The 57,671-nt window shown below is 40.4% G+C and carries 50 protein-coding genes, 1 pseudogene and 1 riboswitch (2 of these 52 running past the window's edge); of the genes and pseudogenes, 20 read left to right on the top strand and 31 right to left on the bottom strand.

Annotated elements, in window-relative coordinates; genetic code table 11:
- Together QUB80_RS04620 and QUB80_RS04615 are read right to left on the bottom strand one after the other, a co-directional pair.
- Window positions 1-259: the 5' portion of a cation:proton antiporter gene (locus QUB80_RS04620; protein ID WP_289788319.1), read on the bottom strand. 1,472 nt of this gene lie to the left of the window's left edge; 259 of the gene's 1,731 nt are visible here — the first part of the coding sequence; its start codon is at window positions 257-259; its stop codon lies beyond the left edge, outside the window.
- Between the two features lie 679 nt (window positions 260-938).
- Window positions 939-2,828: an ABC transporter ATP-binding protein gene (locus tag QUB80_RS04615; RefSeq protein WP_289788318.1), complete on the bottom strand. Its 1,890-nt coding sequence runs from the start codon at window positions 2,826-2,828 to the stop codon at window positions 939-941.
- 588 nt (window positions 2,829-3,416) lie between these two features.
- Between QUB80_RS04615 and mltA the strand changes: the two genes are divergently transcribed.
- The 4 genes from mltA to QUB80_RS04595 all read left to right on the top strand — a co-directional run bounded on the left by mltA (window position 3,417) and on the right by QUB80_RS04595 (window position 8,391).
- Window positions 3,417-4,688, top strand: coding sequence for a murein transglycosylase A (gene mltA, locus QUB80_RS04610; RefSeq protein ID WP_289788634.1), 1,272 nt, complete (start codon window positions 3,417-3,419; stop codon window positions 4,686-4,688).
- 160 nt (window positions 4,689-4,848) lie between these two features.
- A complete protein-coding gene (locus QUB80_RS04605; protein ID WP_289788317.1) occupies window positions 4,849-6,183 on the top strand; it encodes an FAD-dependent oxidoreductase in 1,335 nt (444 codons plus the stop codon).
- Window positions 6,184-6,550: 367 nt separating this feature from the next.
- Complete coding sequence (locus tag QUB80_RS04600; protein WP_289788316.1) at window positions 6,551-7,474, top strand: alpha/beta fold hydrolase; 924 nt, start codon at window positions 6,551-6,553, stop codon at window positions 7,472-7,474.
- Between the two features lie 167 nt (window positions 7,475-7,641).
- Complete coding sequence (locus QUB80_RS04595; protein ID WP_289788315.1) at window positions 7,642-8,391, top strand: TerC family protein; 750 nt, start codon at window positions 7,642-7,644, stop codon at window positions 8,389-8,391.
- A 151-nt stretch (window positions 8,392-8,542) separates the two neighbouring features.
- Here QUB80_RS04595 and ndk read toward each other — a convergent pair whose 3' ends face one another.
- Window positions 8,543-8,992 carry a nucleoside-diphosphate kinase gene (gene ndk / locus QUB80_RS04590; RefSeq protein ID WP_289788314.1) on the bottom strand — a complete coding sequence of 150 codons (450 nt, stop codon included), beginning with the start codon at window positions 8,990-8,992 and terminating at the stop codon, window positions 8,543-8,545.
- 333 nt (window positions 8,993-9,325) lie between these two features.
- Here ndk and speA point away from each other — a divergent pair, with 333 nt between their 5' ends.
- Window positions 9,326-11,344, top strand: a complete 2,019-nt coding sequence (gene speA / locus QUB80_RS04585; RefSeq protein ID WP_289788633.1) for a biosynthetic arginine decarboxylase — start codon at window positions 9,326-9,328, stop codon at window positions 11,342-11,344.
- A 144-nt stretch (window positions 11,345-11,488) separates the two neighbouring features.
- On the opposite strand, the gene QUB80_RS04580 is transcribed toward speA, so the two are convergent.
- The 3 genes from QUB80_RS04580 to QUB80_RS04570 form a co-directional block, all read right to left on the bottom strand.
- On the bottom strand, window positions 11,489-12,655 hold the full coding sequence (locus tag QUB80_RS04580) for a nucleotidyltransferase family protein (protein WP_289788313.1): 1,167 nt from the start codon (window positions 12,653-12,655) through the stop codon (window positions 11,489-11,491).
- A gap of 357 nt (window positions 12,656-13,012) precedes the next feature.
- Window positions 13,013-13,840 (bottom strand): segregation/condensation protein A, encoded by an 828-nt coding sequence (locus QUB80_RS04575; RefSeq protein ID WP_289788312.1) that lies wholly within the window; start codon window positions 13,838-13,840, stop codon window positions 13,013-13,015.
- A 989-nt stretch (window positions 13,841-14,829) separates the two neighbouring features.
- Window positions 14,830-15,915 carry an AI-2E family transporter gene (locus QUB80_RS04570; protein ID WP_289788311.1) on the bottom strand — a complete coding sequence of 362 codons (1,086 nt, stop codon included), beginning with the start codon at window positions 15,913-15,915 and terminating at the stop codon, window positions 14,830-14,832.
- A 239-nt stretch (window positions 15,916-16,154) separates the two neighbouring features.
- On the opposite strand from QUB80_RS04570, the gene pdxH reads away from it, so the two are divergent.
- Complete coding sequence (gene pdxH, locus QUB80_RS04565) at window positions 16,155-16,799, top strand: pyridoxamine 5'-phosphate oxidase (RefSeq protein WP_289788310.1); 645 nt, start codon at window positions 16,155-16,157, stop codon at window positions 16,797-16,799.
- 17 nt (window positions 16,800-16,816) lie between these two features.
- Here the strand turns inward: pdxH and QUB80_RS04560 are convergent, their stop codons facing one another.
- Together QUB80_RS04560 and QUB80_RS04555 are read right to left on the bottom strand one after the other, a co-directional pair.
- Window positions 16,817-18,004, bottom strand: a complete 1,188-nt coding sequence (locus tag QUB80_RS04560) for a tetratricopeptide repeat protein (protein ID WP_289788309.1) — start codon at window positions 18,002-18,004, stop codon at window positions 16,817-16,819.
- Between the two features lie 45 nt (window positions 18,005-18,049).
- Window positions 18,050-18,187 carry a hypothetical protein gene (locus QUB80_RS04555; RefSeq protein ID WP_289788308.1) on the bottom strand — a complete coding sequence of 46 codons (138 nt, stop codon included), beginning with the start codon at window positions 18,185-18,187 and terminating at the stop codon, window positions 18,050-18,052.
- Window positions 18,188-18,418: 231 nt separating this feature from the next.
- Here QUB80_RS04555 and QUB80_RS04550 point away from each other — a divergent pair, with 231 nt between their 5' ends.
- From QUB80_RS04550 to QUB80_RS04540, 3 genes are all read left to right on the top strand, one after another.
- Entirely contained in the window at window positions 18,419-19,270 is an 852-nt protein-coding gene (locus QUB80_RS04550; protein WP_289788307.1) for a bifunctional class I SAM-dependent methyltransferase/HIT family protein, read from the top strand.
- A 268-nt stretch (window positions 19,271-19,538) separates the two neighbouring features.
- On the top strand, window positions 19,539-21,734 hold the full coding sequence (locus QUB80_RS04545) for a CHASE2 domain-containing protein (RefSeq protein WP_289788306.1): 2,196 nt from the start codon (window positions 19,539-19,541) through the stop codon (window positions 21,732-21,734).
- Between the two features lie 247 nt (window positions 21,735-21,981).
- Window positions 21,982-22,737 (top strand): PEP-CTERM sorting domain-containing protein, encoded by a 756-nt coding sequence (locus QUB80_RS04540; RefSeq protein ID WP_289788305.1) that lies wholly within the window; start codon window positions 21,982-21,984, stop codon window positions 22,735-22,737.
- A 186-nt stretch (window positions 22,738-22,923) separates the two neighbouring features.
- Here the strand turns inward: QUB80_RS04540 and hpsJ-A are convergent, their stop codons facing one another.
- Window positions 22,924-23,661: an HpsJ-like protein, cyanoexosortase A-associated gene (gene hpsJ-A / locus QUB80_RS04535; RefSeq protein ID WP_289788304.1), complete on the bottom strand. Its 738-nt coding sequence runs from the start codon at window positions 23,659-23,661 to the stop codon at window positions 22,924-22,926.
- A gap of 123 nt (window positions 23,662-23,784) precedes the next feature.
- Window positions 23,785-24,639, bottom strand: a complete 855-nt coding sequence (crtA, locus tag QUB80_RS04530) for a cyanoexosortase A (protein WP_289788303.1) — start codon at window positions 24,637-24,639, stop codon at window positions 23,785-23,787.
- Between the two features lie 216 nt (window positions 24,640-24,855).
- Between crtA and QUB80_RS04525 the strand changes: the two genes are divergently transcribed.
- Together QUB80_RS04525 and QUB80_RS04520 are read left to right on the top strand one after the other, a co-directional pair.
- Window positions 24,856-25,818, top strand: a complete 963-nt coding sequence (locus tag QUB80_RS04525; RefSeq protein ID WP_289788302.1) for an ABC transporter permease — start codon at window positions 24,856-24,858, stop codon at window positions 25,816-25,818.
- A 13-nt stretch (window positions 25,819-25,831) separates the two neighbouring features.
- Entirely contained in the window at window positions 25,832-26,755 is a 924-nt protein-coding gene (locus QUB80_RS04520) for an ABC transporter permease (RefSeq protein WP_289788301.1), read from the top strand.
- A 20-nt stretch (window positions 26,756-26,775) separates the two neighbouring features.
- Here the strand turns inward: QUB80_RS04520 and QUB80_RS04515 are convergent, their stop codons facing one another.
- The 4 genes from QUB80_RS04515 to QUB80_RS04500 form a co-directional block, all read right to left on the bottom strand.
- Window positions 26,776-27,654, bottom strand: a complete 879-nt coding sequence (locus tag QUB80_RS04515; protein ID WP_289788300.1) for a hypothetical protein — start codon at window positions 27,652-27,654, stop codon at window positions 26,776-26,778.
- An 18-nt stretch (window positions 27,655-27,672) separates the two neighbouring features.
- The gene (locus tag QUB80_RS04510) at window positions 27,673-29,409 is read right to left on the bottom strand and encodes a peptide ABC transporter substrate-binding protein (protein ID WP_289788299.1); all 1,737 of its coding nucleotides are present in this window, start codon (window positions 29,407-29,409) and stop codon (window positions 27,673-27,675) included.
- A 35-nt stretch (window positions 29,410-29,444) separates the two neighbouring features.
- On the bottom strand, window positions 29,445-30,338 hold the full coding sequence (locus QUB80_RS04505) for an ROK family protein (protein WP_289788632.1): 894 nt from the start codon (window positions 30,336-30,338) through the stop codon (window positions 29,445-29,447).
- A gap of 175 nt (window positions 30,339-30,513) precedes the next feature.
- Window positions 30,514-30,702, bottom strand: a complete 189-nt coding sequence (locus QUB80_RS04500) for a hypothetical protein (RefSeq protein WP_289788298.1) — start codon at window positions 30,700-30,702, stop codon at window positions 30,514-30,516.
- A gap of 252 nt (window positions 30,703-30,954) precedes the next feature.
- On the opposite strand from QUB80_RS04500, the gene QUB80_RS04495 reads away from it, so the two are divergent.
- Complete coding sequence (locus tag QUB80_RS04495; protein WP_289788297.1) at window positions 30,955-31,176, top strand: hypothetical protein; 222 nt, start codon at window positions 30,955-30,957, stop codon at window positions 31,174-31,176.
- A gap of 143 nt (window positions 31,177-31,319) precedes the next feature.
- Here QUB80_RS04495 and QUB80_RS04490 read toward each other — a convergent pair whose 3' ends face one another.
- The 4 genes from QUB80_RS04490 to QUB80_RS04475 all read right to left on the bottom strand — a co-directional run bounded on the left by QUB80_RS04490 (window position 31,320) and on the right by QUB80_RS04475 (window position 34,622).
- Complete coding sequence (locus QUB80_RS04490; RefSeq protein WP_289788296.1) at window positions 31,320-32,219, bottom strand: ABC transporter permease; 900 nt, start codon at window positions 32,217-32,219, stop codon at window positions 31,320-31,322.
- Window positions 32,220-32,303: 84 nt separating this feature from the next.
- A complete protein-coding gene (gene trxB / locus QUB80_RS04485) occupies window positions 32,304-33,674 on the bottom strand; it encodes a thioredoxin-disulfide reductase (protein WP_289788295.1) in 1,371 nt (456 codons plus the stop codon).
- A gap of 175 nt (window positions 33,675-33,849) precedes the next feature.
- Window positions 33,850-34,023 (bottom strand): hypothetical protein, encoded by a 174-nt coding sequence (locus QUB80_RS04480; protein ID WP_289788655.1) that lies wholly within the window; start codon window positions 34,021-34,023, stop codon window positions 33,850-33,852.
- Window positions 34,024-34,085: 62 nt separating this feature from the next.
- A complete protein-coding gene (locus tag QUB80_RS04475; protein WP_502875275.1) occupies window positions 34,086-34,622 on the bottom strand; it encodes an Rpn family recombination-promoting nuclease/putative transposase in 537 nt (178 codons plus the stop codon).
- A gap of 110 nt (window positions 34,623-34,732) precedes the next feature.
- Between QUB80_RS04475 and QUB80_RS04470 the strand changes: the two genes are divergently transcribed.
- From QUB80_RS04470 to QUB80_RS04460, 3 genes are all read left to right on the top strand, one after another.
- Entirely contained in the window at window positions 34,733-35,299 is a 567-nt protein-coding gene (locus tag QUB80_RS04470) for a Uma2 family endonuclease (RefSeq protein ID WP_289788294.1), read from the top strand.
- 376 nt (window positions 35,300-35,675) lie between these two features.
- Complete coding sequence (locus QUB80_RS04465; RefSeq protein ID WP_289788293.1) at window positions 35,676-36,251, top strand: type IV pilin-like G/H family protein; 576 nt, start codon at window positions 35,676-35,678, stop codon at window positions 36,249-36,251.
- A 108-nt stretch (window positions 36,252-36,359) separates the two neighbouring features.
- Window positions 36,360-38,564, top strand: coding sequence for an O-linked N-acetylglucosamine transferase, SPINDLY family protein (locus QUB80_RS04460; protein ID WP_289788292.1), 2,205 nt, complete (start codon window positions 36,360-36,362; stop codon window positions 38,562-38,564).
- Window positions 38,565-38,633: 69 nt separating this feature from the next.
- Here the strand turns inward: QUB80_RS04460 and QUB80_RS04455 are convergent, their stop codons facing one another.
- The 9 genes and pseudogenes from QUB80_RS04455 to QUB80_RS04415 form a co-directional block, all read right to left on the bottom strand.
- Window positions 38,634-39,209, bottom strand: coding sequence for a transposase (locus QUB80_RS04455; RefSeq protein ID WP_289788291.1), 576 nt, complete (start codon window positions 39,207-39,209; stop codon window positions 38,634-38,636).
- A 137-nt stretch (window positions 39,210-39,346) separates the two neighbouring features.
- The gene (locus QUB80_RS04450; protein ID WP_289788290.1) at window positions 39,347-43,816 is read right to left on the bottom strand and encodes an O-linked N-acetylglucosamine transferase family protein; all 4,470 of its coding nucleotides are present in this window, start codon (window positions 43,814-43,816) and stop codon (window positions 39,347-39,349) included.
- 46 nt (window positions 43,817-43,862) lie between these two features.
- Complete coding sequence (locus QUB80_RS04445; RefSeq protein ID WP_289788289.1) at window positions 43,863-44,264, bottom strand: tetratricopeptide repeat protein; 402 nt, start codon at window positions 44,262-44,264, stop codon at window positions 43,863-43,865.
- Window positions 44,265-44,458: 194 nt separating this feature from the next.
- A pseudogene (locus QUB80_RS04440) lies at window positions 44,459-44,572 on the bottom strand (DUF2887 domain-containing protein); the annotation flags it as partial.
- Window positions 44,573-44,629: 57 nt separating this feature from the next.
- Window positions 44,630-48,676, bottom strand: a complete 4,047-nt coding sequence (locus QUB80_RS04435; protein WP_289788288.1) for a DUF2157 domain-containing protein — start codon at window positions 48,674-48,676, stop codon at window positions 44,630-44,632.
- A gap of 196 nt (window positions 48,677-48,872) precedes the next feature.
- The gene (locus QUB80_RS04430) at window positions 48,873-50,315 is read right to left on the bottom strand and encodes a deoxyribodipyrimidine photo-lyase, 8-HDF type (protein ID WP_289788287.1); all 1,443 of its coding nucleotides are present in this window, start codon (window positions 50,313-50,315) and stop codon (window positions 48,873-48,875) included.
- 237 nt (window positions 50,316-50,552) lie between these two features.
- Entirely contained in the window at window positions 50,553-50,942 is a 390-nt protein-coding gene (locus QUB80_RS04425) for a hypothetical protein (protein ID WP_289788286.1), read from the bottom strand.
- 425 nt (window positions 50,943-51,367) lie between these two features.
- Window positions 51,368-52,234: an SGNH/GDSL hydrolase family protein gene (locus QUB80_RS04420; protein ID WP_289788285.1), complete on the bottom strand. Its 867-nt coding sequence runs from the start codon at window positions 52,232-52,234 to the stop codon at window positions 51,368-51,370.
- 183 nt (window positions 52,235-52,417) lie between these two features.
- Window positions 52,418-52,663 carry a hypothetical protein gene (locus tag QUB80_RS04415; protein ID WP_289788284.1) on the bottom strand — a complete coding sequence of 82 codons (246 nt, stop codon included), beginning with the start codon at window positions 52,661-52,663 and terminating at the stop codon, window positions 52,418-52,420.
- Window positions 52,664-52,970: 307 nt separating this feature from the next.
- Here QUB80_RS04415 and QUB80_RS04410 point away from each other — a divergent pair, with 307 nt between their 5' ends.
- Window positions 52,971-53,177: a hypothetical protein gene (locus tag QUB80_RS04410; protein WP_289788283.1), complete on the top strand. Its 207-nt coding sequence runs from the start codon at window positions 52,971-52,973 to the stop codon at window positions 53,175-53,177.
- 22 nt (window positions 53,178-53,199) lie between these two features.
- Here the strand turns inward: QUB80_RS04410 and QUB80_RS04405 are convergent, their stop codons facing one another.
- The gene (locus QUB80_RS04405) at window positions 53,200-53,778 is read right to left on the bottom strand and encodes a DUF2808 domain-containing protein (RefSeq protein ID WP_289788282.1); all 579 of its coding nucleotides are present in this window, start codon (window positions 53,776-53,778) and stop codon (window positions 53,200-53,202) included.
- Between the two features lie 297 nt (window positions 53,779-54,075).
- Here QUB80_RS04405 and QUB80_RS04400 point away from each other — a divergent pair, with 297 nt between their 5' ends.
- The gene (locus tag QUB80_RS04400; protein WP_289788281.1) at window positions 54,076-54,564 is read left to right on the top strand and encodes a DUF4149 domain-containing protein; all 489 of its coding nucleotides are present in this window, start codon (window positions 54,076-54,078) and stop codon (window positions 54,562-54,564) included.
- Between the two features lie 44 nt (window positions 54,565-54,608).
- Here QUB80_RS04400 and QUB80_RS04395 read toward each other — a convergent pair whose 3' ends face one another.
- Together QUB80_RS04395 and QUB80_RS04390 are read right to left on the bottom strand one after the other, a co-directional pair.
- Entirely contained in the window at window positions 54,609-54,893 is a 285-nt protein-coding gene (locus QUB80_RS04395; RefSeq protein WP_289788280.1) for a TMEM165/GDT1 family protein, read from the bottom strand.
- Window positions 54,894-54,908: 15 nt separating this feature from the next.
- On the bottom strand, window positions 54,909-55,301 hold the full coding sequence (locus QUB80_RS04390; protein WP_289788279.1) for a TMEM165/GDT1 family protein: 393 nt from the start codon (window positions 55,299-55,301) through the stop codon (window positions 54,909-54,911).
- Between the two features lie 549 nt (window positions 55,302-55,850).
- Window positions 55,851-55,910: riboswitch (Glutamine riboswitch) on the top strand.
- A gap of 34 nt (window positions 55,911-55,944) precedes the next feature.
- On the opposite strand from QUB80_RS04390, the gene QUB80_RS04385 reads away from it, so the two are divergent.
- The 3 genes from QUB80_RS04385 to QUB80_RS04375 all read left to right on the top strand — a co-directional run bounded on the left by QUB80_RS04385 (window position 55,945) and on the right by QUB80_RS04375 (window position 57,276).
- Window positions 55,945-56,100, top strand: a complete 156-nt coding sequence (locus QUB80_RS04385) for a hypothetical protein (RefSeq protein ID WP_289788278.1) — start codon at window positions 55,945-55,947, stop codon at window positions 56,098-56,100.
- A gap of 27 nt (window positions 56,101-56,127) precedes the next feature.
- On the top strand, window positions 56,128-56,283 hold the full coding sequence (gene pirA, locus QUB80_RS04380) for an arginine synthesis PII-interacting regulator PirA (RefSeq protein WP_289788277.1): 156 nt from the start codon (window positions 56,128-56,130) through the stop codon (window positions 56,281-56,283).
- Window positions 56,284-56,487: 204 nt separating this feature from the next.
- Window positions 56,488-57,276 carry an MGMT family protein gene (locus QUB80_RS04375; RefSeq protein WP_289788276.1) on the top strand — a complete coding sequence of 263 codons (789 nt, stop codon included), beginning with the start codon at window positions 56,488-56,490 and terminating at the stop codon, window positions 57,274-57,276.
- Window positions 57,277-57,428: 152 nt separating this feature from the next.
- Here QUB80_RS04375 and QUB80_RS04370 read toward each other — a convergent pair whose 3' ends face one another.
- Window positions 57,429-57,671: the 3' end of an L-histidine N(alpha)-methyltransferase gene (locus QUB80_RS04370; protein WP_289788275.1), read on the bottom strand. Its footprint extends 819 nt past the window's final position; 243 of the gene's 1,062 nt are visible here — the last part of the coding sequence; its start codon lies beyond the right edge, outside the window; its stop codon occupies window positions 57,429-57,431.

Raw genomic sequence — 57,671 nt, 5'->3', positions numbered from 1 at the left:
TAACTCGTTTCAGTTCTGCTAAAGAAAATTCTACACCTAAGGCAAAAAGCAGAAAGGCAACACCTATCTCCGCTAAAGATTTAATCTGGGGAAGATCGCTTACGCTTAATAGCTTAAAGCCGAAAGGCCCCACAATTAATCCACTGGCTAGATAACCAAGCAAAACAGGCTGACGTAGTCGGTTTGCCAGATAACCTCCCACTACCGCAGCCCCCAAGACGATGGTGAAATCCAAAATCAAACTTTGCTCAGTTGCCATGTTTTCTACAGGTTGCCACAACTGTAGTAGTTTACTCTTTTAGGCTAACCTGACATCATGCAAGCTATTCACATCAATATTTAAATACTAGTAAGTAATCAGTTTCCCTTTCAATAAATAAGGCAGCTATGCTGGAGGCAGATGGCAGAAGGAAAGAAACACGTTTACCTCTAAAAGTTCCCCGTTTCCTGTTCCCTGTCCCCTATCCCCTGTACCCTAGATTCCAGGATAGGGCAAAACATTTGCGATCGCGCTTCTGTTAATATCAACAGATTTCTAGCACAAATGTTTGTCCCTAAAGCAGCTCTTGTTTAAGCAGCCAATAGTAAATAAACTACTTTTCAGCGATTATTTCCTTTGAAACTTCATTTGTTGTAGTCTGACTTTGCTTAACTTGCTTCGCTATGGCAATGACATAGGTTGATAGCAAAATGGTGATGAGAATACCGTCCATCGCCAACCTCCCTGGTAGGTGTTGTTGTGTAATTACCGAAAAGGCGCTTAGAGTCCCTAACTAATACATCACCATGTTCGACGGTATTTCCTGATTTATATACAAATAATTTAATTTTTCTACCAGATTTACCTAGTAGAAATACTTATTTTACTGAGGTTAGTCATTTGTCATTAGTTAGTGGTTAGTTGTCTATTGCTCCCCCATCTCCCCTCCGCTCTCTTCTCACGTTCTTCCTAACATCTGTAAGTTGTGTAAAGTTGCATAAAGCCCTCCTATTTGGAGTAACTCTTCATGACTTCCTTGTTCGATTAATTCACCGCGTTTGAGTACGAAAATCCGATCTACGTTGCGAATTGTCGATAAGCGGTGAGCGATAATAATCGCGGTACGTCCTACCATTAGCTTGTTTAAAGCCTGTTGAATCAATGCTTCTGTTCCCACATCCAAGCTGGCTGTTGCTTCATCTAGTACTAGAATTTGGGGATTGCGGATAGTAGCACGAGCAAAGGCTAAAAGTTGCTTTTGACCGCTAGAAATATTGGTACCTCGTTCTCTGAGTTGTGTATGGTATCCTTTGGGAAGTTGTTCAATAAACTGGGCGACATTAGTTCTCTGGGCTGCTTTTTGAATTTCCTCAAAAGTGTATCCATCTCCTAAAGTGATGTTGCTTTTAACATCACCAGCAAATAAAAATGCCTCTTGTAAAATAACTGCCATGTAGCGGCGCAATTCTGCTTGAGGTAGTTCCCGGATATCAATGCCATCAACGAGAATGCGCCCTTTGCTGGGTTCATAGAGGCGACATAAAAGGCGAATAATTGTACTTTTTCCAGCACCAGTAGGTCCTACTAATGCTACTTTCTCACCAGGATGAATAGTAAAATCTAAATCTTTAATTACATATTCGTCATCATTTTTGTATGAGAACCATATATGCTCAAATTTAATTTCTCCTAACTGTGGTTTAATATTTTGCTCCGAGGAGTCAAGATTTTCTTCAATCTCGTCAATGTATCCAAATTGAGAATCAAAAATTGAAATTCTGGGATTGGCGCGATCGCGTATTTCTATTGGTTCATCTAAAATATCAATCACGCGCTCAATTGCTGTGAAACCAGCTTGAATAACTGTAAATTTCTCTGCAAACTGCTGTAGAGGCTGGAATAATCGTTCAGCATACAAAATGAATGCAGATAATATTCCAAATGTCAAGTTTTCTTGTAATAGTAAATAACCACCAACCAATAAAACAAGTGCGATCGCAACCAAAGAAACCCATTCTAGGGTTGCAGAAACCGCAGACTCATTAAAGATGGTTTTGTCTACCTCTTTGACGTAACGCTGATTTGTCTTACGAAACAATTCGGCATTAAATTTTTCTCGCCGAAATAATTGCACAACATTAATCCCAACAATATTTTCTTGCAACTGGGAATTAAGCGTTGATAGTTCTTCCCTGGCTTTGTAATTGGCACTGCGGTACTGCTGCTGAAAGTAAATAATTAATGCCGATACTGGTATGAGCATTGCAAGCAGCAACAAAGCGAGTTCCCAACGGATCGAAAACATAAAACCGAGGATCACCAGCATGGAAAACAAATCTGACACAATGCCGACTGCTCCAGTGGAAAATACATCTCCTAGTACTTCCACATCACTAGTAAGTCTAGTAATTAACTTACCAACAGGTGTGCGGTCAAAAAAGCGTACTGCCAAAGATGTGACGTGCTTAAACAAGTCTTGGCGAATTTCGGCGGTAATTTTTTGTCCGATTTTCTGCACCAAATAACCCTGAAAGCCTGTAAAAATTAGTCGGATAGATACCGTCACTACTAACAATGCTTCCAAGATATGCAAAGCCTGCCAAAAGGGGAGATTGCGCAGTAACTCGAAAGTACTTGGTTCTTGACGAATCAGGGAAATCACCTGTCCAATTAAAAATGGTTGGACAGCGTTAGCTATGGACATTGGCACAAGTAACAACATTGCCAGTGCCAGTGATTTTTTGTGACGACGGGCATAGGGTGCTAGGCGTAAAAATAACCGCCAATCGTTTTCACGCCGACGGTACTCTGTGTGAGATTTTGTTTGCGGCTTGGAAATGCTGGTCATAAAGAAATTATATTAATTTTTACAATCACAAAAGCAAACATCGGGAAATTAGTGTTTAATTTCCTACCCAGCTTCTATCCAGAAATCAAAATTAATCCTGTAGTCTAGACATTTTGAGAGAGGCGATCGCGAGTAATTACGTTTACTTGGCGTATATCACCCAACTGCAACTGAGTTGTTATTAACACCCTCAATTTCTGTTGATTTTTCTCGCTCATTAAGCAATGCCGCCTATATTTATACCAAATTAAAAAATGATGATGTCAGATATATTTATACAACTCAGATACACTAAAGTGATTCCGGTGATGTGAATGAAAATGGTAAGCAAAAGTCATATTTTAGAAATCGAACACAGATAGGCAATTTCAAATCCAAAATCACGCCACGTGATGCCAGTCGCACTCGACGCGCTGGCTCCTTTATGCCGGAAAACCTGTCCACAGCAGTGGCTCCAAAATCTAAAATGGTATGAGTTCGGCTAATTGACATTAACAAGTGTATAAACTTACATCTGTTGCGTCTCTACAAATCTTGAAATTGATTTCCAAGCTATTAAGTTATATATGAACAACCAATTATATTGTGATACAAAAGTTCTTAAGTAACATTACTATTGGTCTTTGCGTAGTTCCCTTGGTAGTACTGGTACCAATACTATCATTTGAGCCGAGAGAACTCAGTCCGCCAGAATGTAGAGTACAAAAGTGGCAATTACCTGTTTCCTTGTCAACCCAAAATCAGACAGCACCACCGCCACTGCTACCCCTACAACACTCGCCGTTTCTTTGTTGTGAAGGTGATACATCTTGCTTGGATCGACAGATTTGGGGCGAAAATAGTCAACCTTCAGATAAAAAGGCACTTATAGCAGCAATTGATCGCAGTTTGCAGTACTTACAAACCAACAGGGCTGAAGCTGCCTATCAAAGGTATCAAATAGCTGAAATTGGGCGTTCACACGTTATCAAAAGTTTAAAACGATTCCGCCAACTGTTACTAAAATCTCATTCTGCTGCCGAATTGAATGCAGCGATCGCACGGGAGTTTGATTTTTATCAGTCTGTTGGCAGCGATGTGAAAGGAACGGTTTTGTTTACCGCCTACTTTGAACCGCTCTATCATGCCAGTCGCATTCCCACAGCCGAGTATCGCTATCCCGTTTACCGTTTGCCTGCCGATTTAAACTCTTGGCAAAAGCCACATCCCATACGCTTGGAGTTAGAGGGAGCAGATGGTTTGCAAGGCTCAAAAGGCAAACTGCGGGGATTGGAGTTATTTTGGTTCCGCGATCGCCTAGAACCGTATATCATTCAAATTCAAGGTTCGGCAAGGCTTCAGTTACCCGACGGCACCCAGACAACAATAGGCTATGCCGGCAATACCGCTTACAACTACAAAAGCATTGGACGCGAATTAGCAAATGATGGCAAACTACCCTTAGAAGGACTGACAATGCCAAAAATCTTGGACTACTTTCAAAAGTACCCCCAAGAGTTAGATGTTTACATCCCACGTGATCCCAGCTTTGTATTTTTTCAAGAAAAATATGGTGCGCCAGCCCAAGGTTCCATCAATGTGCCGCTCACAGCAGAACGTTCCATTGCCACAGATAAATCCTTAATGCCTGCTGGTGCTTTAGCCATCATTCGCGCTCCTTTCCCCTTTGTTGATAGTAACGGCAAAACAGAACACCGGATCGTTAGTCGTTATGTTCTCGATCAAGATACAGGAGGTGCAATTAAAGGCGCGGGAAGGGTAGACTACTTTTTAGGTACTGGTAAACAAGCAGGCGAGCGCGCTGGTGTGACTGTTAGCTACGGACAACTATATTATTTGCTGCTAAAGCCTGCATCATAATTTGTAGATAAAAATTTAAAAGCTTTGTAAAATAAACTTTTTAGCCATGTAATAAGGTTAGTCTTATTTGCAAATTTTAGAGTGAGGATGTGGTGTAAAGGTGAGTAAATTTGAGTATTGTGCTCATAAATTCCAGTTTTCTATTAAATTTTGAAAAAATATGCCAGCCAATCGCAGCATTTATGAAGTAGCCATCATCGGTGGTGGAATCTCTGGAACTGCATTACTGTACAGCTTAAGCAATTACACCAACGTCAAGCGAATTGTTTTAATTGAAAAAAATCCAGAAGTAGCTTTGGGAAATTCTCATAAAACGAGCAATAGCCAAACTCTTCATTTTGGAGATATAGAGACTAACTATACTTTAGAAAAAGCTCAAAAAGTTAAACGAGCCGCTAATTTAGTCAAAAATTATCTTTTGAAAAATGACCCCCAGCAAGAAACCTACAGCCGATATCACAAAATGGTTCTTGCCATAGGGAAAGAACAAGTTCAAGAACTGCAAAATAGGTACCAAGAATTTAAATCTTTATTTCCTCAATTAAAATTGCTACCTAAAGATGAAATAGAATTTCTTGAACCTAAGGTAGTGAAAGATAGAGATGCTGAAGAAGAGATTATAGCTCTATTTAGTGAAGAAGGTTACACAATAGATTTTCAAAAGTTAGCTCAATCTTTTCTCCACAAGTCAATTAATAACTCTCAAACAACAATTGATTTAATGATGGAGACAAAAGTAAAAAGTCTGAAAAAAGAAGGAGAAATGTACTACATTCAAACTGATCAAGAAGAGATTACTGCTAGAGTTGTTGTTTTTATGACTGGAGCGTATAGTTTATTATTTGCGAAATCTTTAGGCTATGGGAAAGATTATGCACTTCTAAACGTAGCTGGAAGTTTTTATTTGGCACCTGGTGTTTTAAACGGTAAAGTCTATACAGTACAACTAAAAGAAATTCCTTTTGCAGCTATTCATGGAGATGCAGAGGTTCACGATCAAAGCAAAACTAGATTTGGCCCTACTGCCAAAGTTACTCCTGTTTTAGAGCCGTATAAATATACAACTATTTTTGATTATTTAAAAACGGCTGGAATTAGTATAAATGCTTTAATGAGCTTTTTGAGAATTCTTTCTGAAAAAGCAATATTTAAATATATCGTCAAAAATTATCTTTATGACATTCCCATTCTTGGTAGAAGACTCTTTTTAAAAGAAGTTCAAAGAATTATTCCTTCATTACAAATAGATGACATTCAAATTGCTAAAGGATATGGAGGAATCAGACCTCAAATTGTTAATCTTAATACCAAACGTCTTGAGCTTGGTGAAGCCAAAATTATTGGAGACAATATATTGTTTAACATTACGCCTTCTCCAGGAGCTTCAACCTGTTTGCAGAATGCTGAATATGATACTGAAAGAATAATTTCTTTTTTAGGCAAAGAATATAGATTTGATAAGCAGCAATTCCTAACAGATTTAGGGGATGAGTAAGTTTTCTGTAAGGTGGGGATTGTCCATCAAAGCCCATATGGTAAACATTTGAGATATTAGTGAGCAATGCTCACCCTACGATTTGTGGTTTAATCTTTTGAAAAGCGAGTAGTGGCGTGACATGACGAAAATGATGCGAGAGAAAAGGCTCGTAGTAGCGCTTGGGCGCAAAATATGACTACGAATCGAATGCACAAATTTAGCCTTAACACGCCAGTGCTTACGCCCTGCTTAAACGCACCACCAGATTGCGGTGCGTTACGGCTAGTTCTCACTTTCTCAAACTCTCAAATCCTTACATAGCCTTAACACACCCTACGAAATATTACTATGATAAAGATAAATAAACGCTTTACTAAACTTAATAATGACTATAACTACCCAACAGCAACCAACACAAAACACGTTTGAAAAACTATTTTGGACTTGGCAGGGTTACAAAATTCAGTACACCGTCATGGGTACTGGTAAACCTCTAATATTAGTTCATGGATTTGGCGCTTGCATAGGACACTGGCGAAAAAATATTCCTGTTCTAGCAGATGCTGGTTATCGTGTATTCGCCCTTGACCTTTTAGGCTTCGGTGGTTCCGATAAAGCCCCTATTAATTACACTACAGAAGTATGGGTAGAACTGCTCAAAGATTTCTGTTCGGCACATCTTCACGAACCTGCTGTATTTATCGGTAATTCTATTGGCGCACTTTTGAGCTTGATGGTAGTGGCGCAACATCCAGAAATTTCCGCAGGTGCTGTGTTGATTAATCCTGCGGGAGGGTTGAGCCATCGTCCCCATGAGTTAAATCCGCCACTGAGAATTGTCATGGCAGCCTTTAATAAATTGGTTGGACATCCAATTACCGGTACTTTTGTATTTAACCGTGTTCGCCAAAAGCACCAAATTCGCCGTACCCTCTACCAGGTTTATCGCAACCGCGAAGCCGTAACAGATGAATTGGTAGATATGCTTTATACTCCCTCTTGCGATCCGGGAGCACAAAAAGTTTTCGCTTCTATTTTAACAGCACCTCCCGGCCCTACTCCTGCTGAAATATTGCCCAAAGTTCAGTGTCCTCTCTTAGTACTTTGGGGTGCTGATGATCCTTGGACACCAATGACAGGGGCAAATATTTACGTAGAAGCCCAAAAAGGGCCTTTCCAGGGAGAACAAGCACAGGAAAATGGTAAAGATATTAAAATTGTTCCCATTCCTAATGCTGGGCATTGTCCCCATGATGAAGTGCCAGATGTAGTCAACTCTCGGATCGTGGAGTGGTTGGCAAGTTTATAAGCTGATGATGGGTAATGATCGCGTTCTACCCATCCGACAAATCTTGCTCTTCTCTAGAATTTTCCTCATACACGTTAAGCTTGATTAAGGTAGCAAATTGTTGCACTTGCTAGAGGAATTTCTTCGTTCCTGCTAATTTTTAATTTTCGCTGCTTGAGAAAACCGAAATGCTAGACCGAATTTTTGATTACCTTCACTTCCATTTCAGCATTGAGGCTCCTATTGTTTTGCTTGTCTTGATATTTTTGGAGGCAGTGCTATCTGCTGACAATGCGATCGCCTTAGCTGCGATCGCTCAAGGATTAGAAAACAAAAAACTTGAACAGCAAGCGCTCAATTTGGGTCTAGTTGTTGCTTATATTTTAAGAATCACCTTACTGCTGACTGCGACTTGGGTGCAACAGTTCTGGCAATTTGAGTTACTAGGTGCAGCTTATCTACTGTGGTTGGTATTTCAACACTTTACCTCAGCAGAAGACGAAGAACATCACCATCACGGCCCTCGTTTTACAAGTTTATTACAAGTCATACCTGTAATTGCTCTGACGGATTTGGCATTTTCTTTGGATAGCGTTACCACAGCGATCGCCGTTTCTAAAGAAACTTGGCTAGTGCTAACTGGCACTACGATTGGTATTGTCACCCTGCGCTTTATGGCGGGTTTATTTATTCGTTGGTTGGATGAATTTAAGAATTTAGAAGATGCAGGCTATATCACTGTCGCTTTGGTAGGGTTACGCCTGCTGATCCGGGTAGTAAACGAAGATTTAGTACCACCACAATGGATCATGATTAGCGCGATCACCCTGATTTTAAGCTGGGGATTTTCTAAGCGCAATCTTCCAGAACCATTGCCGGAAGTATCAGCACCAGAAAAAAGTGAAGTTAATGTAGAGGGACTAGGGACTAGGGACTAGGTTGGGGATTAGGTACTGGGTACTAGGGACGCTTGAAGAGTACAAGGAGTTGAGGGAGGTGAGGAGTTGAGGGAGTGTAAGAATAAATTCTCCCCCATCTCCCTCATCTGTCCCTCACCCAGTCCCCAGTCACCAATCCCCAATCCCTAATTCACTCGTGCAGCCAAGGCAGCAAATGGGGTTGCCAATTGACTAATTCTTCATCTTTAAACCACAAAGAAATTTCTCGTTGAGCGGTTTCGATCGCATCGGAGCCGTGAATAATATTACGACCGATATTAACGCCAAAATCACCCCGGATTGTTCCTGGTTCTGCCGTTAAGGGATTTGTCGCACCAATTAACTTTCTTGCCGCAGCAACAACACCTTCACCTTCCCACACCATCGCTACTACCGGGCCAGAAGTGATAAACTCAACTAACCCCGAAAAAAATGGTTTTTCCCGGTGAACATCATAGTGCGCTTCAGCTAATTCCCGGCTCACTTTCAAAAATTTTAAGCCAACTAGGGTAAAGCCTTTACTTTCAAAGCGACGGATAATTTCACCAGCCAATTTACGTTGTACGCCGTCAGGTTTAATTGCAATAAATGTGCGTTCCAAAGCTATCTCCTCAAAGCAGATAAATATTTTTTATGCCTTTAGTTAAAAGTCAAAAGTCCCTGATATAGTTTTTGCCTATATAAGTACGGGCGGGTTTAGAAGATAAATGATCGGTTTGAGCCGAAAAATAATCAGCAAAACCAGCACGGCAGTCGCTACAACGGAGCGGAGCCTCCAAGGGCGCGCTGCCTCCCCTACTAACTGATGACTAATGACCAATGACTAATGACCAATCACAGAATATCTCACAAATCACCTCCAAAGTGTATGTGCGTTCAAACATGAATGCGTTAAATTGTAAATTCGTGGGTGAAACATAAAGGTCAAGAAGAAATGCGTCTTGAGTCAACTGCTGCATCAGATGAGGCGGTGAAACCGCCTTCCAATAATGGTAAAAAAGGTGAACTGAAACATCACAAGCAAAAAAAATTGCTACCACCTGCTACCACACACGATGGCTCACGCCTTTGGAAAATTGAGGATAGTGAAGCTCTATACCGAATTGAAGGTTGGGGGCAACCTTATTTTTCCATTAACGCCGCCGGTCACATTACTGTTTCTCCCAAGGGCGATCGCGGCGGTTCTCTTGATTTGTTTGAATTAGTTAATGCTCTCAAACAGCGTAATCTGGGTTTGCCTTTGTTAATCCGTTTTTCGGATATTTTAGAAGACAGGATCGAGCGGTTGAATGCTTGTTTTGCTAAAGCGATCGCTCGCTATAATTATCCTGGGGTTTACCGTGGCGTATTTCCGGTTAAATGCAATCAGCAGCGCCATTTGGTATCAGATTTAGTCCGCTTTGGCAAACCTCATCAATTTGGTTTAGAAGCAGGTTCCAAGCCAGAATTAATGATTGCTCTGGCAATGTTGGATACACCAGGAGCTTTGCTTGTCTGCAACGGCTACAAAGACCAAGAATACATTGAAACGGCAATGCTGGCACAACGACTAGGACAGACACCAATTATCGTCCTAGAGCAAATTGAAGAAGTGGATTTGGTGATTGAAGTCAGTCAGCAGCTAGGAATTCAACCGATTGTCGGAGTGAGAGCAAAACTCAGTACTCAAGGTATGGGACGCTGGGGAACTTCGAGCGGCGATCGCGCTAAATTTGGTTTAACAATTCCAGAAATTATCCAAGCAGTGGATAAGTTACGTGCGGCAAGCTTGTTAAATTCTTTACAGCTATTGCACTTTCATGTTGGCTCGCAAATTTCTGCCATTAATGTAATCAAAGATGCAATTCAAGAAGCCAGCCGTATTTATGTAGAATTAGCGGCATTAGGCGCTAACATGAAATATCTTGATGTTGGTGGTGGATTGGGCGTAGATTACGACGGTTCGCAAACTAACTTCTACGCCTCGAAAAACTACAATATGCAGAATTATGCCAACGACATAGTAGCAGAGTTAAAAGATACTTGTGCTGAACGTAATATCCCCGTACCAACACTGATTAGCGAAAGTGGACGAGCGATCGCTTCCCACCAGTCGGTATTGATTTTTGATGTTCTCAGTACCAGCGAAGTTTTGACTGAAGCGCCCGAACCTCCTAAAGAAGGAGAGTCGCACATCATCAGTTATCTTTGGGAAACTTATCAATCAATTCACGAAGATAATTATCAAGAGTTTTACCACGACGCTACCCAATTTAAAGAAGAAGCGATCAGCCGCTTCAATTTGGGAATTCTCAGTCTCACAGAGCGTGCCAAAGCCGAACGTTTGTATTGGGCTTGTTGTCAAAAAATCCTAAGTATTACCAGACGGCATGAGTACGTACCCGATGAACTGGAAGACTTAGAAAAAATAATGGCTTCCATTTACTACATCAATATGTCTGTATTTCAGTCAGCACCTGATTGCTGGGCTATTGATCAATTATTTCCGATCATGCCGATTCACCGTTTGGATCAAGAACCAACACGACGGGGAATTTTGGCGGATCTTACCTGCGACAGCGACGGTAAAATTGACCGCTTTATTGACTTACGAGATGTAAAGTCAGTTTTAGAACTCCACCCCTTTGAGCCAGGAGAACCTTACTATTTGGGAATGTTCCTGAGTGGAGCGTATCAGGAAATCATGGGGAATTTACATAACCTGTTTGGTGATACTAACGCCGTTCACATTCAATTAACACCCAAAGGCTACCAAATTCAACATGTAGTCAAGGGTGATACTATGAGTGAAGTAGTAGGCTACGTGCAGTATGACTCCGAGGATATGGTGGAAAATATCCGCCAACGCTGCGAGCAAGCTTTAGAAGAAAATCGGATTACCCTAGCAGAATCACAGCGACTACTGCAAACCTATGAACAAAGTTTGAGAAGGTATACATATTTGGCATCTTAGGGACTGGAGACTGGGTACTGGTGATAGGGGATTGGGGATCGGGAAGAGGACACAGTGAATCGTCAATCACGTTCTTGCCCCTTGTCTCCCTTGTCCCATTGTCCCCTATTTAATCCCTAGTCCCTAGTACCGAGTCCCTAGTCCCTAATTTGCGTTTGTTCCCAACAATTCAGCGATCGCTTGCCGTTCTAGTGGGGTTTGAGACGTCGGTGTTTGTCTAGCATCGGTAATCAACCAGTCTAGGGCTGCGGCTTGGACATCTATCGTTGCCCCAGTCTTATCTACGCAGTATCTTCCAAACACCAACTTATCAACCAGCCGCGCTCCTGGCCCTAAACGCGACCACTCAAAAATTACACTGTTTTCTACCGTTGCGCCACTGCATATCCAGCAATTTGGGCCGATCATTGTGGGGCCGACAATTTTAGCTCCATCTTCAATTTTGGTCATCCCACCAATGTAGACTGGACCAGTAATATCTACTTTGTCCCAATTCACTGCTACATTTAAGCCAGTATAAATACCGGGAGCAACTTGCTGACCGGGAATTTGTACATTTTTAATTTCTCCCGATAGCACACCACGAATTGCCCGCCAGTAGTCTGGAACTTTACCAATATCCACCCATTCAAAGTCCATTGGAATGGCATAGAACGGTGCACCTAATTCCACTAGTTTGGGGAATAATTGGCTACCAATATCATACTCACCACCTGAGGGAATATAATTCAACACCTCTGGTTCAAAAATATAGATACCTGTGTTGATATTGGTACTTAGGGCTTCGTCTACCTTGGGTTTTTCTTGGAAAGCTTTAACGCGATTGTCTTCGTCGGTGACAACTACACCGTAGCTAGAAACTTCTTCCTGAGGAACGGATTTCATGATAATGGTGGCAATCGAACCCTTAGATTTATGCCACTTAACAGCTGCCGTCAAATCTAGATCAATTAAAGCATCTCCGCACAACACGACAAAAGTGTCATCAAAAAATGGGTAAAAGTCCTGAATTTTTTTCATACCGCCAGCAGAACCAAGGGCTTCTCCCACCAGCGTACCTTCAACAATTCGTCCTTCAAAAGAATAAGCAATCTGGACGCCAAACCGTTGCCCATCACGGAAATAGCTTTCAATTTCTTCTGCCAAATGGCTAACATTGACCATAATTTGGTCAAACCCATGTTGGCGTAACAGTTCTAGTAGAAATTCCATCACTGGCTTTTGCAGGATGGGCATCATCGGTTTGGGCATGGTGTACGTAATAGGACGAACACGAGTTCCCTTACCCGCAGCCAGAATCATCGCCTTCATAAATCTTTATTCCTCAACCACAAGCCAGTTAACTTTCATGGAGTGATACTTCATAATCTGTTTATTTTATGCGCTGAGTCATCCTGACAAGGACTGAATTAGGGGAATTAATGAAGATGGTATTAGCATAGGCATAGGTTAATGATATGCGATCGCCAAATGATTGCTCATCTGTTCAATGTACTTAAATTTTGGGGTTGTTTGAAACACTAGCTGAAACATTAATTGTATAAATCATATGTAGTTTTGAGCTAGATGCCTACGAGTGATCTTCGTCACTCCTACTTTGGAGGCTCGTGTCCACAACGCTATTGATGAAAACCTCTCCTCCCTAGTTCCTAGCCAAAGCGCCCGTATTTAATTCCTTGATGGCTCTAAGCTTTTCTCGGCACTTTGTGTATTTGTGAGCAACCGAATTTTAATATTCTGGTAAAACTCCTCTTGAAAAAGCTCCACCTTAGATTGAGCCGAAAGCAATAACAACGCCCAAAAAACACCTACTAAATGACTGTTTGGTGAGTCGTGAGCAGAGCCATTATGTTGTGATTGCTTTGTCTGAGTCCACAACTGTACCAGTTGTTCCAAATCCAACCAATTTTGTTCTAGGCACAGTTGTGTTGACCAACTATACAATACTTGTTCTAATTCTCCAGCTACTTCTGTGAGGTTTTCCTGGTGAGCCAACTCCAGTGCCGCCCGCATAGATTGCAAACCGGGTTGACGCCGGGGGCGAGGTGGTTTGTTGACTTTTTCTACCAGTTTTAACTGTTCTGCCATTAACTGCAATTGCTCGATTAACTCTTGCAGAGTCACGCGACGCTTTGGCGGAGGCATAGCTGCCGGGCGACGACGTAAATGCCGTTCTAATGGCAATCGATGATTTGGAGATAAAACTGCATCCTCTGGGTCTAATAAAATATTATCTACAAGAGTTTCCTGCTCTTGTGCTGACTGCAATTGCATTAAAGTGTTGGCTTTAAATAACACCAGCATTGATGCTGAAAGAATTGCTTGTCCAGATTGAGATAAGTCGGCTTCATAGGTTCTATGAGTAGCCTCCGATGCCATTAATTCTATATAACGGTCGATTACCTCAATCACTTGGACATCCCAAGGATCTATTTCCCCGGCTTGTGCCTGATTTATGAGATTCTCAATTGTTGCCAGTAGCTCGGAAGCATCCATCAACAAATACTAGGGTTAGTAGTTAGTAGGTAGTAGTTAGTAGGGGAGGCAGCCGCATGAAGAGCCAGTGCGGTGGTGAACCAGCACTCTTGGCGGGTTTCCAACGGACAGTTCCTACAACGGGGGAGACCCTCCGAAGTCGCCCCAACGGGGGCTTTGGGGCCCCCACGGAGTGGGGTTGGGGGGAAACCCCCGCACGGCGTTTTCTGGGCAACGGACTGTCCTCCTCCGCAGGCGACTGCTGAAAGGGTTATACAGATATTTCATTCTAATAGAGAGATTGCTGATTAAAACCCGCCCGTACAGTAATTAGTAGGAGAGGTTCTTTGAGGATTTTTTGTTTAATCAACAATTTATCTTTTAAAACCGCTCGTACAGTAGTTAGTAGAGTTAGTAGTTATAGACAACCGTATAGTAGTTACTAGTTTATTGTTACCACTATCCAGCAACCTCTCTTGGTATTGTTAATAAAGTCAGAGTTAAGCAAAAGATAAAAATTATTACAAAGCTTATTTGTCTCATTGGATACTAGTTAGTAAGTAGTAAGTTCTGCTTAATGATTTCCTAGAAATCACAAATTCTCATCTTTGGAATTGTAATTTTTGATTCCATGAGTCTCTAATTCAAAACATTTGGAGATATGCGGGTATTGCGAGTTTACAAACAAATGTTATTGGAGAGAGTATAAAAAATCAAGTGTAATATGATATTTACGTGTACAAATAAATGTATCTAAAAATACTTTTATCTGTTTTGTAGTAACATTTACAAGGAATAGGATAGGGACTCGATACTAGGGACTAGGGATTAGGAAGAGGAACAGATGAGGCAGATAGAAGAATTTACTTTTATTACTTCCTCACCTTCCTCACCTCCCTCAACTTCTTGTCCCCGCGTTCGGTGTGTCCTCTTCCCAATCCCCAATTCCCGATCACGCCAGCCCGCTCAACGGGGGGAACCCCCGCACGCGGCTGGCTCCCCAATCCCCTTTACTCAAGAGGCAACTCTGGTTCAATAGTAATTTCTGATACAGGATTTTTGGGCTTGAAGTTTTTCAGAGCATCAAATGTGCCTTTGATTGTGCCAGCAATCGGTACAGCAACGAGCGTTCCCAATAAACCAGCAATTTCAAATCCCATTAAAATCGCAACAAAAATCCAAATCGGATTCAGTCCAATAAAATTTCCTAGTAACTTGGGGCCTAGCAGGTTATCTTTAATTTGTTGCATAAAAATTGCCGCCACTGCGACTTGAACTGCTAACCACCAACTTTGCAGCAGCAGCAAAATCGTGACGCTGCCAATGCCAAGAGTTGCTCCCACGAAAGGAATGAGTTCACAAATGCCGATCCAGATAGCAAACACAAGTGCAAAGGGAACTTTTAAAATCAAAAAAATGGGAGTAAGACTCACCACCATAAATAGTCCCAATAACAATTGGGAAAGGAAAAAGTTCTGAAAATTTAACCGTAAGGAAGTGGTGAGAGGTATACGAATACGGGGTGGTAAGAGCTTTACCAAACCAAACCAAACACGATCGCCATACAACAGCATATAAAATGCCAGTACGACTACTAACACCACGTTAATTATTCCTGATAGCAATGTTCCGGCAAATCCGACAGCAGTTGAAGCTAATTGCTGTACCAGATTCTGAATATTGGCATTGATTTGATTACTAACTACAGTAAAATCTAAAGGCAAACGTCGTTTCTTAGCCAAAGCTTCTATGTAGTCTAAGTTATCCTGACTAGTCGCAAGCCAATCCGGAATTTTGTTTAATAATTGGATAGTTTGGTCAATAACTATCGGTACGAGCGTGACGCCTAAGACTACTACTAGTGTTAAAGTCAGCATTAATACAACAATAACTGCCTGTGTGCGAGAAATACGAGCTTTCTCAAAGAGCTTAACTGGATAGTTCAATAAAAATGCGAGAATTGCCGCAATACTAAGAATAGTAATTGGATGCTGGAAATAGCGAAAAAAAACAGACAGCAACCAGATGTTGAGCGCAATGATTGGGCCGCTCAAACCATAGATTAGCAGATTCTGAAGAGAGGCCCAACGGCGCATTTGAGGCAATATCTTTGAAAAACTCCTTGGCTATTGTGAGTAAAAACTAGTTAATGCTGATTATCATCATAGATATTTTAGTCATTAGTCATTGGTAGGGGCGGGTTTTATGGATGATATTTCGCTAAAATCGACAATTTATCTTTTAAACCCATCCGTACTTTCAGGCGTGTTTACTTTTCGTAACATAGGTATGATTATTTCCACTCACCTATTTAGTCAAAAGGAAGCACAGGGCAATGGAAAAAACTTTAGCCGACCTTCGCAAAGATTATACATTGCAGGGCTTGAGCGAAAATGATATTGATCCAAATCCTTTTATACAATTTCAAAAATGGTTTGACCAGGCATTAGCTGCCCAGTTGCCAGAACCAAACGCGATGACTGTTGCTACTGCTACACCAGATGGCAAACCCTCCGCAAGAATGGTGCTGCTAAAAGATTTTGATGAACGGGGTTTTGTTTTCTTTACCAACTACAACAGTCAAAAAGGACAAGAGTTAGCCGAAAACCCTCAAGCTGCTTTAGTTTTTTGGTGGGCAGAACTAGAACGGCAAATTCGTATTGCTGGGTATGTAGAAAAAGCTTCTGAACAAGAGTCAGATGAGTATTTTCAAAGTCGTCCTTTCAATAGTCGCCTCGGTGCTTGGGCATCTCATCAAAGCCAAGTAATAGCAAGCCGAGAAGAATTAGAGGGGCGTTTGCAAGCACTGCAAGCAAAATATGAAAATCAAGATATACCCCGCCCTGCTTACTGGGGAGGTTTGCGTGTGATCCCAACAGAAATTGAGTTTTGGCAAGGACGCCCCAGCCGCCTGCACGATCGCTTGCTGTATACTCGTCTTGATGATGACAGTTGGAAAATAGAGCGTTTGTCACCCTAAAACAGAAAGACTTCTGCCTACATTAACCCTATCTCATGTAAACCCTGGCGTAGCCGTTTTGCTTCTTCAGGGTTGTGTTTTTCATGCAGGGCGATCGCTTGGCGAAAAGCATTCAAACTGCCTTGTACATTGCCAACTTTCAGCAACACGACTCCCAAGTTTTGATAAGCATCTGCATTTTTAGGATTTAAAACAATTGCTTTTTGATAAGATGCGATCGCCTCTGTAAATAAACCCATTGCTTTGAGAGTCATTCCCAAATTGTAATGCCCTGTAGCAAAACTAGCATCTATCTGCAAAGCCGTTTCATAAGCTGTTTTCGCACCTTTGAAATCTCCAGTTGCTTTTAATAAATTACCCAAATTATTGTAGGCTCCCAGTTTTAGCATGGGATAAATAGGTAATTTAATTGCAGCTTGATAGTAGATAATAGCCTGTTTGAAATTTTGCAAACGGCTGCAAGCAATGCCCAAATGATAGTAAAGTTCGTATAAAATGTCGTAATTATCTCCGGCAATTTTAACTCCCTTTGCCAGTAAATCTACACCTTCAGCTATTTTTTCCGTCTCTACGTACAAAGCACCCAACTTACTGCACACATAAGGATCGTGGGGATGGGTATCAAGAAACTCTTCCATCGCCTTTTGGGCTTTAATATGTTTGTTGCTTTGGGTAATCGCACTTTTTTGATAACCAGAATGTAGAATTGCCACACCTTGCAAATAACCAATTTGCCAGTGAGGTTCTTGGCGTAAAATCTCGGTGACACTATCATCCACCAAAGCGTGGTAAGGACGAGAAAAGCGAATTCGGGGATGGTTACGAAATAGGCGAGAAACTAAAGAATAGGGAGATTGTACAGCACCCACCTCTTGACGAAGGAGGTTAATGAGTAGGTATTCCTCACTGTGTATCACCTCTCGCAACTGTGGCACAATTTTCTGCGTCAGGCTTTCATCCGCGTCTAATACTAAGATCCAATCACCTGTAACATATTTTAAAGCCGCATTTCTAGCAGCACTGAAGTCATTGCACCATTGAAAGTGATGTACTTTGGCACCAAATTTCTGAGCAATCTGGGGAGTGCGATCGCTTGAACCTGTATCTAGAATTACCATTTCGTCTACCACATTTTTGACGCTGCCCAGGCATTTGGGTAGTACTCGTTCTTCATCTTTAACAATCATGCACAGGCTCAGTTTCATATATCCAGACTTACTGCAAATAAGAGGGCGATCGCACTATGGATGCTAATTCTGATTTATAGCACTGTCTGGATTGGATAGGATGGGAAGCAAATCTAAGAAATTACTCGACTGACTGAGGAGATGCGATCGCACGACTACAGCAAAAATCAGCCTTGCGATCGCGTAGTGTGTGCAAAGCACCCTTGCTTACTAGATTGAGGTAAATGCGATCACTCCTTAATATAATCTTTTTTACTTCAAATACTAGTAATTTTTCTGAGAATAGCTATATATTATGTATTAATTATGACTATTCCCTTTAGGTCTTCTGAAAAAAGGGCTTGGATTGTAGCGATCGCGACGTGCTTTTTCAAAGGATCACAGACAACTTTATTTTTTCAGTCTAACTATCTTCTCCGTCTCCCATAGCCGATGAAAAATCAAAAAAATAAATATAGTCACCTCACAGCCATAGAAAGAATTTCCCTATCATTACCAGCACAGTTTTTATTAGCAAAAAATCTGCTTGAAGGTAAAATATTAGACTTTGGTTGTGGCTTGGGCAATGATGTTAAATTATTACAACAAAAAGGATTTGATATTACAGGTTACGATCCGTATCATTTTCCTCAATATCCTAAAGAAAAATTTGATACTATTATTTGCTTATACGTTTTAAATGTTTTATTCTCTGAAGAGCAAGCAAATGTTCTTATGGAAGTATCACATCTATTGAAACCAGGTGGTAAAGCCTATTATGCAGTGAGAAGAGATATAAAAAAAGAAGGATTTCGAGAACATTATATTTACAAAAAACCTACATATCAGTGTATTGTAAAGCTACCTTTTAAATCAATATACTTAGATGAATTTTACGAAATTTACGAGTACAGACACTATAATCTACAGAATAATTCTTCCCATAATTGCCTATTTTGTAACCCTCATAAAAATCTAACTATACTAGCCGAGTCAGCAACTGTCTATGCTATTTTTGATGGTTATCCTGTAAGCAAAGGTCATGTTTTAGTTATTCCAAAACGTCACATCAGTAATTATTTTGAACTACCTTCAAAAGAGCAATCTGCTTGTTGGCTTATGGTTAATAAAGTGCAAACCATTCTCAGTCAAGAATTTAAACCAGACGGTTTCAACGTGGGTATGAATGTCAATCGAGATGCTGGGCAAAATATGATGCACGCCAGTATTCATATTATCCCTCGTTACAAAAGTGATACTGTTGGTGCTAGAGGCGGAATAAGATATGTGATTCCAAAAAGTTAGTCATTAGTCATGATTAAAAGGGAATAGGGAAATGTTTATTACTCTCTGTGTCTTTGCGTCCCTGCCTCCCCTACAGGCGCTATCCCTACTTTAGAATCTGTCAGCTTTACGGAATCACTCACAATGAGCGTGGAGTCATACAAAGCCAAGTCACAATAAACCCAAAGCTAAAATTTAGCAACTAAATTGGTACATTGAGAATACTTGGGATAAATTCAACTTCCCTTAACTCAAACGTCTACCAAATCCTGGCTACAGCCACAATGCCGTGATTAAGCGACTTCTACAACAACTCCGTCTCTCATTGGTGAAAGATAAACTTCCTCAGGATGCTGCTGTCAAAAACTGGCTGCAAGCCATCTTTGTTACCAGTGTAGGAGCCACCGTTTTAGTATTCGGAGTTCGTCATTTGAAATGGTTGCAGCCTTGGGAATTAAGTGCTTACGATCAGATTTTGCGACTGCGTCCCCCGGAAGCACCAGATCCCCGTATGTTACTGGTTACTGTCACTGAAGAGGATCTAGGATCAGAAGATTTTTCTGTGCCAGACAATACCATAAACAAATTGTTAGCAAAGTTACAATCTTATCAGCCACGGATAATTGGTTTAAGTATCGACCGTTCCAAGCAGAAAAATTTAGGATCTGGTCTTAAAAATCTGGATAATATTATCACTTACTGCACATTCAGCAGTATGGGTAGTCCAGAGATTCCACCACCACCAAATTTTCCTGTAGATCGGGTAGGTTTTAGTGATGTAATTGCAGATAACGATGGTGTTATTCGTCGCAGTTTGTTATTTGCTGGTTCTAGCGATCGCAAATGTACAACTCAATACTCCTTTGCAGCCCTACTCGCAATTAAATATTTAGAAAAACAAGGCTTAGAATACAATTTCAACAACGCAGAGCATTTTTATATAGGTAAAACCACGTTCCCACCCTTGTTAGAGAATTCAGGTGGTTATGAAAATATAGATGCCAAAGGCTATCAAATCCTGCTAAATTATCGCAATCCCTCTAACTTTGCCCGGCAAGTAACTCTTACTCAAGTTTTACAAGGTCAGATAGACTCTAATTGGATAAAAGACCGTCTTGTAATTATCGGTACTACTGCCCGTAGCGTTCATCCAGGCTTTTATACACCCTACAGTGCCTCACCGCAACATCCGCCCAGAATGCCTGCTGTCTTTATTCATGCGCAGGTAGTAAGCGAGATGATCAGTACAGTGCTAGATGGGCGTCATCTCATTTGGTATTTGCCTAACTGGGTGGAAGCCGTATGGATATGGGGCTGGGCAATTACAGGTGGCTTTTTAGCTTGGCAATTGCGATATCCCTTGCGCTTGGGTTTGGCTGGTGGAATTTCTTTGGCTAGCTTGGTGGGAATCTGCTACTTGTTCTTTCTGCAAGGAGGCTGGATACCAATTATACCACCTGCCCTAACTTTGCTTCTAAGTGGAGTTAGTGTTATGGCTTACACTACCTACCAAACTCAGCAGCAAACTAAGGTAATTATCCTACAAGTTGAAAAGCAAAAAGAAGCTATTGAACAATTAAATACACTGCTAAAAGAAACTACTATAACCATTCAAGATAAACACATTCATTCTTCAGACACACTCGATCAAGCAGAAAAAGTAACTGGTGATTTTATTTTGGGCGGACGCTATCAAATTGCGAAAGTACTTGCTTCTGGTGGATTTGGCTGCACTTACATAGCAAAAGATATCCAGCGTCCAGGCAGTCCAATTTGTGTAGTAAAACAACTCATGCCAGCCCGTAGGGATACAAAATTTATGCAAGTTGCCAGAAGATTATTTGATGCAGAAGCAGAAATTTTGGAAGTTTTAGGTAGAAATCGCCAAATTCCTGAATTACTAGCATATTTTGAAGAAAATAATGAATTTTACTTAGTACAAGAATATATTTCTGGACATCCTCTCAGTGAAGAAATCTCACTAAGTCAGGATGTGAAAAATGAATCGTATGTAGTTGAAATGTTAGGAGGAATTTTAGAAGTTCTGACATTTGTCCATGAACATCGTGTTATTCATCGAGATATCAAACCAAGTAATATTATTAGATCCGATATAGATAAGCGCCTAGTATTAATTGACTTTGGTGCAGTTAAAATGATGCAACCTCTAACTATTGATCAAACCGAATTAGCAACAGTCGCTATCGGTACACGAGGTTATGCACCACCAGAACAATTTGCTGGACATCCTCGATTGTGTAGTGATATTTATGCCTTGGGAATGATTGCTATTCAAGCTATTACAGGCATACCACCACACGAACTTCAACCTCATCCCGAAACTGGTACTGTAGAATGGCGTCACCAAGCACAAATTAATGAAACATTAGCAGCAATTTTAGATAAGATGGTGTGCTATCACTTTAGCGATCGCTATCAATCAGCTGGTGAAGTACTGCAAGATTTAAAAAAATTTACTGGATAAGTTATTTCTCAATTGTCTCCTGTGCTGGGTATAGCCCCGTTAACCTAAAGGCGATCGCATAGTTCATATTTAAAGTAATGCTTGTTTTTTATCGCAATTACAATCTGCGATACTGTCCTATTTGTAACTATGTATTTGTGCAATCATCCCTAATTGGAATAAGGAGTCTTGTTTCAAAATTCTGGAATAACCTATGAATTAATGGTTTTAATCCAAAATTGTTATAAATCCTTCCAAAGAATAAATTATGAAACTTCCAATCAAGGTGTTAACAAATGTAACTGTTGCCGCGTTCATTTTTACAACTGGTTTTGTTACCACCAAAAAAGTATTTGCTTCTTCTATTACCTTTAAAGATGTCAACGCTGCAAAATTAGAATTATTCGACAATTTTGGGAGTTTAGTTGGAATTGGGGGATTTACATATGCGCCATTTTCAGGAAGTTTTGTATCGTTGAGACCAGGTGCTGTTTATGAGAATCCGCAAAACCGAATTCCTCCTCAGTTTGTAACACGGCGCTATACACCACCTGATGACTTTTCTCTGGTGACGAGCCTATCAGTTAATTTGCAGTTGAAAGGCTTTGAATTTACAATCCCTAGTCCTACATCTACGATTTTTGAACTGAATGAAACTGGTCAGAGTATTGTCGGAGGATTTGTCTACTTTTGGAAACCCACAAGTTTTTCAACTTCTCCACCAGGTTCAACAGATGTGCTTTTGAGTGTATCGGGAGGAGATCCTCGCAGTCCCGGCGTGGGAACAGCAAACCGTTGGGACGGATGCTTACCCAGATGTGGGATTGGTCAGAGAGACTTGTTTAATATCAACCCAGATGGAACTTGGGGTTTGTTTGGTTTTCCTGTGAGTGGACATGGCCCCGTTAGCGGTGGCGGTACATGGAAGGCAACTGCGGTACCAGAACCCACAACAATAGCGGGGAGCTTTTTGTTGCTTGCAGGCTTTATCGCATTGAAGCGTAAACAGCACTCAGGAAAATAATTACTATTACTAAATAATGGTGGGGTAGAAAATAGTAGGCACTCAATAGTAAAGATTAATGCTCTGCTCAAAACAGTTGTATCATTTATATCAATTTATACTAGATTGGCACGCAGGAGTCTTGTTTCAAAATTCTGGAATAGCCCATTATATCAATGCTTTGAATCCAAAATCCACCCATTGGTATTAGAATCTTAGCCAGCCAGTGCCGCGCCAGATATAAATAAATAAAACCCCAGCAACTAAAGCTCCAAGATTCCATTTTATAGAACGCTTCAGTAAGCCCAAGCGTCGAGAATATCTAGCTGCCTCTGCTTGCATTATTGTTTTTTTCTCAAAGCTGGCGACAAAGTTTGAAAGCCAAGTTTTTGCTTGTTCTAATTTACGAAAATCTTTAATATCAAACAAGCGTTCTTGAGTATCGATGAGAGTTCCTATTGCTTCTATATCAGCTTTAGTCTCCGCTCTAGCTAATGTATCTTTAATCTGTTGAATCTGGCTCATCTGCTCTTTTACTTGATAATTAATCTGTGTAGCATTTTGTCGGTCGATTCTGATAGTGTTCACAATTCCTAAAGGAATAAGTAATAAAAATAAGATTCCGAGTAGCAAAGCAAACCAAGACAGAAATTTCAATACCGGAATTTCCCATCGATAGCGCCAATATTCATTACCATGAAAAACTAAAACCAGACCAATCAAAGGTACAGGAACGTGTTCCACTAAATTTCCTAAAGTGTTAAATTCCCAAAGAGGATTCATCAGATACAACGGTAGTAATGTCTCAACTAAGTCAAATGATGAAAGTAGTAGAAACCCATAGCCTATCCATCGGGAAAAACTTATAGACTGCAAGAATCTGATGCTAAATTCTTGCAAATTATCTACTTTTTGAGTTAATTTACTATTGCTTTTTTCAGTCATTTTTCTAAAATTGTTGTGTTTTTTTAGATTTTTTAAACTTTTTATTATTAAAATTAAGAGTTAAAAACAGAAATAAAAATTAATATGATTATTTAGTAAATGTTTCTATAAAAATATTATTTTTCAATACTCGTGGGTATTCTGATTTTTTGTTCTACTCTGCTGTATTATGAATAAACAAAATAACCCAAAAATTAATAAAGAAATTATCCCAAATATATGGGAACCATCTCCTTTATGCCAGTAATCAAAGGCTTGGTGATGTCCAGATGCAATCAGAATCACCATCAAAGCAACCCGGAAAGCATTAACCACAAATCCTAAAATTACAGCAGTAATGGGAACAAATAATTGCTTGCTTGTAGATATAGGAAAAATTACTAGACAAATAACAGATACTCCCAAAAGATAAGTCATTGACTCCATACCAGAACAACCACCATAGACTTCTATAACACCCGTTGGCAAACTTATATAAACTCCTTGACGAGCTACATCAAAACCTAAATACCACAGAAGAAAAGCAGCGAATTTAGCAGTAACTGGAGATATATCTATAAGGGATGGTAGTACTATACTAGGTATGCCAAGAAAAAAAAGGATAGTTAGTTCTTGCAAATATTGCTTCAAACCCTTAAAACCAGAAGCAATTAAGCTAAGACCTACAGCAGCAATAAAAGGTAAAGCACGAACTAAATTACTATGAATTAGAGGGACACTTTTACCAAAGAAAAAAACTATCAGCAATGCTCCCACAATACTAGAAAAAATTTCGCTTTTCAAATGTAAGCTGTGACGCTTTTCCCAAACAAGAGATGCTACAGTTATCAAAAATAGAGCACTCATACCTAAATGAGCAATATCTCCAATTCTCAACAGCAGAGAAATATAAATAACAATTAATATCGTTACTATACCTAATAACCAAAATTTAGAGTATCTTAAAAGTCTAGCCAAGATAATATTAGTTACTATCATAAACTTAATTTATCTACAGTTATCGAACTCGTGAAGTTTCAAACTTGAAGTTACAGTATGATTAACGCCTCTATAAAATCTCTAGCTAAACTCTTAATTCTTGTATGTAAATTTAGCCTAAGTTTAGACTCAAAAAATAAGATTGAAATAAGAATAAAGTAAGATAGATTAGGTTAATTATTGCTGCTTTACCAAATAAAGCAATTTCTTTAGGCAATGACCAAATATTTAATCAATCGTCTACTAATTTCCATTCCAACACTATTTGCTACCAGTATCATAATTTTCGCTATCCTGGCATTGGCACCAGGCGATCCGATGGGAGAATTTGCACTGAATCCCTCTCTTACAGCCGAAGTTCGAGAAAACGTCAGAAGATCCTTAGGTTTAGATCAGCCAATCCACATCCGTTATGTCAAATGGTTTGTGGCTTTCATAACAGGAGATATGGGCTATTCTTTCACTAGCCGCAGTTCGGTTGGTGGGCTGATTCTTCAACGCTTGCCGACAACATTATGGGTGGTTGGTTCTGCCTACGTTTTGGGTGTAATATTGGCTGTCCCTTTAGGAGTAATTTCGGCTCTCAAACGCCATTCCGTTTTTGACGTGATTTTAACTACTCTAGTTTTTTTTGGGTTTTCTCTACCGACATTTTTTATGGGTTTGCTGTTTATTATTATTTTTAGTGTGCAATTAAAATGGTTGCCTTTTATTTATAACAGCACTTTACAAGTGACAGATTGGCAGAGTTTTGTTGCTCAAATTCAACAGTCGATTATGCCTGTATGTGTGTTAGCACTATGGCAAGCAGCAATGCTAATGCGCTTTGTCCGTTCAGAAGTGTTAGAAAATCTTCATCAAGATTACGTGCGTACAGCTTATGCCAAGGGTTTACCTACATTTGCGGTTATTTATCGTCACGTTTTGCGGAATGCTCTGATTCCTGTAGTCACACTAGTAGCGTTAGATATTCCTAATATTTTCACAGGCGCTTTAGTCACAGAACAAGTTTTTCGTGTCCCTGGTATTGGTGCATTATTAATTGACTCTATTTATCGCAACGATACACCAGTTGTCATGGCAATTACCTTTATATATGCAATTTTGATTGTTGTTTTTAATCTCATTGCAGACATTCTCTATGGTTTACTAGACCCTCGCGTCAAGTATACAAAGTAGTAGGAAAAATTTTATGTTTAAGCGATCGCCCACTCCAATTCCGGAAGTTGGAATTTCTCCTGTACAAAGGGCGCCCAGACAAGATGTATGGCGCAAATTTCGCCGCAATCGTCCAGCTATGCTAGCTACCATCGTATTGCTAATTATTGTGTTGAGTGTCCTGTTTGGCCCCTTAGTATACACCACTCCCATTAATAAAGTAGACTTCTCCCAATCTACCCTTCCCCCCAGCTGGGAACATCCCTTTGGTACAAATGATCTTGGTCAAGATATATTAGCTAGAGTTTTGTATGGGGGACGAATATCGCTTGCCGTTGGCATTTTTTCAATGGTGGTTGCCATCTTGCTGGGTACGCTCGTAGGTGCAATCTCTGGGTTTTTTGGCGGTTGGCTGGATATGATTTTGATGCGCTGCACTGATTTGTGCCTGGCTTTACCGCGACTGCCACTTTTACTATTAGTAATATTCCTGTTTCGTGATGCAATTCGGGCGATCGCTGGGCCGGAGTTAGGTATATTTGTCTTGGTAGTCCTGGTGATTGGTGGACTCAATTGGATGTCTGTAGCGAGATTAGTACGGGCTGGCTTTTTGACGGTGCGGGAAATGGAATTTGTTACAGCAGCTCGTGCTCTTGGCGCTAGTCCTTTGCGGCTAATTTGGATACACATTCTGCCCAATGTCATTAGTCCAGTTTTGGTTGCTGCTACGCTAGCAGTCAGTACGGCAATTATTACCGAATCTACCCTCAGCTTTTTTGGTTTGGGTTTTCCGCCAGATGTACCAACCTGGGGAAGAATGCTTTATGAAGCACAGAACTTTTTGGAATTTGCTCCCTATATGGTGATTTTTCCTGGCATGGCAATATTTCTCACCGTGTTGAGTATCAACTATATTGGTGATGGTTTAAGAGATGCTTTCGATCCCAGACTACTTTAGCAGACAAGTTTTGTTATTTTCTAATAATGTTGTGATGACGGTTTTGAGAGTTTGGTTAGTAAATCTTCAATGCAAATTTCTATTACTTCACCTCTTGTTTGTGCATCTTCTGCCACTTGGTAAGCCACATTTTTTTCAGGTTCTAACTGCAATCTATCTGCCGCTTGCTTAAGCTTTTGTTGTATGTATTGAACAGACAGCGTATTCCTCAAAAATTCTAAATTCTCATTCAGCCAGCCTACATCAAAAATTCTGGCATCACTCTCGCTCAAGTAAGGGCCACCCCCTCCGTCTTCTGGTGTCCACATACCAAAAATTGGGTTCTCCCCTTCTAAATATATAAGCCCGGAAGCATACATGATCGCCGAAATCGCTTTGCCAGGGTGGTCAAATTTCCACCAAGTTGTCCAAATTCTATCGATAATTGGAGCTACATACCCAATGCTGTTGAATCTTTGTATCCATGCATAGGCTGGTGTCGAAGCTTTGTTGTAAATAAATCCTCGCTCCACCTCAATACGATCAATCAGTCCATCGTGGAAGAAGTTGTAAATAGCTTCTCTGACCTTTGGAGTCACCATTTTCTCTAGTATCTTGCCACGGTATAAACAATAGTGGAACTCGGAATCACCGCGATCGGCTGACTGATTATTCATCAGCGTCTCGTACCAGTAATTGAGACACACTGGGAATAGGTACTGAAATAAGTCTGGCTGTAGTTCAACATAGGCCAAATCGTGAAAGTAGTACCAAAGATCCTCTCCAGTAATTTTACGCCAGTCTTTGTGAGCTATATTCTTTAATTCCGAGTCAAAATAATCAAACTGTTTTTCCCACACTGTCTGGGGTGGTGCGGGATTACCAAATATCTGTCTACTGCGTTGTGGTGTAATTCTCATACTTCAAATTCCCACTACCTACTTTCGCCTCCAATCCTTAATATTCCAAGTATCTGCATCCCACGGAGTTGTGTCTACACCAACGAGTCTATTGTTGACTCCAACAACATTGGCTCTAACAATTAAAGGAATAACTGCCCCATCTTGAATTAATAGATCGTTCATCTGAATAAATAGCTGTTGACGCTTTTGGGGATTTAACTCAGTTGCAGACTGTTTCCACAGTGCATCATATTGACGATTGCAGTAACGTGAAGTGTTTTGCCGCGACCAATTATTCTTTTTCTGAGGGATTTCATCACAAGTCCAACTCTTCATGTATGCACCTGGATCTGGGCTGTTATTACCTGTGGTAAACATTTGCATATCAGCATAGAAGTGAAGAGTGGTATCTGGATTTGCAGGATCGGCTGAGAAGAAAATACTCGGATCGATACTTTTGAGTTCTACCCTGACGCCAATAGATGTTAATGCTTGTTTAACAATTTCTTGAGTTTTCTGCCGCAATGGGTTAACTGAAGTTTGGAAAAGAACACTCACTTCCTTGCCATTTTTATCCCGGATGCCATTGCCATTTGTATCTTTCCATCCAGCCTCATCTAGTAAGGCAGCAGCTTTTTGCAAGTTAAATTCGTATTTAGTATTTGGTGAATTATAAATATCAGGTGCGACTAAGAGATTTACAGCAGGACGACCGATCGCACCATATAATTGTTTGGCAATAGTATCGCGATTAATAGCATAGCTAAAAGCCTGACGAACTTTGCGCTCGCTAAAAAAGGGATGGGGATATTTGAGACTTGAGCGTTCACCCTCCTGCGTTGCCTGGTTGGGATCTGTCTGATTAAGCAAAATCCGCTCTACTTCAGCGCCAAAGCTAGCTTGTAGTTTACCTTGACCTGCTGCTTCTAGTTGCTTGAGAATGGGAGCTTCTACCTGAAGATTCCAAGCAAAATCTGCGTTTTGTGTCTGAAGTACTGCTCTAGCAGCCGAAGTTGCATCACCACCACCCTTGAGTTCTACTCGTTTAAATAAAGGCTGACTGGCTTCTCGAAACACAGGATTTGGCTCATAGATGATAATATCACCGGGCTTGAATTGCACCACTCGGTAAGGACCAGTGCCGACAGGAAGTAAATTACCCGGAGCCTCCCTAGCGTTAGAGCCGTTATATTTCTCGAAGATATGGCGGGGCAGAATCATCCCATTTTCACCGACAAAAGGTAACGACCAAGCCGGATTGATATTCTTAAAATTGATTTTGACGGTATAATTGTCAACAGCTTCAACGTTTTTAACAGCTTCATAATAGGCAGTACTAGTAGCACCTACAGCTGGGTTAGAAAGAAAATTATAAGTGAAAACCACATCTTGTGCTGTAAAAGGTTGACCATCAGACCACTTAACCCCCTGCTTAAGTTTCCAAGTTACTGAAGTACCGTCTTTCGCTATGCCACCATTCTCAACAGTAGGAATTTCCGCAGCGAGGAAAAGGATTAATTTACCATCTTTGTTATAAGTAGCAAGGGGTTCGTAAGTGACTCGACTACCCTCAAAGTCTTTGTTACCCTGGGCGAGATGGGGATTGAGGATAGTTGGTGCTTGCCAGTAGAGAAGTCGTAAAGTATTGCTATTGCCCCCGACAGAAGTAGAATCTTGGGTGGTGGGAGAAGAACAGGCAGACAAGAAGGATACACCGATGCATGACAAGGCAATGATCTGGGCTTTGCTTATTTTTTTGAAGTTAAACATCATAAATGTAAAAATTTTTATCCACCCTTAACTGTGGGCTATAAATTGACTTTTTGCCATGCCAACTTTGCCGCACCCAACATCCCGGCAGAATTGCCTAATTCCGCTGCCAACAGTTGTATTCCCACGCGAGATGTTCTCAACACTCGCTTTTCAATTTCTCTTTTGGCTGCTGGTAAGAAAAACTCAGCACTAGCGCTGACACCACCACCAATTACGATCGCTTCCGGTGTCAGTACGTAAATTAAACTAGTTAACCCGATACCCAAGTCCCTACCGTACTCCTGCCAAAAAGCCAAAGCTTGAGCATCTCCAGCTTTTGCTAGAGTACCTAATTCTGCTGGGTCTTTGCCAGTACGGCGACGAATTGCCGTAATTGAGACATATTGTTCCAGAGAACCTTGGTTACCACTATTACACATTGGCCCATCAGGGTTGAACGTAATTAAACCCAACTCTCCAGCTGCTCCATAATGCCCGACAAATAATTTGCCATCTAGAATAATTGCACCACCAACACCAGTTCCCAAAGTCAGTAAAATCAGATTTTGAAAGTAACGCCCAGCTCCTAACCAAGCTTCTCCCCAACCCGCACAATTGGCATCGTTAGCCACAACCGTTGGTTTGCCAGTTTTGGCTTCTAGAGCGTCGGCAAGTGGAACATCACACCATCCTGGCAGGTTAATAGCGAGTTTAGCAATTCTTCCGGCTGCATCTGGAGGCCCAGGAGTACCAACACCAATGGCTATAGTCTGATTTTCCGGATCGAGTAGGGCGATCGCATCCACCATTGCCGCTATTACTGCTTCTGGAGTTGCTGGTTGGGGAGTCGCTACAGTTAAAGACTTGCCGCAAGTACCATCAGCTGTGAAGCGCCCCAGCTTAATTGCTGTTCCCCCCAAGTCAATACCAATTACTTCTGGTGTCACCACAATACCCTTTCTGCCTTCTGAATTGAAAGAGGGGTGTAAGGGTGTAAGGGTGTGGGGGAGCCACTGCGGTGGACGGGTTTCCCGGCATAAAGCATGTGGCGTTGTAGGGGAAGGTTCCTTTTTCATGCTTAGTGATGAAATTTTTTCATCGGGACTGCCTTATTATTACCTGTGGTTAGTTTTTTTTCTGGCTGATTTTACTTGGCTCAACTGTAACTTGACTGACATAAGTCATTGAAGATGAATGTAAATTGGCTTGCGCCTGCCAAGATGGGAGGGGCGTACCCCGCAAAATGCCAGCAAGGGCAACAGAGAGCATAAAGCCACCAGCAGCAGCCGCAACTAAAGAAAGATTATCTTTCACACAATTCTCTCAGGTGAATTACAACAAATAATAGACTAGCAAATCAAATTATCAAATGAGGGTAGTTAGTAGACTGTAAACCCGCACTCCCTGAAGCGCCTCAAAATAACGGCATAATAAAATCAACACAACTGCATACTTTTATATTGAAATAACATAGTTATCTCACCTCGTCGCACCCGCATCTTACCGCCATCTCCAATCGCAGTTTCTGAAAAGAGCCGTCGTCAGAAAAAGCAAGATGCTCTTGCTATGCGGTGTCGTGTTGTTTTCGAGCACTTGCGCCCACAACTTCTAGATACTCATTACAACTGGTATATTGCCATCGACCCAGAGAGCGAAAACTATTTTATTGACCCAACACTAAAGGGGATAACGCAAAAAATCTATAATGCCTATGGTAGCTCAGATCGCGTAAAACTCACCATCTTTCGACTCAATGACACAGGAACCTGCGGTAGGTTATGGATTTAGGTGCCTTTATGCAGCTTGTAGTTAACAAACCGAAAGGAATACTGACATTGGAGATGGTGGAAGAGTAGTATGCCTGGGCATCGCACCAAACACACCACGCGATCGCTTTCTTTTTGAGCGTCACCAGATCCCTAAATCGTTAACTATTTCCGGATACCATTTTCTCGCCGTAAACGGGGATTGATAAATTCATTTAACCCTTCACCCAGTAGCGATAGCCCCACCACCATTGATGTCATCGCTAGCCCCGGAAAAAGCGTAGTCCACCAAATGCCTGTAGATAGTGCAGGCAAAGCCTGTTTTAAATCGTGTCCCCATTCTGGCACTTCTTCCGGCAGTCCTAAACCTAAAAAGCCCAATCCACCCAAAATCAGAATGGCATCGGCAGCGTTAAGGGTGAATAGTACGGGTACGCTTTGAATAACGTTAAAAAATAAATAGCGAGAAAGTACTTGCCAGGTATTAGCGCCGATCGCTTGTGCTGCTTCAATATAAACTTCTGTTTTGACGCTGACAGTATGGTTGCGGACAACTCGATAATACTGAGGAACGTAGGCAATGCTAATGGCGATCGCGGCATTTAATATTCCCCGCCCCACTACAAACGCCAGCGTTACCGAAAGCAATAACCCCGGTAGGGTATAAATGCTATCCATTAAAAACAGCAGCATCTTATCTAATCTACCGCCAACATAGCCACTCACCATACCTAAAGGCACACCAATCACCATACTCAGTGCAGTGGCTAGCAAGACAACTTGCAATGCAGCTTTTGCACCCAAGATTGTGCGTGAGAATACGTCATAACCCAAGCTATCGGTACCGAACCAATGCTTGGCTGAAGGTGGCTCAAGAGGAACGTTACTTAATAACTCTGTGGGGTTTTGCAGCCATCCCCAATTCACAAACAAAGGAGCGAACAATGCTAGGAATATGAAAAAAAGGGTGATGGCTAACCCTACAAGCATTAACTGGTGAGAAAGGGTAGGACTTTTAGTAAAAATTAAAAATCTTTTTGACAGTTGGGGTTTGATCAGGCTCATATAGTTATGAGTTAGGGGTAATGAGTAATGAATTTTGAGTTTCCAGAGACATTTTGTCAACCCAAAACTCAAAACTCACTACTACTATGACAAATTACTTTCCACCAACTGACGATATTCGCTCTTGGGTTTGACGCCTTTAAGTTCTTTCACTAGTTCCTTATTTTTAAAGAACTGAACTGTTGGTGTTCCTGTAATGCCTGCATTTTCGGCAATATCTCGGTCTTTGTCGATGTCAACTTCCACAAAGTGGATTTTGCCATCAAATTCATCCACTACCTTATTTAATATTGGCTTGAGAGTGTGGCAAGGGCCGCATCCAGGAGAGACGTATTTGACTATGAGTAGGCGATCGCTTTCGTGGAAAAGCTTCCTGAGGGCATAACCTCCCTCATAGCGTGTCCTATTAATATCAAATTCCGTGTCAGAGGGAGTTCTGTTGTCAGTTGGCTGAGACTGCAAATCATTATCTGGAGTTTGCGACACCTGATGAAACTCTTGGATCAACCCATTCGACGACAACCAGCGTTCTGCCAACATTGCTGCCATACAGCCACTACCCGCAGCAGTAATCGCTTGACGATACTCATGATCCTGCACGTCACCAGCGGCAAAAACACCCTCTACGCTTGTTTCTGGAGAACCGGGCTTGGTAACAATGTAACCCACTTCATCCAATTCGACTTGCCCCTTGAATAAAGAGGTATTAGGAGTGTGACCGATCGCGTAGAATAATCCTTTAACGTGCAGTTCGCCTTCTTCACCAGTTTTACTGTTGCGGATTTTCACCCCTTCCATATGGCCGTTACCAAATATATCCACAGGTTCAGTGTTCCAATGCACGTGGATTTTAGGGTTACTTAAAACACGGTCTTGCATAGCTTTAGAAGCCCGCATCTTCTCGGAGCGCACCAGCAAATTCACCTTAGAGCCATACTTAGTAAGGTAAATTGCTTCTTCTGCTGCCGAGTCGCCACCACCCACGACAGCCAATTCAGCCCCGTGGAAAATCGGTGTAGCACCGTCGCAAATCGCACAAGCAGAAATACCCCGGCTCCAAAATTGCCCCTCACAAGGTAGTCCCAATCGTTTTGCAGTTGCACCTGTGGCAATAATTAAACTATGGGTTTTAAATTCCCGTTCTTCAGAGCGAACAGTAAATGGACGCTGGCTTAAGTCAACTTCAACAACATCCTCTGTATATAGTTCAGCACCCCAACGTTCCGCCTGAGCTTTCATCTGATCCATCAATTCGGGGCCTGTAATTCCTTGCGGGAAGCCGGGAAAATTCTCTACTTCAGTCGTTGTCATGAGCTGTCCACCAGGCAATCCTCCGGCTTGGAAGCCCTCAAATACCACTGGCTTGAGGTTAGCACGTCCCGCGTAGATGGCTGCTGTGTAACCTGCCGGGCCAGAACCTACAATTACCACATTTTCTACTTTTGGGTTGGTCATAACAGTTGCACAAACTCATAACGACTACGCTTAATATAGCATAACAAACCGCGATGGGAAAATGCCTCTTGTTTTGAACTGTATGGTGAAGGCACCTCGACCTAGATGCAGGGTATTGGCTTACTCATGATGGCGATCGTGAAAAAATAGGCACGCTAGGCGCATACTTAGTTTACTAAGACTGTTGTTGGAAATATTTTCTAATAGTTTCGATATCTATTTCTAGTACTTCTGCTATTTCTTGAATGCTCATATTTTTCTCAATCAGTTTTGGTACTAATTCTAATTTTGTCTTTTCCAAGATGCTCTCAGACAACCGAGTATTTTTAAATTCATCTAAATTAAGCATAGCTTCAATTTCCTCTAAAGCAAGATTGGGGAACTTATAAAATATAATAGCTTGGATGAATGCTAGAACTTTCTTTTGAATATTTCATCTGGTAAATTTTCTCTTGCCTGATTAATTAGCTGTTGAGCTAAAGAAGTAGCTTTTGTATGTGTTTCTATAAATAGTTTAGCAATTCCTATGCCTAAGGTATCCTCAGCCCTAGTAGAAAGTTCATTTAGATAAATGCAACGTAGATGTTGTTCCATTAAAACTCTATAACGAGGGTGAGGCAGGGTTTCATGAATGCGTTTATCGTAAATAACAACTACATACCAATCTGAATTTGCTGGTTTATATTGACGGAAATAAACAAAAATTTCTCCAAATAATCGTTCGTAAAATTCTTCATCTTTGTAGGTTTGCAATTCTACAAAATATAAGGGTTCATTTTCAAACCCCTCGATAGTAGAAAACAATCCGTCTAAACGAAATGATTGTTGTTTTACTTCAGGTGCAGTAAATGTGTAGATATTGGGATTAGTATCAGGTTTTTCAATAAGCTCAAAAAATATTTGTGGTAGTTCCTTTACAAGTTCATAAAAAATTACATCTGTTTTCATTAATTTTATTAATGGCAAACTATACAGCTGTTATTGCCTACACACAATACATTGTAGCTTTCGTAGGTTTGGGTGCGTATGATAGATATAGAAGCGTTATTTAGTGTACTATGTCCCTTACCATTGCAGATTTAGAGCAACTACAAAGCGAACATCCAGAATGGCGGATGGAACTGGTAGAAGGGAACATCATAGTTATGGGGCCATCAGATTACGAGTCAGAGGAAATCACTACTCGGTTGACTACCTTCTTGAATAACTGGGTAATGTCGCGCAAATTAGGGCGAGTAACTGGTTCTAGCGCAGGCTTTATTCTGCCGAGTATGGAAGAGGGCGACTCAGAAAAAAGAAATTTGCGTGCGCCTGATGTTTCTTTTGTGCGGGCTGACAGACTAAAAAAGAGCAAGCGCGACTTTGTAGAGTTAGTTCCAGATCTAGTGGTAGAAGTCAAATCCAAATCAGACAGAATTAAACCGCTTGAAGAGAAAATTCAATTATTCTTACAACTCGGCTCTACAGTTGGGATACTAATTGATCCTGACCAATTGACAGTAACAGTTTACCGACTCAACCAAGCTCCAGTTGTATTGCACAATGGAGACACACTCACGTTACCAGATGTGCTACCAGGTTGGGAATTGGCAATATCAGACCTATGGCCACCTGAATTTGAGTAACTGGATGTCTCCAAGAAATTAATTATCCGTTACCCAAATATAAATCTTGTGGTTTGGACATCTTGTCCGTACCAGACGGGCTAGAAGCCCATCCTATAAGAAAGCTATAATGCAGCATCTTAGCCTTGTCACGCCACTCCCTCACGGGAAGCGACTACACATCTAGAGGGTGACAGCTACCGTTTACTGAACCGCATTGATTTATCTTTTAAATTCAGTCTGAAAATGCTGATTAGACAGGTTTTTTGCATCGAAAAGAACCACTTACTTACAACTAAAAAAACTTTTTTTGGTGGGAGTGATATGAAATTGATCCGGGGTGGGTAAGTTATTTTTAGAACGCGATAAGCAATCACCACCACGAGGAGTTACAGATATGAAAAGCGAACTGAAAGCCAAGTTTTTACAACACATTCTTAATAAAAAGAAAGAAGATGAAGGTTTCACCCTGATTGAACTACTGGTAGTAATTATTATCATCGGTATTCTCTCAGCTATTGCACTGCCTGCGTTCTTAAACCAAGCTAACAAAGCCCGTTCTTCGGAAGCAAAAACCTACGTTGGTTCCATCAACCGCGCTCAACAAGCTTATATTTTGGAAAATCCAAACTTTGTTACCACTCAAGCTCAGTTTACCAATCTGCAACTGGGTATCAAGTCACAAACAGAAAACTACGTTTACACCATAGCTGCCCTCGGTACAGTAGGTGCAACTGCTAAAGCCCTACCAACAACTGCTGCCGCGAACCCTGCTGTTTTGAAAGGCTACGTTGGTAACGTTGTGGTTGGACAAACAGCTGGTGCAGGAAATGGGGAAGGAACCACAATGGCTAATTTGTGCGAAACTCTCAACCCTGTAAAACAGGGCGATACCTTGGCTGATGGAGCACCTGTAGGAAGTCCTCCTACTAGTATTAATTGTGATACAGGTACCCAAAAAGAGGTTAAGTAAACAGTTATACATTTAACTTGGTGGCAACAATATTACCAGCAAAGTTATTCACAGGTGGGTACAATCATACCCACCTTTTTTATCATTTATTGAAGTTATTAGCATTATATGAACGTTGAAATATCTGTAAATAAATTTACTAATTGGCAACAGCAAGCCCATCAGCATCTGATTGAAGGACACTACGAACAAGCTGCCTATTTGTATGAGCAAGGAATAGCATCTGAACCAGATGTGATTTCACACTACTGGTATCTAGGGTTAATGCTGCTTTTACAAGGAAAAGAAATAGAAGCACAAATGACTTGGATGATGCCTTTAAGCGAGGATGAGCCAGAAAAAGTAAATGATTGGATAGAAGAACTAATACAGGTTTTGCAAACAGAAGCCGAACGGCAGGAAGCCCTTGAATATTATAAAGTAGCTTGGGCAATCAGACAGCATATGCGAGAAATTAATCCAGACAACCTGGATAACCTGCTACATATTATTCAACTATCGCCAAAACTAGACATATATCAAGATGAAGAGCTGCCCCTGTTTGAAGCAGCACAAATACTGGAGACAAGCAAACACATTAAGTGTGATGCCAATCTACTTTTGCAAATATTACAACTAGTATTAGAAATTTATCCTTTGCAAACGTCTGCTTTTGAATTTATTGTGGCCTGTATTGAAAATACTAATAATCCTGCCATCATAACAAAAATTATCTGCGATCAATCTGTTATATTTATCAACTCTTTGAGCTCAGAAAAAGCAGTAGCATTATGCAAAAAATTACTGGCTCTCGCACAAACAGATATCAGCTTTTTGGTCAATTTTGCCAACCTCTATCAAAATTCAGGTAGAAACCTGGAAAGCCTAGAATTTACTCAACGTATTCTTAGTAATTCTCCCTCTTTAGTAGATGAAGTAGCAGCTAATTATCTAACACTAAGAGGTTTGATGCGAGCAGGTGGACAGTGGCAAAAAGCTGACTCTGCATATCAAAAATATGAAAATTTACTGGGTAAGTTAATTGAATCTGATAGCTATGTACCTGAAGAGCATTTAGTAAATTTAATTAGTACCGTGGCCTTTTCTCCTTATTTACAAGATGAACCTGCTAGAAACCATCTCTTTCGCAATCAGGTAAGTAAATTTTGTCAGGAGCGTATCCAAAAACAATTAGGATTATTCCAACCAAAGAAAATATCTAACCCCATTGTTAAGTTTGTTAGACCTTTAAAAATTGGTTATATATCTACCTGCTTGCGTCGGCATTCTGTTGGTTGGCTATCACGCTGGATTTTTAAATATCACGACCGAGAAAAATTTCAAATTTACGCTTATTCTTTAGAAGGCAGCAATGACAATTTGCAAGAATTTATTTCTCAACAAATCTCAGAGTTTTATGATTTGTCCCAAACTCAAGAAATTATCGAAATTGCTGAACTTATTCATAAAAACGAAATTGACGTACTAATTGATTTAGATAGTGTGACTTCTAAAAAAGTTTGTGGAGTCATGGCATTAAAACCAGCTCCGGTTCAAGTCACTTGGCTTGGTTCTGATGCTTCAGGATTGACAACCATAGATTATTTTATTGCCGATCCATATGTTTTACCTGATTCTGCGCAGAAATATTACACTTCAACTATTTGGCGTTTGCCTAATACTTACATTGCTGTAGATGGGTTTGAAGTTGGTATTCCTACGTTACGTAGAGAACAATTAAATATTCCTAACGATGCAGTGATTTATTTAAGTAGTCAAACACCCTATAAGCGTCATCCAAATACAGTGCGATCGCAAATAAGAATTCTTAAGGAAGTACCTGAGAGCTATCTACTGATTAAAGGGCAAAACGAGCAAGATTCAATGAAAAAATTTTTTGAGCAAATTGCTGAAGAAGAGGGAGTAAGTTGCTCAAGGCTGCGATTTCTACCACTAGTAGATTTAGAGTCAGTTCATCGCGCTAATCTAGGAATTGCGGATGTGGTATTAGACACTTATCCCTACAATGGCGCGACAACAACCCTAGAAACCCTCTGGATGTGCATTCCCTTAGTATCACGAGTAGGTGAACAATTTGCGGCTCGTAATAGCTACACCATGATGATGAATGCAGGTATTACAGAAGGCATTGCTTGGACGGATGAAGAGTATATAGAGTGGGGTGTGCGCTTGGGTAAAGATGCTGGTTTAAGACAGCAGATTTCTTGGAGATTAAGGCAATCACGGCAAACGGCACCGCTATGGAATGCAAAGCAGTTTACTCGTGAGATGGAGAAGGCTTACGAACAGATGTGGCAAAGATATAAGAAATAAGCTCGTAGTGAGGACTTTAGTCCTCTGGTTTTTGGAAGCACTCAAGTGCTTAATACAAACCTTAGAACGTTAAAAGTTATCCCAATCGCTGCCATAATCTTGTACTGGATATTGAACCCAAGAATCACGTAGCCATTGCCTTCCTTGAGCTTTTAAATACCAGTGAACGCTGCTTTCTACCCAGTCATAAGGTGATTTCACAAAACCATGTTTGACTGGGTTGTAATGAATATAATTAAGAGTTGTATAGTAATGTCTTTCAGAGCGAATAGCGCGATCGCTCCATCTGTACCAAATTTTTCGCTGAGTAATATTGTCTTCAAGATTCCATTGGCGAGCAGTAAAACCATGAATTCCACGAAATAATTCACTTAAAACATTAAAATTTACAAGATGAACTAGTAGATAATAGTGATTGGGCAAAACAACCCAAGCACAAATTTTTATGTTCGTAGTAAGCGCTTTAGTGCTGCTTTCTTCATTTCCACTACTACCAAATCTATCAAATATCATATTTAGCAGTTGCTGACGGCGAGATTCAGATTGCATATGATGTTTATGTTCGTAACAGGCTACCATCAGCAGGTAAAAAGATTTATCTTTAACTGGATGTGGTGGGGAATGGTGTGGATAGCCTTTACTCAAGCGCTCTTTAATATGATGTCCGCTAAATTACTCTTAATTCCTGCGTTACCTCACCCCAACCCTCTCCTTACTAAGGAGAGGGTGCCGTAGGCGGGTGAGGTTATTTTATTATGGGCATTGTCACGAACGTGATATAACTAGTTCAGCTTTTTGTTCTGGCGTGAGTTTACGATATTCGTACATATATTTTGTAAGCTTTGTAAGCACTCTTTGTGCTTACTAGAACTTTTTTTCAAAGATTCTTCAACAAGCTGTTTATAGAAAGCTTCTAAACCTTCAACACATACTTTGTCATCAAAAAGAAGATGGTGACGCTCTTTCATCTTTTTTGCAATGCTGTTTCCCCAAGCTGAATCGAGTCCTAATTTGACAGCAATATCGATATATTCTGCTTCATTTTGGGCGATGGTGTCTGTCACTCCAATCATTTGCAGGAAACTGTAAGTGTGGCGACCTCGCATAAATTCCCCTGGACAGGTGACAATAGGAAGATGGCAAGCGATCGCTTCTAGGCTAGTATTACCTCCAGACCAAGTAAAAGTATCTAGATAAACATCGGAAAGTAGATTAATCATCAGGTAATCTAACCGCTCCGGAATGGTGAGAAATAAGCAGTAATCTTCGTATTTGAGATTGACTGTGGTAAAGGCGCGGTTCAAACGTTCCCGGAGTAAACCACCACGCAGAAATAGAAATTTTGCTTGGGGAAGCCGACAAGCGATTTCTGCCAAAATAAAATCATATTGCGGCAGGTATTTGAAAGGCGCTTGACAACAAAGATAGATAACTGCGTCTTCTGGTAGTTGATAATCTGAGCGGGTTTTAATAATTGGTGGGATATATGGTTTCGGATAAGATACACCAATGTTAGGCAAACGAATTAATTTTTCTGAGTAATGTTCTTGTGCATTTTCAGATTCCATTAACTCGCTAGATAAAAAGTAATCAATTGTGGGTAAGCCAGTTGTCACCGGATGTCCCCAAGCAGTGCATTGGATAGGTGCAAGCCGCAAACCTGCTATTTGCATGGTTGGCGGATCCATACCTATTTCTGGATAGACAAGAATGTGCAGTTGATCGGCTATGATTTGTTGGCAAACAGCTTCTAAATTATGGGGAATGTGGTGGAAAGCATCACTGTGAGCTTGAAATTGCTGCGTAATTAAATCTGGTGAGTTTCCTGTATAGTAACAGTAGATTTCAAAGGAGTTGCGATCGCAGTAGCGCAACCAACCAGTTAACCACAGCGTTCCACTGTAAGAATGGAGATAATTTGAAACGTAGCCAATACGAATTTTGTTACCAGGTTTAAGGGGAGGTATGGATACAGGAGTAACCCACTGAGGATAGTTAGCTGCCATAATTTCATGTACTAACTTTCCATACTGGCGTTGCAACTCTATGTCGTTTTGAGCTTGATAGGAAATATAAAAGTTTGTGAGGCTACCTATACCTGCCAAAGCATACTTTTTCTCTACATCAGTGTTTAGAGATGTTTCTTGAATTAAATTTTGCAATCCTTGTATAAATCGTTTCCGATAAAAACTAATTTCATCTTGTTTTTCATAGATTATGGGGACTATTAAATGTTTGTAAATTTTAAAAGTGTAATCATCAGGTAATATATTTGAAGCTGTAATTGCACTAGAGATAGCATTTTGAATTCGTCCAGCCTGCTGCAAATTCTTAATTAACGAGAAATGAAGGTTTCCATCTGTTGGATAAAGTTTAATTCCTTCTTGAAGAATTACAAAAGCTTTATCTACCAAGTTTAACTGTCGATAACACTCACTTAAGCGCCAATAATCTTCTGGATCCCCTGGTTGTATTGCTAACAGTTTTTGATATTGATTAATTGCTTCTTGCCATCTTCCCTGTTGGAAAAATGTTTGACTCAACTCAAAAAAAAACTGTCCAGATGGTGTATCACAAAAATTTTCTAAATTATAGGAGGGAAGAGTTTCTGCTTTTGTTAGCGCTACAGCTTGTTTATTTTCCTGTTCCAAAATAATTCTGGCTTTAATCTTAGGTAGCAAAGCCTGCCACTGGATATCACCCAACTGTCCCACTAAAGAAATTTCTAATCCTTCGCTGACATCCAAATCTTCTTGCATGAGAAGATTCATACTTATAGCAGATAACAACATTTCGGCATAATTTTCATCACAGTTACTTGTCTCTATAAGTAGAGTAATGTGTTTACTATCAGGATGAGCTGCAAGGTTTATCCACACTCGTTCTAATTCTAAACTGAGTGATTCTTCTGGCTGTGACCAATCAGGAAAAATAATTAAATTTATTTCTTTTAAATTTAGAGGCGCAAGTGTAGTATTTATTAATACTGTGCTTACAGCGTCTGCCATTTTTGACCAAGAAAACTTTTTCGCTTGTTCTAAACCAGCAGTAATTAAGGTATTACGAATACTAGGCTTTTGCATCTCGCAAAGTGCATTTGCCAATTCTTGTACATTATCATCCTTGACGTAAATTGCTGCTTCTCCTACTACTTCTGGAATTGAGGCATTATGACAAGTAATAACAGGACAACCACAAGCCATTGCCTCAAGCACTGGCAAGCCAAAACCTTCATACTTAGATGGATAAACCAATGCCACAGCACCAGAATAAGCTGTTGTTAATTCCTCATCATCTAATTGCAGCATATGAATAGTACTGCCTGATGTGTAGGTTCTCAACTCTGGTGCTAATACACCTCCACTGCCAGTACAGATAATATCAAATCCATAGCTAGTCGCGAGTTGAGAAAAAGCTTGGAAGAATAAAATACTATTCTTATAACCACTTCCTAGCCCAACCAAGATAAAGTATGGTTTTGAGATACCATATTTTGTTTTAAAAGTATTAATTTCTTCAGGTTTTGCTGGTGAAAAAGTCCTTTTCACTCCACAATAAGCTACAGTAACAGACTCTAGAGGTATATCTGTAAAGAACTTTGCCAAGTCACGTGCTGTATTTTCTGAAATTGTTATATAAGCAGATGCGTGTTGAATAGCCTGATGTTTTTCTTGCCACATGGGATTGTTCATATCCCATCCCATTACTTCTGGAATCATATCATATGCCATGAACACAGAAGGTGTTGTAGTAGGAGTAGTGTAGTACGAAGAGATAAATAAATCTGCATCTTCTTCATCGCAAACTTGCTGTAGCATTTCCCGATCGGCATCAGTGTTTGCGTAGTCATAAGCCAGTATTGTACGGTACCTAATACCAGGAATTTTGGGAGCAGTTCCAGCGCGATCGAGTACGATAATATGCTTACCAAAGCTGTTGTTTGCCCATTCTTCTAGTAATGATTTCCAGACACGAGCAATGCCTGTTTGATAAAGCTGGAAAAATACACCATCAACAACGATTTTTGGATGTAATGAATAATGCTTTTTAACAAAAATTCCTCGATTACGAATATGTAATGCTATCTGATTTAGTCGTCCATCTCTACCTGTAGTATTTTGTTTATGTTGCATCCATCTGTGAAGATCAGGAACTGGCGTAAGAGAATATCCCCCTAATCTGGCTCTATGGCATAAATCTACATCATCCCAATAGCCCGGACCATAATCCTCACACCATCCTCCTAAAGCTTCTAGAGTAGATTTTTTGATGCACATTGCCCATCCTTCTATGTATATTTCGCCTAGCTCATTTTGCATGAAACCAGGGCCGGAGATGCCACTCCCTGCTAAGGCACACAATAATTGAGATGGAAAATTTAAAATTTCTACATCGTTATTCAAGAATAGAATGTATTCTCCTGTTGCAGCTTTTGCACCTTGATTATTAGCCGCAGAAAAACCCCGATTTTCCTCGTTACGGATCAGCTTAATATTGTATTGATTACAAAATTCCTGTAATTCTAATTTCCCTGTTAATTGACTGCCATTATCTACAAAGATAATTTCTAAATTTCCTAAATATTGCAAGTTCTGTTTCCATATCTCTAACAAGTCACTATGATCCCACCAAGGTACAACTATACTGATAAAATTTGTTTTTAAGTATTGTTTTATTTTGTGAGTGTTAGCATTAATTATTGCTACATCAGAAAAATTGTAAGAATTTTTTAGCACTTCTTCTTTTTCATTTATCTGCTCACCTTTATTTGCTTCGACCCAAAAACAACTTTGTTCATGAGACCAATAGTCATTAATATTAATTTCTCTAAAACCTGCTGTTTTCAGTAATTGGGACAAATGAGGTTTCGTAAATCCAGTTTTATGAAATTCTCCTGGATGAGTTTGCAAACCAAAAATAGTATCTAATTGCCAACCCCAACGCTCTTCTTCCGGTTTGATTAACCATTGCTGTAAACACCACTCAAGATTTGGTAAATTCATTACCAATTTTCCACTAGGCTTTAACACTCTTGCCCATTCTTTCAAGGCTATCGGCACCTCATACTTACTGAGATGCTCTAACATATGCTCTGTAAAAATCTCATCTACAGAATTATTTTCAAGAGGAATATTAAAAATATCTATTTGGATGATATCTTGAGCAGAAAAATATTGGTCAACATTCAGATATCCCTCCTTGACATTGCCTCCGCATCCAAGATGTAGTTTTAATGTATTATTGCTTACCATAAATATTTTATCTGATAGGATTTAGATATTTATTAAACTGACAACCCTAATAGCGATCGCTTTTCCCTACTTCTTTCTTCAACTGCTCCAATTGCATTTTGTAATCTTGCCTTTCAGGACTCAATTTCACCAACTTTTCCAAAGGAGCGATCGCACCTTTCGCATCCTGCAACTGTAGCCGTATTTTTACTAACCCCTCCAAAGCAACTTTATTTTCTGGTTCTCTTTGTAACACCAACTCATATCCTTGTGCCTGTTGCTGCAATGATGGCGCAGCAGACGCAACTTGAGCTTGTGGTGGATTTTGAATAGCCTGTACAAGTGCAGAAACTGCTGCAAAGCCTGTAGAACCAAAGAAAGACACAAAGGATATCCAGGTTACTATCTTTTTTCGCCGCTCTAACTTTTTGTGGCGAGCGATCATGTATTCTTCCCCAGAACCAGCCATATCTGAATGTTTGCTGCGGATAAATACTTAAGTATCAGCAAGCCTCCTGTTATAAAAGTACCCACTCTTATCCAAGAACTATCATCTATGAGTAAATTTTTTCACACCAAATTCATAAGCCGATTCTGAATGTAAAGATGAATAGGCTATATCTACGTAGTTTTAACAGCGGTAACAAGAATGTGGCAAATGGCTTCAACCGATGAGAATTGGTAGGCGATCGCTGTTTCAGGTGGTTCGTCAATCAGTTCAAAGAAAATACTGGGAAAGCTTTGGAACAAGCGATAAAATATCGTATCTGTTTTCACGTTGCTCGATATGGGGTTTGTGCCATAGCTTTTGATTTTACTTGGTAGTTGATGTTTTCACTGCCAATCTTGAAATTTATCGCTAGTACTACGAAGTATAGAACTTAGCTGGGCGCGACGGGTTTCAAAGTTAGCGGCAATGGAAATGAGGATAATACCCACTACTAAGCCAACCAGCCATTTGAAGAATGGGTAGCGCAAACTAAAAATGACTAATTGGTAAAAGGCTGTGATGAAAAAGGTGGCTGTACCAACGTAAAGAAAAGCCCGCACTCGCAAACCTAATCCGGCAAAAATCGCAATCAGGCTGAAAGTTCCCGGTATCAGGGCTGTGTCTTGATGGAATAAAATCGCCCAACCACAAATCAAACCACTAGCAAGTAAACGCCAGTAATGACGGTATGCTTTCATATCCGATAGTTTCAATTGGGGATCGAACTGGGCAACATATAATAACGATAAGCCGATCGCACTCACGTACCATAAAGCATCTGTCAAGCCCAAGTCATAAAACCAGCGAAAAACTGCCCAATTAATTAATGCCACACTCAAGTATGTGACGCGGAATTGATTGCTCATCTTTGCTAAGAACACATAAAACGCAGCTGTTAATAGCAAAGTAATTGAGTAAATTTGCAGTCTGGTTTCCCACAAAAGTACCAGTGGTAAGATGGATGCGGCTACTTGCCAAGGGCGTTTCGACCAACCCCAGCTTTCCCACGGTAAGATGTAAAGAAAATAGGCAACTACACAGGCGATCGCGGCATTCCAAGGTACAAGCGCACCAGCAAATAACTGCCCTACTGCCGTCTCGCGCCAATAAATCCTCATTGCAGCTACTTCGAGCAAGCCCAGGTAAACCCAGATTTCGTCGGGGGTAATGATTGACGCGGGGAATTCTTCTCTCTCAACAGGATATCTTCCTTGAAAGATGGCATAGCGAATCAAAAATATCCCTGTTCCTAAACCCACAAGTCGATTCACTTGAATGGGTGCTGCGATCGCTGCTATTAATAAAAAGCTACTCCAAGCCCAGTGCAGATGAGCAATTGTTTTCAGTTCTTCGGTACTCAAGCGCAAATAGCTACTTAACCAAGGTGAGAGGATGCGATAGGCATACATGATGCTTGTGCCTAAAGCAGACATGGCAATTAAACCATCACCCCATGCTCCTCCTGAAGCTTGTAACATTTGATAGAACAAAAGTTCATAAGCAGAAATCGAGATGCCAATAAGCCCCAGGTAAACCAGAGGTTTAAATTCATGGCGACGCCGCCCCACTCCGATCGCAATTAAAGCTACGCCCAAAGAAGCCAAACCTGTCCATTCGGTAAAGGTGTGCAAACGCAGTACCAAACTAAAGCCCCCATACATGAGCGGTAGAATGTGAAAGCTGCTCGGTAACCTTTCTAAGCGGTGTCGCCTTTGCCACCACTCTCCAAACAGCTGAGTTACCAAACCCAAACCAATATTTGCGATCGCTATGTGGATGATTGAAGGTTTGCCAAAACCAATTAACTCGGCGGTTAGTAATTCCAAACACCAACCGATGCCATAAAAGGCAAAATTTGTCGCCTCTCCCCAACTGCGATAAACAATTGCCCCCAAAGTAATAGCACCAGCAGCTAAATATAACAATCCTGGGGTGGCAAGCTGCATATAAACTAACACAGAATGCAGCGTTAAACTCAATAACTCTACGCTGCATAATGCGATCGCCCACTTATCTGTTGCATCTGCATAGATAGTTGCTAATTCGTTGCTTCTTTGTTGCAGTAATTTCCGAGTTAGCCATAAACCCAGGATAGCGATCGCACCTATTACAAACCACCTCTGCCCAGACAGCTTCGGAAAACCAGGAACACCCTCCCACAACAGGGTTCCAATAGTACTGAGAACGAATCCTACTGTAATGACTGCATATGCTTTGTATCGGAAATAATTAGTATTAACGAACATTAAAGCCGCAGCAACAGCTAGACTGATTAATCTGAAATGGGGTAGCGGTAAAGTTAGCAATTGGGAAAGCCCCAATGCCAAAACACTTAATATGCTGTTAGTATTGCGTTGATTTCCAGAACTGCGACTAGCAATTCTCGTCAGAGTCATAGGGGTAATTAACCAAATTAGTCCCCAATTAGCATTAGTCGCACCATAGTTTCTCCAAGCTAAATCAGCATTTACCCAGAGTAAAAGGAAACTAATTACAGCTAGCCCTAAACCAATATGCCAACCGCTACGCCGCCACCAGCGATCGCCAATGCCCAATAGCCACTCTCCTACCATCACGGCTAACAAAATCATTGCCCAGTGTTCATTACGTAAGCCGGGGAACAACCAATCAACTATCGAGCAAAACGTTAGTACTCCTGTAATATGAGTGAGATATGTCAACGTGGGAAGATTTGTTGACGCGGGGACATAGGAATGAGGGGAGGCACCAAAGTTTTTTGTCTCCGTGTCTCCTTGTCTCCATGTCCCCGTGTCCTTATAAATGCGGCGCTGAGTGACTATTGCTAGAGTTGCTGTCGAAAAAAGTAAGTTTAGCGATCGCAGTACAGGATTTACCAAGGCGATCGTAGTTAAAACAGAAGCAAAAAATAGAGTTAGTAGTTCGCCAAACTTAGCTACTTCCCTTCTACCAAAATGACGCAGCAATTCTGTCAGCGCAACCATCAAAATTACGTAAGGAAATAAAGCAATACTTAGTAATGCCCAAGCTTCATTTTGAGAATTGGTGAGTTGAGTAGCAGTAGCGATCGCCGATTTTTGTAATTCAGAAGGTACTAACCGCCAACTCAACCAAATCGTCTGTAAGCCAATGACAAAGATGGCAGCAAAATCAGGTTGGAGATTGTAGCGCTGCAAGCGACGGCTAAAAAACCACAAACTTAAGCCACTAACAGCTATTGCTTGCCAGGGATGAGTGATTACAGAAACCAACCAACCAAGGAATAAGAGAATACCGCCAATGAATTGCCAAGGCACAGAAAGACGTAAAGATGTCTGTGAAGACATGGAGAAATTATCAGACACCCTCTCCGCGTCTTTGTGTCTCCGTGTCGCCGTGTCTTCTTCATTCCCCTTGTCCTCTGCTTGCTGTGTCAACCAAGCCACCAACCAACCGCAAATGCCAATAGCTAATCCTAACTGCGTAATCTCTACATGGGCAACAAAAATCCCTCTGACTAGCAACACAAGCAAGGCATAAATCACTATAGAGGCAGGTAAATTCATACCTAATCCACTCTGCCTGTTTCTTTGTCGTGCTAAACGAGTTTGATAAACGGTGATAAGACTAGTTCCCACCACTGCCAAATAAAGGGCAATTAAGGGAAAACCTGATAGTTTCCAACCCCAGTGTAGATAACTCAGTCCGAGAATATTTGCCAGACGAAAATTTTCATTAGGCAAATGAGCAGCAAACAATCGACTTTTGCTAATTAAGACTGTAATCGCGGTAAGGCAAAAAGAGGCGATCGCTACTACAATCCAGTTCACGGGATTTTGCCACAGCCCAAAGCTATCCATTGCCCAAAAGTTCACTGGCACTAGCAAAAGCGTGACTGTTAGCAATGTCTGTGTCGTCAGTCTAAGATTACTCTGTTTGCCTGTCCAAAAACTCAACCCCCAAAAACTTAGAGTATAAGCGAACAAAACGCCATACTGCCCCGCAGCCGGAAACTTCTCCCATTGACTAGCAGCGAGTACTCCGGAAGACAGCACTACTAGAAATACACCTAAAAATAGCAGCCAACGGACGCTCAATTCTGATAGCAATGACTGCAATATTTCTGTGAAAAGATTGGGTTTTGCCAACTCTGGTGACGGCTTTTGTTTCCCAGGGAGAACAGATGGCTGTAGTGAGTCAGATGTGACAGTTGTTTTCTCTGCTACCCTCTGAGAAGCTCCTTGCACGTCTGGAGATTCAACACGAGGTTCTAATATGACGCTACAAACAAGAAACTCTCGGCATAGTTGCCTTACTTGAGCATCGGATATTAACCCCAAACTTAGCCAGATATCGAGTCCTTGTAATAACTGCGGATGCTGCGATGGTAACCTGACTTCAATTTTGATGGAGCGCTCAAGTGGAGAAGACATAAATAGCAGCCCTAAAGCTTGTTACTTAAATCATCATTTTCTTTAAGCATCTTTTCAGTCTATTTGTGCCACTTATGCCGCCGACTGCTGTTAATTTTTGTTGATACCTCCTTTCAAAGTAGACGTCCAATTTTTATCGAGCAGACGGCAGAAGTAAAACCCCACAAGAAATTTAATAATTTCTACTGTTAAATAATTATCCCAATGGCTGAATTTTTTGCTGTTGATAAAACTCTTTAAACTGCTTTTGCTGCTTTTTGTGCTCCACAATGGGGGCAGGATAATCAACAGCCTGACGTTCCAAAGGTGTAATATTACCAGTTATTAAATATTCTGTATCTATAGAACGCAATTCCGGAAGCCACTGGCGAATATATTCAGCATCTGGATCAAATTTTTGTGCTTGACTGGCAGGATTGAAAATACGTAGAGGTTTAGGATCCATGCCACTAGAAGCACTCCATTGCCAACCGCCATTGTTAGCAGATAAATCGCCATCAATTAGTTTCTGCATGAAATATTTTTCTCCCAATTGGGGATTAATCAGCAAGTCTTTAGTTAAAAAACTAGCGACAATCATTCGACAACGGTTGTGCATCCAACCAAGTTCATTGAGTTGACGCATGGCTGCATCAACAATCGGATAGCCAGTTCTACCTTCACACCAAGCTTGAAAGTGTTCTACATTGGTTTGCCAAGGAAAGTTTTTGAAGGTGTCGCGATAGGCACCCTTTGCTAATTCTGGAAAATGATACATGGCGTGTTGATAAAACTCCCGCCATGCTAATTCTTGTTGCCAGGTACGGATGCTAGCTTCTGTTTCTTCGCTGCGGCTGTTTTCTAAAGCTTGTTGTGTCGCTTGCCAAACAGTACGAATGCCGATCGCACCAAATTTTAAAGCTGCACTCAATCGGGATGTACCGTCAGTTGCTGGGAAATTTCGCTGTTGTTGATATTCATCGATGGCGTGGGCGCAAAATTCCTCTAAACGTTCTTGTGCTGCTGCTTCTGTTGGTACAATTGCTAATTCCCCATCCCAAATAAATCCTAATTCTTGAGCTGAAGGTAATTCAATCGCTCCGGCAACTTTTGCTTTTTCCTTTTCTATTTCTGTTAATCCTTCAGCATTCTCCAGACTTTTGACTGGCTCTGCCTTCGCTTTACTACTCCAATTTTTCCAAAAGGGAGTGTAAACAGTGTAAGGTTGATTGGAGCCAGTGCGGATTTCTGCTGGTGAATGCAGCAGTTGATCCCAGTTTTTTTCTAGAAACTCGATACCTTTTTCTTTCAAAGCCTCTATTACGGCGCGATCGCGTTCTTGAGAATAGGGCTCTACATCCCAATTCCAAAATACAGCTTTGGCATCTAATGCCGCAGCCAATGCTGGAATTGCTTGCACGGGGTTGGCGTGAAGTATTAATAACTGGCTACCAGCTTGAGCATATCTTTTCTGAAGTGCCTGCAAGCAACCTATCATGTAAGTCACTCGAACTGGAGCCACATCATCTCGTTCCAAAATATTTGGATCGAGGCAAAACACACCTACAACTTTTGCACTCCGCCGCCGCGCCGCCGCAAGCCCTGTATTGTCAGAAATGCGTAAATCGCGTCGATGCCAAAACAGAATTAAGTCAGACATTAAATTTTATTTTTAGTTCGCTTGTACTAGATTAGAGCTAATAGTAGCAATTAGTATCTGTCTATTGAAAAATTTTTCCGCTAGAAGGCAGATAGCAGTGGTTCGACACGTCGACAAGCTCAGTGCATCGCTAGGCTCACCAACCAGGCAGGAGGCAGAAGGGAAGAGGAGCTTCAGGGGCTTCAGGTGCAGAGGGACAATGCCCAATTCCCGATACCCAGTACCCTTTTAGGCTAATTAGAATTGCGTAACTGTTACGTTAACACCAGAATCCAGTTGTTTGGGGGGCTTGAAATAATCAATTTGTTGGGTATTTTGAGGAGTTTGGTTATTTTTTTTATTTTCGCATTCCTTTAAGATCCGAGCTGGATCTGTAATTAGCTCAATGATATTTTGACATTCTTGCTGGCGTAATACCGAAATTGAGCGTCCGGCTTGTTGTAGATTATTGTTTCGATAGATGACATTATCCCAGCTACTGTTAATGGTGACAGGTTGGGTTATTAAGGAAGCCGCGCGATCACTTGAACCTCTCACAGAAGGGATATTCGCTGGGTTGGCATAGGCAGTTGCGGTTACACCAAACATCGCAATCATAGCAAACAAATTTAGGAGCAAGCTTTTCATAAAATTACATCTCTCAAAATTAATTGGATACCTAATATAAATTTTGGCTTCTAACACTTAAAGGTGCATCAGGGTAACTATTTGCATCCAATTTAACCATCATGTTTTTAACTACAGCCTGCCACAATTTTATTCCAGTACAGAGTTATCGGTTTTGTGATTGCGTTGCAGGTAAAGTCATAGTAGCAATACTGCTCTCACGCTACCCGAAGATAGTGCGATCATACAATCTAAAGTGACTGGGGGTTAGGGTGTGTTTTCAAATCCAAAAGCCTTTAGTACAGGTTAGAGTATTCTGTGTCTGGGTTGTTCTTTAAGTATGCGGAAGTTCTGAATAAAAAAGTTAAGCACATCAACAAATTTAATGACACAGGCTTTATACTGTCCCCTTGCCTCTACCCATAACTTTAATTTTGCCTAACTACTTAATATGCTATCTTTAGTTCTTTTAGAGCTGCTTCTCCTAATATTCTATGAGCAACAGTAGTCGGATGAATATCATCCCAGAATAGGAATTCATCCGGATTGTCACAGACGGCAAAATTGTTCACACAAGGACTTGTCACATTTGTAAAACCAAATTTGGCTGGATTTGCGATCGCTTCTCGATACAATAAACTAACATCAAGCTCAATAAAGTGAGTATCATTGTCTAACTTTTGGCTGAGAAAATTCAGAGATTTAGCCAATTCACGATTATGAGCGCTCGTCACAGAACTAAGGCTGCTAGAATAGGGGCTATTTCGTGTGACTGGCAGCTTGCCTAAATCTGGTAAATTCGCTATCAATATATTTTTTGCTCCTGCGGTGACAAGAGACTGAATTGCATTTGATAAATTAGAAACTGAAGCAGTAGAATCGGCAACACCTGAAAGGTAATCGTTCGCACCAGCCCATAAAATATAAAGAGCATTAGTATTTACCTTTTGATGAGCTTTCGTAAAACTATAAACTTGTGCTAACACACCTGGAATGTCATTAACAGTGCTGTTTAGTGTAGTTGCACCACCATAAGCAAAGTTATTAATTTGCTTATTGTTTAGCCCTAGATTAGAGCTAAGATATTCTACCCAAACAGGGCCATTAGAATAACGTCCTTGAAAGTAAGGAGGGCTAGGAGGAGAAACTCGTCCAGTATTTTTAAATCTATTTCCAATATCAGAAAGACTGTCACCAAACACATAAAGTTCATTTATTTTATTAGAATAATTCAAGCCCTGTGTATGAGATGCAATTACAACCATAATTAAAGTTGCGAAAGTAAGTGCTACTAAAAAAATCAGTTTTTTCATTATTCAAGTTTATTGTCATCAAAATCTCAAAGCCCTCTTCCTATAGGATGGATGAGGGCTATTACTTAAAATTTAACTTGATAAATATATGAAATATCTTTTACTATTTTTGGTGTGGAGACTGTTCAATGAGCGTTCCTCCTTTGACAAAATTTGTCTTTAATTACTGAAACTAAAAGCAGATTAAATTGTGGCAGAACGAATTGAATAACTTGAGTGTGCAAAATTTTTGAGTTGCTGTTTTAATTGATTGGGAAGGCAATAAAATGCACGACCTTGCCATCCCTTGATTTTTTGATATTCCAGATGTCCGCAGTACTTATCCCCTTTATGAATATGCCAACCCCAGTTAGCTGGAATTACCTCGTATTCACTTAAAGTTTGAGTTAAATAAAGAGTCAACTGTTCTAGGTTATGTTGAGGTTTCATGGCTGTTTAAAAATTCCTGTTTTTCTATATAAAGGACACAATATTTTTGGTTTATAGGTCAATATTCTCCTGAATACAAGCTGCTTGACCCCCTTCTTGAGAGTTATTTGGTTAGCTACTTGAGAAGGATTTACTAACAAATTTTACGCACGGGCTTTTACCAGAAGTATGAGGCGATCGCCTCATACTTCCAACCTGGAAAAGTCCTGCGTAAGCGCTTATTAGGCACGGATTTAGTACTCTGGCACAATGGCGATAAAGTATTAGCCTGGCAAGACTTTACAATTACGTCGGTTGATGAAGAGGAGTGCGTAGCGCAGTATTGGTTAGCATGGAAGCCTATCTAGATGTTCAAAATCAAGTTGCTAGTCAAGATACAGCTATTGTCGAGTTTCAGCAACCCCGACGCTTACCTTTAGACTTACAAGCAGAAGTACATTTACCCAGCGATCGCTATTCGATTGCATACCGTAAGTGGCTCAAGCAACAGGGTGTTACCTTTGGTGCCATCTAATTACTTGATATGAAATGAAGAATTACCACCAAGGATGCCATCTCAACGAGTCGATACTGGGGCTGTAAAATTGTAATCGTCCAAAACCAAGAAATTGACCGTACGATTTTTCGCCTGCGGGGTAGGCAGTAACTCCAAATAAATAAACACCACCAACCATAGGATTTTGCACAGGTTTAAGAGCAATTGTAATATTTCTACCTGGCGATATAGGCGGATCGAATGTCAGCGATAGGGTACGGGATTTGCGATCGCTTGTCACATCTTTTAGTTTCAGCTTTTGACCTTTTTTACGACGCGTTCCTTCAAAGGCATAAGTATCTTCTCGATCAAAACGAATATAGTCAACTCCTTCGCGTTGATTAATCGTTATTTTTTGTAGCGGTTCTCCGGCATTCCCAGGCAAGCTGATAGTAAAGTAGTACGTTGCACCCCATACATACGTGTCTTGGTATGTAGTCGCTGCTTCTACAAGACGTGGAGGCTGGGCGAAGTATACTGTGCCATTTTGCAATTGAATTGCTTGGCTGCTTAGGGTAGCGTAACTTTCAAATGCAATTACCCAAGCTAATGCTGTACTAAATAAAACTCCAAAGCGCATGGTTCTATACCTTTTGGAGCTAGGGCAGACTAAAAGCCTGCTCAAAGTTGGTGTTTATGATTTAATTGTAATGATTTGATTGCGTAACAATTACTTATTTTTATTGCTATTGTTTATATCTTTGCAAATATTTTTAATATGCATATGGCAATATAAATCACAGCGTGTATAATTTGCCTGTTGAATTTAGTTTATACATCGCCAACTGGCAATGTATAAAGATAATTGAAATTTGTTGTCAAAATGATTTGTGAAGTAAGAAACTAAGAATATAACTCCAGCAATTATTTATTAGTTATGAATACTGTTTCTAGCTTCGGATTCAAGCGTCCGATCTGGCAATCTGTTGTCATGTTGACTCTGGGCTTCTGGCTGAGTGCTAGCCTAATTTTAGATTGGGTAATTATGCCTAGTCTGTATATTTCTGGCATGATGACACAAGCAAGTTTTGCGACAGCAGGCTATGTAATTTTTTGGAATTTTAATCGGATTGAATTACTAGCTGCTGGCTTAGTCTTAACTGGTGTGTTAGCTCTCGGCAAATATCAATCTAACTGGCGTAGTGGTAGCCTGATTTTATCAGTGTTATTGTTGTTGATAACGCTTGTTGATACATATTTGTTAACTCCGCAAATGTCTGCCATTGGATTGCAATTAAATCTATTTCAGGCAGCAGCAGAAATCCCAACAAATATGAATATGTTGCACGGCAGTTACTGGCTATTGGAAGTAATCAAGCTAGTAGCAGGTGGTACGCTTTTGGGTTGGTATTGGCGGCAGCAGTAGAGAAGAATGTGTAGAGACGTGCGGCAGTGCGTCTCTACAAATAATCATTCAGATGCTTCATTGTCAAAAAACAGCAGACGCAAAGCGAGGATCGCAAACCCGACAGCAGCGATCGCTTTTAATAAGTGCGTAGGTAATAATTCTGCTACGACTCCTCCAGAGACAGCTCCCAAAAAACTAGTCAAAAGTAATGCGGTGGCTGTACCAAAGAACACGGCTCGCGGAGACTGACAACGCCCTGAAAGCGCGATCGCAGCTAACTGACTTTTGTCGCCTAACTCTGATAAAAAAACTGTGATAAAACTCAATCCTAAAAGGTGCCAGTCCATAAATTATCCTTTGCCTTAGTTAATGACTACATCCCAAAACAGCATCAGGGAAATCAGCAGTAACATCACTCCGGCAGCTTTGTTGATCGTCTTCGGAGAAAGGCGGCTAGCGATCCAACTACCTAAAATTACACCCAGGAGACTAGTAGTGATTAATGCTGCTGCCGAGCCGATAAATACTACCCAAGGTGAATTAGATTCTGCACTCATCAGTAGAGTCGATAGCTGGGTTTTATCACCAATTTCTGCTAGAAAAATAGTAATGAAGGTAGTGGTAAAAATAGCTACAACTGATTGCTTGGGAGGACAATCGACACTTGTAGGTGATGCTGAAATGCTTTCTAGTTCTAGCTGAGTAGGAGGCTGAGATACACTGGCTATGGTCACAGGTAGAGAATCAAGTTTCACAGGCAGTAGTTTGCTCTAGAGGTTTTTCATATTCTTTTCATTTTCTCAGATTTTTGTTACAGATTGCAACCCCGGAATGATTAATTCTTGTTTGTTGTGATGTATTCCATAAGTTGAGCAGCTTGCTCACTCTCGCTTCAATGTTTATAAAAAGGTCGTAGTATTTTAGAGTCCCTAAACTGTTTGGAATTGTAATAAGTTCAGATAACGCTACCAAGAGTTTTCCCATAGGTTGAGCAACCCATAGAATGAGCGGAAGTATCTACTATTGTCCAGCAGGTGCAGTTGAAAATTGAAAGCACAGACGAGCGAATGCTTATACGCATACCTTAAACTCTCGTTTAACTATCTATAATTGCTTAACTTGGCGATGGCTCTTGATTTTGACTTATACACATCCACCAGTGAAATAAAATTACCTAATCATTTCTTCCATTTTTTGTGAAACTCTACTAGTTGGGGTAAATCCTTACAAGAAAGTTACGGTTTTCCCTCTGAGGATGGAAGCTAAAATTATCACAACAATCGTATATTATAAATGAAGGATAAATCGTTCATCTCTCGTGTTGAGAGACGGAAGTAAGGAAAAATGACCTGAAGGAACGCGCCTCATTCAACGGTAGATCAGAAAGAAAGAGGCGACATGAAATCAAATTATCTAGAAATGCAATCTGACAATAAATCTGGGCTAATCAGCGCACAAGCTCGTTTGTTGATGAGTCAAAGCCGCCATAAGCTGCAAAATCGGCAACAAGTAATGTTGCATCGGGCAGCATCAGAGTTGGGGATTGATTCATAAGTCTGAATATTGGTGTCAGAAACAGTCATGAAAAGGAATACACAACAACGCTTGCAAACAGCTGTTGACATCCATCGTAGTAACATCCTCAAGAGCTTAGAACATCGTTTACAAGTTGCTAGAGTCAAAGGGGATGAAAATTTGCTTCATCAGTTAGAAGCAGAAAAGAGATACTACAACTAGCTTTTAGGTAGTAGTATTTGCGCCAGGGTGTTGTTTCCCTAAATCCAAATCATGTAATGAAACCGCCAGAGGTAGTATGCCCTGGCGGTTTGTTATTGGAAGCGTAGTTGCTCTCTCGGCATGGTAACTTTGGAGCTTCTAGTGCTTAGATACAATACATTATTAAATATTAATTAAATGTTATTGGAGTAAGCAAAATATTTTATGTCTAGTGAATATGGCTGTATACTACATCTTTTTACTAAGCAAAAACAAGATGATGCAATGTTAGAACTTACAAAATTAAACTTAAAAGTAGGTCATGGCATAAAAGGAGATATTAATGCTAATCCTATCAGTCCCAGGCAAGTCTTACTTGTCAGATATGAAGATATTTTAGAATTTTCAATTAAACCAGGTGAGTTACGAGAAAATCTTGTGATTACAGGTATACAATCTGAGAAGTTCGTACCTGGCTCCTTGATAACTTTTGAAAGCGGTGCTGCAATTCGCTTAACTTTTTACTGCGAGCCGTGTAAACGCATAGCTCATTTAGTAGAATCATTAAAAAGTATTCAATATAAAAGAGGAATTTTGGGTGTAGTTATCGCATCGGGTAAAATACAAACTGGCAGTAAATTTAAAATCCAAATTAATCAGTTTCCAATGTTATCTGAAAATCCTTATAGACGCTTTCTAGATTTTATCATCAAAGTTCCTAATGGGAAAATCGTGACATATAAAGAGATTGTTAAAGGGATAGGAGTAAATAATAGCTATATGCGGGCTATTCCTATGTACATTAAAAAAACCTCTGTCGCTAATTATCCAATACATAGAATATTAGATTCTAAAGGTAATTTGTTAACATATATTTCTGGTCAGAAAAACAAATTAGAGTTTGAGGGGATTAAGGTTTTATGTAAGATAGATGTATCTCATACTCAAAATAAATATTACGTAGATATGAAAGAGTATTTATGGAAAGATACAACTCTCTATCTAAATAGTTAAACATGGAAAATTTTTTGGTTAATTATTTAATCGTTATAACTATACTGCCATACAATAGCCTGATTTCGTAATTAACCTCAATGACTTAAATGCTTAACCTCTGTTTCTATATGTTGCTATGAACTATCTGAATTTATTTTCAAAGCTGATTACTAATTACTAGCAATTTGGCAAATTACCATAGTATGTGATAAGTATTTATTAGTACTGTAGTGAACAAGCTCTAACCCAGCTTTTTCTATTTCTTGCAAAAGTTCAGGCATTTCATACTTATGATGTCTCCAAATAGTTATTTCTTCACCTGCGGAGATTTCAATATTTTGATTAATGGTCATAAAGTTAAAATATATAGTGTAGTTACTCAGGATTTGCATATTAGCAACTAGACTATCTGT

The organism is Chlorogloeopsis sp. ULAP01, assembly GCF_030381805.1.
In the GTDB taxonomy this organism is placed as follows: Bacteria; Cyanobacteriota; Cyanobacteriia; order Cyanobacteriales; family Nostocaceae; genus Chlorogloeopsis.
Note: the sequence above shows the minus strand (reverse complement) of the source record. Positions and strands in the feature narration are given on the sequence as shown.

Excerpts from the sequence above, each read along its gene's own strand:
- QUB80_RS04425 (WP_289788286.1), bottom strand. The coding sequence starts at position 50,942 with ATGAAAAGCTTGCTCCTAAATTTGTTTGCTATGATTGCGATGTTTGGT.
- QUB80_RS04510 (WP_289788299.1), bottom strand. The coding sequence starts at position 29,409 with ATGATGTTTAACTTCAAAAAAATAAGCAAAGCCCAGATCATTGCCTTG.
- QUB80_RS04605 (WP_289788317.1), top strand. The coding sequence starts at position 4,849 with ATGCCAGCCAATCGCAGCATTTATGAAGTAGCCATCATCGGTGGTGGA.
- hpsJ-A (WP_289788304.1), bottom strand. The coding sequence starts at position 23,661 with ATGACTGAAAAAAGCAATAGTAAATTAACTCAAAAAGTAGATAATTTG.
- QUB80_RS04550 (WP_289788307.1), top strand. The coding sequence starts at position 18,419 with ATGAAAAATCAAAAAAATAAATATAGTCACCTCACAGCCATAGAAAGA.
- trxB (WP_289788295.1), bottom strand. The coding sequence starts at position 33,674 with ATGACCAACCCAAAAGTAGAAAATGTGGTAATTGTAGGTTCTGGCCCG.
- QUB80_RS04570 (WP_289788311.1), bottom strand. The coding sequence starts at position 15,915 with ATGCGCCGTTGGGCCTCTCTTCAGAATCTGCTAATCTATGGTTTGAGC.
- QUB80_RS04560 (WP_289788309.1), bottom strand. The coding sequence starts at position 18,004 with ATGAAACTGAGCCTGTGCATGATTGTTAAAGATGAAGAACGAGTACTA.
- QUB80_RS04480 (WP_289788655.1), bottom strand. The coding sequence starts at position 34,023 with ATGCTTAATTTAGATGAATTTAAAAATACTCGGTTGTCTGAGAGCATC.
- QUB80_RS04490 (WP_289788296.1), bottom strand. The coding sequence starts at position 32,219 with ATGAGCCTGATCAAACCCCAACTGTCAAAAAGATTTTTAATTTTTACT.
- QUB80_RS04475 (WP_502875275.1), bottom strand. The coding sequence starts at position 34,622 with ATGAAAACAGATGTAATTTTTTATGAACTTGTAAAGGAACTACCACAA.
- speA (WP_289788633.1), top strand. The coding sequence starts at position 9,326 with ATGCGTCTTGAGTCAACTGCTGCATCAGATGAGGCGGTGAAACCGCCT.
- QUB80_RS04595 (WP_289788315.1), top strand. The coding sequence starts at position 7,642 with ATGCTAGACCGAATTTTTGATTACCTTCACTTCCATTTCAGCATTGAG.
- QUB80_RS04460 (WP_289788292.1), top strand. The coding sequence starts at position 36,360 with ATGAACGTTGAAATATCTGTAAATAAATTTACTAATTGGCAACAGCAA.
- QUB80_RS04495 (WP_289788297.1), top strand. The coding sequence starts at position 30,955 with ATGCGGTGTCGTGTTGTTTTCGAGCACTTGCGCCCACAACTTCTAGAT.
- QUB80_RS04375 (WP_289788276.1), top strand. The coding sequence starts at position 56,488 with ATGTCTAGTGAATATGGCTGTATACTACATCTTTTTACTAAGCAAAAA.
- QUB80_RS04615 (WP_289788318.1), bottom strand. The coding sequence starts at position 2,828 with ATGACCAGCATTTCCAAGCCGCAAACAAAATCTCACACAGAGTACCGT.
- QUB80_RS04395 (WP_289788280.1), bottom strand. The coding sequence starts at position 54,893 with ATGGACTGGCACCTTTTAGGATTGAGTTTTATCACAGTTTTTTTATCA.
- QUB80_RS04420 (WP_289788285.1), bottom strand. The coding sequence starts at position 52,234 with ATGAAAAAACTGATTTTTTTAGTAGCACTTACTTTCGCAACTTTAATT.
- pdxH (WP_289788310.1), top strand. The coding sequence starts at position 16,155 with ATGGAAAAAACTTTAGCCGACCTTCGCAAAGATTATACATTGCAGGGC.
- QUB80_RS04525 (WP_289788302.1), top strand. The coding sequence starts at position 24,856 with ATGACCAAATATTTAATCAATCGTCTACTAATTTCCATTCCAACACTA.
- QUB80_RS04415 (WP_289788284.1), bottom strand. The coding sequence starts at position 52,663 with ATGAAACCTCAACATAACCTAGAACAGTTGACTCTTTATTTAACTCAA.
- QUB80_RS04385 (WP_289788278.1), top strand. The coding sequence starts at position 55,945 with ATGAAATCAAATTATCTAGAAATGCAATCTGACAATAAATCTGGGCTA.
- QUB80_RS04515 (WP_289788300.1), bottom strand. The coding sequence starts at position 27,654 with ATGAGAATTACACCACAACGCAGTAGACAGATATTTGGTAATCCCGCA.
- QUB80_RS04600 (WP_289788316.1), top strand. The coding sequence starts at position 6,551 with ATGACTATAACTACCCAACAGCAACCAACACAAAACACGTTTGAAAAA.
- pirA (WP_289788277.1), top strand. The coding sequence starts at position 56,128 with ATGAAAAGGAATACACAACAACGCTTGCAAACAGCTGTTGACATCCAT.
- QUB80_RS04450 (WP_289788290.1), bottom strand. The coding sequence starts at position 43,816 with ATGGTAAGCAATAATACATTAAAACTACATCTTGGATGCGGAGGCAAT.
- QUB80_RS04400 (WP_289788281.1), top strand. The coding sequence starts at position 54,076 with ATGAATACTGTTTCTAGCTTCGGATTCAAGCGTCCGATCTGGCAATCT.
- QUB80_RS04540 (WP_289788305.1), top strand. The coding sequence starts at position 21,982 with ATGAAACTTCCAATCAAGGTGTTAACAAATGTAACTGTTGCCGCGTTC.
- QUB80_RS04405 (WP_289788282.1), bottom strand. The coding sequence starts at position 53,778 with ATGCGCTTTGGAGTTTTATTTAGTACAGCATTAGCTTGGGTAATTGCA.
- QUB80_RS04435 (WP_289788288.1), bottom strand. The coding sequence starts at position 48,676 with ATGTCTTCTCCACTTGAGCGCTCCATCAAAATTGAAGTCAGGTTACCA.
- QUB80_RS04520 (WP_289788301.1), top strand. The coding sequence starts at position 25,832 with ATGTTTAAGCGATCGCCCACTCCAATTCCGGAAGTTGGAATTTCTCCT.
- QUB80_RS04445 (WP_289788289.1), bottom strand. The coding sequence starts at position 44,264 with ATGGCTGGTTCTGGGGAAGAATACATGATCGCTCGCCACAAAAAGTTA.
- QUB80_RS04580 (WP_289788313.1), bottom strand. The coding sequence starts at position 12,655 with ATGAAGGCGATGATTCTGGCTGCGGGTAAGGGAACTCGTGTTCGTCCT.
- QUB80_RS04575 (WP_289788312.1), bottom strand. The coding sequence starts at position 13,840 with ATGGATGCTTCCGAGCTACTGGCAACAATTGAGAATCTCATAAATCAG.
- QUB80_RS04430 (WP_289788287.1), bottom strand. The coding sequence starts at position 50,315 with ATGTCTGACTTAATTCTGTTTTGGCATCGACGCGATTTACGCATTTCT.
- QUB80_RS04470 (WP_289788294.1), top strand. The coding sequence starts at position 34,733 with ATGTCCCTTACCATTGCAGATTTAGAGCAACTACAAAGCGAACATCCA.
- crtA (WP_289788303.1), bottom strand. The coding sequence starts at position 24,639 with ATGATAGTAACTAATATTATCTTGGCTAGACTTTTAAGATACTCTAAA.
- QUB80_RS04465 (WP_289788293.1), top strand. The coding sequence starts at position 35,676 with ATGAAAAGCGAACTGAAAGCCAAGTTTTTACAACACATTCTTAATAAA.